Genomic DNA, 54,931 nt, shown 5'->3' with positions numbered 1-54,931 from the left:
CGGGCCTGCGCAACAACACCACCGTGCTCGACCACCGCGTCCACGTGGAGCTGGCCAACCGCCTCGCGCGGCCCGTCACCGTCGAGGTCCGCGAGCGGGTGCCGGTGACCTCCGAAACGGACGTCCGGATCGAGGAACGGGCCGACTGGACGGCACCCGAGGTCGGCTCGGGGCCCGATCGCCATGCCCCGGGCACCCGCATCTGGCGGCTGGACCTGCCCGCAGGCGCCACTGCCGCCCTCGACGGCGGCTACGAGATCCGCATCCCGACCGGCAAGGCCCTGGCCGGCGGCAACCGCAGGAGCTGACACTCTCCATGTCCACGGCCCCGAAGCCGATCGCCCTCCCCGTCACCGCCGTCACGTGCCTTGAGGACCGCGCCCACGTCGAGCGTGCGCTCGTGCTGGACCTTGAGGCGGGGGTCCAGCGGCTGCGTCTCGGGCCGGTCAGTGCGCTGGCCGTCGACCGGACCCTCCATGCCGAGCTGACCGCCGATCACCCGGCGACCGTGCTCGACGTGCGGATCGTCCGCAGCTGGACGCCGCCCGGGCCACTGCCGTCAGCTGACGACGACTCCGTCCTGCTCCACCGCGTACACGCCCTCGAAGAGGAGCGGCTGGACCTGGGGCAGCAACGCGACCGGCTGCACGCCCGCCTCGACCTCCTCGGCCGCCTCGCCGCCGATCTGCTGCGGGACATCGGCGAAGGCGCCGGCTCCGGGGAGACCGAACGGCCCCGCTGGACCCGCGAACTGGACCGAGTGGACGAGGAGCGCGACACGTACGGCGAGCAACTCCGCACCGTGGAGGGCCGACTGGCCGCACTCGCCACCGAACTCGGACAATGTCAGCAGGCCATGCACCTCTCCGAGGAAGCGCCCGCTGAGCTTGTCGGTCATATCGAGCTGACGTTGGAAACCGCGTTCGCCGGGCCGGTCGAGGTGCGCCTGAGCCACCTCGTCCCGTGTGCGCTGTGGCGGCCCGCCTACCGGGCTGTGCTGGACGGGGATGCTCTGACCCTGGATACCGACGCGATCGTCTGGCAACGCACCGGGGAGGACTGGTCTGACGTACGGCTGACGTTGTCGACCGCCCGCTCGGCGCTGGCCACCGATCCGCCACGGCTGGGCGAAGACCGGCTGACGCTCAAGGACCGCCCCGCAGCGGAGCGCCGCACGATCGACGTCGAGCTGCGCGAGGAGGAGATCGGGACGCTCGGCCCGGCCCCCGTGCTCGGCCTGCCGGGGGTGGACGACGGAGGCGAGACGCGTGTGCTGAGCTCCCCCGCGCCGGTATCCGTTCCCACAGACGGCCGCGCCCACCGAGTGCCGCTCTCCGTCTTCACCACGGCCGCCACCAGCGAGTACGCCTGCGCACCCGAAGTATCACCACTGGTCACCCGGGTGGTGCGGTTCGAAAACCGGTCCGGCCACGCGCTGCTCGCAGGTCCCGTGGACCTGGTCCGCGGCAGCGGATTCAGCGGGCGCGGCACACTGGGCTTCACCGCCCCCGGCGCCCTCGTCGAGCTCGCCTTCGGCTGCTGCGATGACCTCGGGGTGATCCGGCATGCCGAGGAGTCCCGCGATTCGGCAGGACTCATGCAGCGGACCGTGGTCACCCGCACGGTCCGGCTGCACCTGTCCCGGTTCTCCGTCCCCGGGGACCAGGAAGATCGGGTGGTCGTCGTCCGCGAGCGGTTCCCGGTCTCCGAGGTCTCGGCCGTGGAGGTACGCCTGCGGAAGGACGCCTGTTCCCCGGCGCCCGACGCGGTCGACGCCGAAGGCATCGCCCGCTGGGACGTCACGCTCCCACCCGGCAGCCACCGCACGGTCACCCTGGTCTACGAGGTATCGGCGAGCGCCAAGGTCGCCGGGCTCTGATCCGAGCCGAAGAGAACACGAGTCCGCCGACGCCATGGTGTCCCGTCCTGGGACACGTGGCCGGGGCTCGTGGCGTTCATCAGCGTATCGATCAATGTGCCGGCGTTCTGGTGGAGCTGTTCATGTCGTGGGCCTCACAGTCCCCCGACGGGCACATGGTGCGGCTGGTCGAGCCGATGTCCGGTCTGTACATGGCCGGGCGGGAACCGATGTCACCCGTCGGGCGACCGGCGGTCAGACCTATGAGGTGAGCGGGCAGCTCGTCAGAAGGTCTTCGGGCCTGGTGGAGGCAGGGCGGGGCAGCGTGTGGCCGGCCGGCGGCTGCACGCCGCGGCCGGTCCAGTCCTCCAGGGCCGTGAAGGCGGCCCGATGGCACGGGAGGAGGGGCCGGAGCTTGTCGGGGAAGGCGTCGAACAGCGAGTCGACGTGGGTTCCTCCCTCGACCCGGTAGTAGCGGAAGAGGTGGCCGCGGCCGACGTCGCCCACCATGCGGGCGTAGACGTCGGAGTCCTGGCTGATGGGCAGCAGCACGTCGAGAGTTCCGTGCACCGTAATCAGAGGTTTGCCGATCCGGCCGGTGAGAGCGATCTTCGAGATCGCGTCGCGGACGCCGTCGGGCCGGGAACGGTAGTCGTAGTCGGCGTCGCAGCCGGGGCTGCCAGGTGCGCAGAAGGGGTGGCCGGCCTCCAGAGTGCCGTCGTAGTCGGGGTCGAGTTCCTCGCGGTAGACGCGCTGGGTCAGATCCCAGTAGTACTGGTGGTGGAAGGGCCACAGGAATTCCGAGCCGGCCGGGAAGCCGGCGGCGGTCATCTGCTGGTGGGCGCGCTCGGCCCCCTCTCCGCCTCCTGCGTAGGCGGGGTAGGCGGCGAGGGCGGGCGGCAGGAAGGTGAGCAGGTTCGGTCCTTGCTCGCGCCAGAGGGTTCCTTCCCAGTCGACACCGCCGTCGTAGAGTTCCGGATGGTTCTCCAGCTGCCAGCGGACCAGGTATCCGCCGTTGGACATGCCGGTGGCCAGCGTGCGTGCGGGGGGCCGCAAGTAGCGTTGTGTGATGACGGCTCGGGCGGCGCGGGTGAGCTGGGTGAGCCGGGTGTTCCATTCGGCGAGCGCGTCACCGGGAGCACGGCCGTCACGGTAGAAGGCGGCCCCGGTGTTGCCCTTGTCGGTCGCGGCGAACGCGTACCCACGGGCCAGGACCCAGTCTCCGATGGCCCGGTCGCTGGCGTACTGCTCGCGGACACCCGGGGAACCGGCGACGACCAGGCCGCCGTTCCACCGGTCGGGCAGGCGGATCACGAATTGGGCGTCATGCTGCCAGCCGTGGTTGGTGTTGGTCGTCGAGCTGTCCGGAAAGTATCCGTCGATCTGGATTCCGGGGACCCCGCTCGGCACGGAAAGCCCGGCCGGGGTCAAGCCCGCCCAGTCGGCAGGGTCGGTGTGTCCGGAGGCAACGGTCCCTGCCGTGGTGAGCTCGGCCAAGCACGCCTTGTCCTGACGTTCGGCACCCGGCACCCTGAGCCACGAGAGCGTCGCACAATGGGCCGCCGACGCATCTCCAGGGGCATGGCTCCGGTCCTGGGCGGCCGCCGGGAGAGCGGCGAGGGTCACGAGCGTCGCAGCCGCGGCGACTGCCCGCCGCACCATGGCGACGTGTGGCACCCTCCGTGGACGTTGCGGCGGTGATGCTGCTGTCCTGTGCATGGGGAGCACGGATACCTCCGGTGGAGTGGCGTCTGGGGGCAAGGCGGGACGCTATGGCTCTCCGCGCCGCCCTGGGCAGAGGTAGGACCCCCACAGCCCCGACCTGGACTGTGGGGCGGTGCACCACACCACAGCAGCGGGGGGTTGCTCTCGCCCTGCGGACGGACTCAGCCACTCCTCGACGACGTTCCAGCACCTGGCGCTGGAGCCGAGCAGGTATGGGCACCCCGCCACACGCTGACGCCGGCCGACACCCGCGTCTCGGCGGCACCCGGTTGCACCACTTGCTGTCCGCTACGAAGCGAGCGTGCGGGTCGAAGCCATCAGCGAATGGCGCTGCGACCCTTTCACACAGACCCTGGCCCCCTCCCCTCGGCGCGGACAGACACCGCAGTCGCCGCCACGCTGACCGGGCCGTAGCGGGTTACACGCCGTCAATGACGAACGCCACGACACAGGTGTGAGACCGGGCCGCCGTCTTCTTCTTCTTCTGCTGCTGCCCTTGCAGGCATCCTCCGTCGCCGGTCTGGGGCTGCTGATCACCGGACCGCTGGCAGACCGGTGCCGCTCACCGCCACGCTGCTGCTGATCCTGCTCGTGGCGGCGGCCGCCGGGCTGGTCGCGTCCGGGCCCCTAACCCGCCGGGCCGTACAGGCCGCCGGTGGCGGCAGCGCGCAGAGCGTCGCGCTCCTGCGCGGCCACTCCAGCTCGTGGCCGTCACCCTGCTGGTCCTGGTCCTCTTCCGGCCCGGCCCGGCCCAGAGCCGCGGGGCACCTCGGGGCCTGCCCGGCGGCGTACTGGCGGCCCTGCTCTGGCTCGCCGCCACGGGGCTCTTCACGCTCTACACCGAACTGGATACGTACTGGCGGCTCTACGGCTCGCTGGCCGGGATCGTGGTCTTCGTCGTCTGGCTCTGGTTCGCCAACCTCGCCCTGCTCACCGGCGCCCAGTTCAACGCGGAGCGCGCCCGCGACCGGGACGCTCCAGGACGTGCGCGGGCGTCGCGCCCGGAGGGGCAACTCCGCTGATCAGCGCGGATCTACGTTCGGGAAGTGACCGGCTGCGAGACGCGGCGGGACGGAGACGGCCCGCGGGCACAAGCCGCTGTGCCGCGCCGCCGAGGCCCATGGCCGTCTCACCGATCTCGTCCTGCGCGGTGGAGATGTGGCGGCGTGGCACCGGAGATCGCTGCCATCCTCGAAGGAGGGCTGGCGGTGCACTACGCCGCACCGAACTGGCCTGCGCATCCGCCGAACCGCTCGCCCGACCCGCCCAGGGCGTGGCTGCCTCGCGAGCCGGTGGCCGGGCCGTCCGGTGCGGTGGCGCTGACGTCGGAGGGTTCGGCGGCCGCCGCACACCGTGACGCCGCATCACAGCGGGCCTCTCGAAGCCCTGACCGACGGAACCAAGCTGGTCGATCACCACGAGCCTCCCACTCACCCGCGGCGAAAGCCGCACCCTCGCAGGCTCGGGATCAGGCGGCGCGCAGGCGTGGGCCGCAGGTGCGCCGCCCGTCGAAATCCAGCCGTGCGCGTCCGCAGGGAAGCGCATCGACGGTGCGCGCGCTAACCTCCGCGCATGCTTGACATGGACATGCTTCGACGACGAGCTGGTCGGCACTCCTTGATGTGTCTCCTCCTGCTGGCCCTCCTGTGTACGGCGACCACGGCGACCGCCTCGACCAGGACCGCTGCCCCGGCCCCGGCCCCGGCGGGCACGCGCGCGGCCGAGGCAGCGACCGCCCGCTGGGGCGACCGCCGCCTCGACGAGGTCGCCTTCCTGGCCACCCACAACGCCTTCACCAACTACGAGGACTCCCGCTGGACTTCGGTGAACCAGTCCGAGTCCGTCCACGCCCAGCTCGACAACGGCGTCCGCGGCCTGAGTCTGGACACGCACTGGTACGAGCGAAGCACCTGGCTGTGCGTCATCAGCTTCGGCAGCGACTGCTACCCGAGCGACGTCTACCTGTGCCACGGCGACTGCAAGACCTTCGCCGGAGCCACGTACGCCCTGCCACGGCAGTCCTTCCACGGCACGATGCAGACAGTGGTCGACTTCCTCGCCGCACACCCGCAGGAGGTCGTGACCGTCTTCCTCGAGGACTACGTCAGCGCCGAGCAGCTACAGAACTCCCTTGGCAGGGTACGGGGGTTGCAGGACATGGTGTTCCGGCCCGACGAGTGGGGCGTGCGGCAGCACGGCTGGCCGAAGGTGGCTGACCTCGTCACCGCCGGCAAACGGCTGCTGATCTTCTCCGACCGGTCCGACCGCGAGTACTTGGGCGTCATGTACGACAGGTCCTGGACCGTGAGCAACTACTGGAGCCTCGGGGACCTGGGCAACGACCTCACCTGCGTCAGCCGCTGGCCCGATGTGCCCTTGGACCGCCAGGAGCCCGGATTCCGGCGCCTGTTCACGATGAGCCACCACCGCAACGTCCCCACGGTCCTCACGGCGGCCTTGGACAACGGCGCCAAACTGAGGAACCGCATCGCCGAGCAGTGCCGCCCCGCGGCCGGGGGCCGCGACCCGAACTTCGTCTCCGTCGACTTCCACCGCCTGTCGGACGGCAGCGGCCACACCCCCGCCTCGATCGTCGCGGAGCTCGACGCGAGCCACTGAGGTACGCCCCGGACCGGACGAGCCGGGGCGTCGGCCCGCCGGTGGCCGGCTCGTCCGGTCTGGGACGTCGCAACGAAACGGGTCGTACACCGGCCGGCTCACCCTGCGCGGCACGCGCCGACAGGTGGGCGGCGGCACCGCGACGGGTGCCGGTTCCGGCGGCCGGGCGGGCCCGGGCCGCGGCGGGGAAGGGTCCTGGCCGGGGCCGAGCAGGAACTCCTCGTACCGCCCGAGGGCGAGCACGGCGCACAGCAGGGTGGGCAGGAGCAGCAGCGCAGCGATGAGCATGAGAGTCCCCTTCGGCGGCGTCTTACCCGCGCATGCCCGCGACCGGCCGGGGCACGCGACCGAAACCGCTCAGCCGGCGGCGTTCGCCCCGGACGGCAGGAACCCAGCCTGGCTGCGGTGCAAGGTGCAATTGACGCCGGCGGCGGATGGCCTGCCGCCGAGACCCCTCAGGTGAGCTACAACGCGTTCGACGCCTGGGCACCCTCACCGGACACACCAGGCAACCTGGTTGCCGGCTGCCTGGTCGGCGCCAGCCTGACCATCGAGGCTGACCTGCATCACGAAGTTGAGTTCATCAGGTACTTGCTCACGAGCCGGCGACCGAGCGGCGATGACCCTGCGAAGAGCGCGCTTCCCCCGTTGTCACTGGCTGATGCCCAGCACTGCGGCACGTTTCTCACGTCACGGATCTCCCTCAACCGGAAGCGGGGAGGTGGCGGCGCCACCAGCAGCGCACCGGCCGTCGCCGCGTGCCGTGCCGCTGCGACACGCCACAGGACGATCTCCTCCTGGAGCTCTTCCATCTCCGTGACCGACTTCGTAGCGAACTCGACCTGTTCTTCCTGGTGTTCCGCCTCGAACGCATGGCCCGGTGCGTCCCGGTCCCCCTCGCCGGACGCGCGGGCGCGATCCGCTGAGCGGTCGGCAGCCGCGATCACGTCGCCGCACACGGCCAGCGCCTCCCCGGCTTCCGCGTCCGTCAGCAGTAGTAGTTCCTGTTCGACTCCGACACCTGCGCATACGGCCATCCCTCGCCTCGACTCCAGTCCTCTGCCCGGAGCGGCACCGGGAAGCACCGATGCCGCTCCTCCCGTCTGTTCGCTCGCGCGCATCCCAAACGGCGCATCACCCAGCGCCTGCCGACATCGGTCCAGCGGGTGCTCACGCTCCCTCGCTCTCCGTGCGGTGAACGTCGGCTACGGACGAGGGGGTGTGAGCGTTTCCCTCGTGGAGCTCGCGGGGGCGAGGTCTTCCCAGAGTGCGGCGAGGACGAACCCGTGGCCCGCCGGGTCGGCGTAGCGGCGCAGGGGGTCCGGCTGCCCGGCAGGGTGCCGTCATCCTCCGCGGCCACCGGGCGGGCTCCGAGGGCCACGGCCTCGCGCTCGGCCTCGTCGAGGCCCTGCGCCGCTACGAGGATGCGCAGATGGGCCTGTTGGGAGCCCTCGGGGAGAGGCCAGCTCGGCGGGGCGTGGCCCGGGTCGCGGTGGATGCCGACCACGGCCGGTGGGACCGGTGACGAGGAGGAGGTCCCCGTCACCCGGGGCCGGCTCAGCCGTGCCATCGAGCAGTTCGGCGTAGAACAGTGCCAGCAGCTCGGGCTCGGCACCGTCCAGGAGGAGAGCGGTGGTCTTGGGTACGCACCCCGTCTGCCCAGGTGCGGGGCCGGACCGTGCAGGCCGGGCCGCCGCGCTCGGCGTCAGGAGCGGATGCGTAGTCCGATCTCCTTCTCCTGGTCTCCCGATACGGTTCCCGTGTCCTCGACCGTGAAGTGCCCGGCGAGGGCGGCATGCATCCGCTCCACCGCACGGGGTCCTCCCTGGAGGGTGACGCTGACGGTGCCCTTCAGCCGAACGGGGGTCGTCCGCCGCTCCGCCGGTTCCGCCGGCCTCGCCGCATCGAGAGTCGCGGTCCATACTGTCGCGACCTGGACGCCCTCCCCGGTGCGACCCGACGTACCCACCGCTCCTGCCGCGCCCGCCACTGCCTCCGGCTCCGCCTCCGCGGGGAAGAACTCCTCAAGCAGGTCGAGAACGGTGCGTGCGTCCTCGAGGGAGCAGTCACCGACCGCCACCACCACCATTTCGGCCGCCCGGTCGTCCTTGTCCTGGCTGTCCATCGGGTACCGCCTCCCTCACACAGGTCGGGGATCGCCCCCGCGGAACAGGCGTCTCCACGCTCACACACTGTGTCGCACCGCGCATCATTTGCTCACGGAGCGTTCCGAACAAACGGGCCTGCGCCCGTCTCCGGCGCGCATTCCACACACCTGCCCCGTGGAGCAGCCCCGACACCGAAGGCCACGCAGGTCGCGAGGGCCGCACCGGAAACAGGATGCGGCCCCGCGACGCCGAGGCGCCGGGGAACGCATCCTGAATCACCCGCGAGTCCCGCGGGGACTCCCGGGGGCGGTCAGGTCCTGTCGCGCTTGTCGCGCAGGGAGTCCTGAATGCCGCGGGCACGCTCTTCGGTCTCGCTGATTGCTTCCTTCGCCTTGCCCTTGGCCTGGTCCATCTTGCCCTCGGTCTTCATCCGGTCGTTGCCGGTGACCTTGCCGACGGCCTCCTTGGCCTTGCCCTTGGCCTGGTCCATCTTTCCCTTGTCAGCCATGGTGAACTCCTTTGTGTGGGATCCCTGACGGGCTTAAATTAGACGAAATCGGACTATTGCGCGCGGTGGGGCGAGGGGTGCCGCGCAGAACGTGCATGGCGCCGGCACCGTCGGCCCCGGCGCCGAGACCTTTTCCGCTGTTCTTGCTTGACCCCTCGGTTCCGAGCCATACGCGTGAATGTCGGCGGGTCGCCGTTCGAGCGGGGCGGCGACCCGCCGAGATCGGCGGCCGCGCGCCGTGTTCCGTCTCCCGGGCACCATGTGGGGCCGCCGACCGGCCACGGCCACCTGAAGTCCGGTCTCCGAATCCCCCGTTCACGCGACGGCCAAGTCAGCTCCCGTCGGCCCGGCCGCCGCTGCGGTCCTGTAGAGCGGGGGCCCGCTGGGGCCGGCCGAGGAGGCGTACGGAGATGCACCCGCGCAGTGCGGCCCAGGTCGCATTGGCCCCCGGGCTCAGTCGACCTTCGCCGGAATGGGGTCCCGCGGAGGCGAGGTAGAGGCCTCGCACGGGGTTTGGGGTCGGCCGGTACCCGGCGCGGGGAAGACAAGCTGCTGGGCGGATGGCCGTCGTCCCGCCGTTGGTGGCCCGCGTCGTGGAGGTTGGCGTCAAGCGCTCGATCTGAGCCTCCAGGCGATCGGCCATGGTTTCGGACTGCGCGGCGAGTGCTACGGGCGGATGACGATCGTGCTGACGGTGCCGTTGCCCCAGACGGTGGTGTTCATCATCATCCGGCCGTCCAGCGAGGCCACAGTGAACTCTGGAACAAAGCGGTCGGTGAAGACCCTTGCGAAGCCACTTCTCAAGAGAGACACCTCGCTCCTGACCAGGTCCCAGCCATCGGTGAGCTGGATCCGGAACCACAGCAGGTAGGGTGCGTCCTCCGGATCGCCCCCGATAGCCTCAAGGGTTGCGGCGAGGAGAAACTCGCGGTTGCTGTCCATGAGCCCGTATTCCGTGGCCATCCGGTACCAGCTTGAGTTGACCTTGTCGGCCATCCCTGAGGCAGCAACATCGGCAACCTCGTCCGGGTAGGAGTCGAAGCGTCCGTGCTCGGGCCCGGCAGTCACGGGTGAGTGGTGCGGCGGCAGTCAAACGAAATCCGGCGGGCATGAGCAGGTTGCCTATTTCGGCATCAGTGAGAGTCACAGCGGCACAGTAGGCGCAGGTCACGTCGCTGGGCTGGGAATTTTGGTGCGGTCGCAGAGATGGGGCCGGGGCTGCCGTAGCAAGGGCTGGGGCCGTTGCGGGGCCCGGCCGGGGTTTCGAACCAGTCCGTGCTGCCGCGCCGGGTACCGGGACGTGGCGGACGCCGTGCGGTCAGGTGTCCGTGATCGGGAAGAGAGCGTCGGTGCCAGTGTGCTCGTGCCCGGACCTCCGCACCGGAAACGGCGACCCGCGCGGGTGCGTTGCGGGCACGGAAACGGGCAGGCGCAGGACCGTACGGGAAGCGGCCTGCGGAGGAGGACGATGAACAAGGCCAAGCTCGCCTACCAGCCGATCGGCCTGGCGCTCGGCGCCGCCGGGGGGTTGATCGCCGGGCTGGTGTTCAAGCGGCTGTGGAAGACGGTGGACGGCGCGGGCGATGCGCCCGACGCCATGGACGAGGAACGCTCCTGGCCCGAGATCCTGATCGCCGCCTCACTGCAAGGGGCGCTCTTCGCAGCGGTCAAAGCGGCCGTGGAGCGGGCCGGGGCCACTGGTGTCCGCCGCCTGACCGGGACCTGGCCCGCGTGAGGAGCCCGGTCTGCGAGGCGACGCGCCGCCGGAAGGCGACGCGCCGTCGGGCCGGCGGGGCCCTGTGCGCCTCGGCCGTCGGGCCATGGCGCGGATGACGGTCGCGTGCACAGCCTTGGCGGCGGTGGATCAGGGTAGGCGCCCGGCGAGCGAAAGGAGATCGCCATGCCACGTGGTTCCTCCCCGAAGCGGGAACGCCAGTACGAGCACATCAAGGAGTCAGCCGAACAGCGCGGCGAGTCGACGAAGCGCGCCAAGGAAATCGCCGCCCGGACGGTGAACAAGGAACGTGCCCAGGCCGGGGAGTCCAAGACGGCAAGCAGGTCGTCCGTCCAGGACATGCCCGCGTCGAAGCGCGGTGGCCAACGCTCCCACAGCGGCTCCCAGGGGCCCACGAAGGACCAGCTGTACAACGAGGCCAAGCAGCGCAACATCAAGGGGCGCTCGCAGATGGACAAGGCGGAGCTGAAGCGCGCTCTGGGCCACTGACGACGTCGGCGGCCGGACGTACGACGCCACACTGCACGGACGAGGCGGTAAGCGATCTCTCCGGCCGCCTGGCCGCTTGCCCAGCGTGAGGCCGGCCGGAAGCGTTCATCCGGCCGGTATCGCGGAGAACGGGCTGTCGTCGAGGCGGGCGAGGAGGTCGGCCGGGTCCCGGTAGATGGCGGCGGCTCCCGCGTCCTCCAGGTCCCCGCGGGGGATCCCTCCGCACAGCAGGCCGACGGCGGTCACACCGGCCCGGACGGCGGCCTTCATGTCCCATACCGTGTCACCGACGAACACCGCGCGCCCGGACGGCGTCCGGGCCAGTTCGAGGGCGTGGAGCAGGGGGTCGGGCGCGGGCTTGCCCTGTTCCACGTCGTCGGAGGTGGCGGTGTCGGTGATGGCGTCCTCGGCGTCGATGGCCCGGCGCAGGGCGCCCAGTTCCCTGTCCTTCGCGGAGGTGACCAGCAGCACCTTCCAGCCGGCCCGCGAAAGCGCCCGCAGCAGGCCGGCTGCCGAGTCCAGGGCGAGGAGCCTGTCGAAGTAGGTGGCGTACAGGGTGTCGTGGGCGGCGCTCAGCCGGTCGTCGCCCGAGCGGTCGCGGTCACCTCCGAGGAGGTGGTCGAGGAGGTCCTCGCCGGGCAGGCCGATCGCCCGGTGGATGTCGTGCGTGGCCACCCGATGTCCCGACTGGCGCAGCGCCTCCCACCAGGAAGTGACGTGGAGGTGGTTGGTGTCCGTGAGGGTGCCGTCGACGTCGAAAAGTGCGGCGCGGTTCATGGCGGCTCCTCAGAGGGTGGCGAGCGCGGGCAACAGTTTGGGCTCGGCCCAGTCGAGGGAGGGCTCCTGGTGGCCGCCGCCGATCTGGACGGGGGCGACCACGGTGAAGCCGGCCTCCGCGCAGGGGCGTACGGCCTCGACGAAGGCGTCCGCGTCGTCGCCGCCGGGGAAGGCCTCGGCGACGTCCGGCGGACGGGTGCGCTGCGAGGCCTGCTCGAAGCCGGCGGGGCCGGGGAGTTCGGCATTGACCTTCCAACCGCCGGGGGTCCAGCGGAACTGGTCGTGGGCGCGTTCGACGGCCGCGTCGCGATCAGTGTCGTAGCAGACGTGGAGTTGTCCGACGCGGGGCTTGCCGGCGCCGCCGAGCGCGTCGAACCGCCGCAGGAGCTCCGCCTTCGGTTCAGTGGCAACCACGAGGTCGGCGTACCGGCCGGCGAGGGCGCAGGAGCGGGGTCCGGAGATGGCTGTCCCGGACGGGGGCGGCTTGTCGGGGACGTCCCACAGGCGAGCGTTCTCGACGTCGAAGTGGGCGCCGTGATGGCTCAGGTACGCACCGGTGAACATCCGCCGGATGATCTCGACGGATTCCTCCAGCATCTGCCGGCGTACGTGGGCGGCGGGCCGGCCGGCGCCCACGACGTGCTCGTTCAGATTCTCGCCGGAGCCGATCCCCAGCCGGAACCGGCCCTGGGACAGGATCTGCATCGTGGCCGCCTTCTGCGCGCCGACCGCGGGATGGTAGCGGAACGTCGGGCAGGTCACGTACGTCGCGAGCGGGATCCGGGAGGTGGCCTGCGCCGCCGCCCCCAGAACGCTCCACGCGTAGGGCGCGTGCCCCTGCGATTCCAGCCGGGGGAAGGAGTGGTCGGAGATGACGGAGAAGTCGAATCCCGCCCTCTCCGCTCCTACCATGTGGGACACCAGCTCACGCGGGCCGGCCTGCTCGATCAACACCGCGTATCTGATTCGCACCATATGTGGCGTCTTGCCGCGTTCGCGTTGCTGAAACTCCGGGCGCCCCGCAGCCTTCGGGTCAGCCGCGGCCCATGTCGTCCGGGTCGACGGGCACCCGGCAGGTTGCGCCCATGGGTACGTCCGGCTGGCATCGGCATCTCGCGCGGCGTGGCGCCGCCGAGCGGTCCGGTCCCGGGGGAGGGATCCGTGCCAGTGTCCGCGGGGGCGATCCCCCCGAGCTACGGCCACCACCTAGGCCGGACTCCGGCGCCCCTGCTCGCCACGGTCAACCTGATGCCCCTCCTGGGCCTGCACCGCGCCCTGCGCGGAGCGCTCGTCGGCCACTTCGCCTGCGTGGAGGTCACCTCCTCCCCCGGCTCCCGCCGCCTGGTCGAGGCCATGCGGCCGTTGCGGGGCCGGCCCTGCCGCCGAACGTCTCTACCCCGAACACGTCGAAGCGGACGCCGTCCACGAGCAGGTCGTGCGCCACGAGGACGAGGGCCGGTCGGCCCTGCGCGCCTGATGTGACGGGCGGCGTTCGGACCGGTGGCAGCAGCATCGTCGCTATGCCGGGGTGGACGGAACGATGTCTGGAGCTGTCCCCGGGTCGCCGAACGGCGTGCCGCCCAGCCGATCGCGGTGGTGCGGGGCGAACCAGCCGGAGGGATCCGGCCCCGCCGGTACGATCCCGGTCGGGTTGCTGCCGCTGTGCACGCGGTAGTAGTGGCGTTTGATGTGGTCGAAGTCCACCGTGTCCCCGAATCCGGGCGTCTGGAAGAGGTCCCGGGCGTACGCCCACCGGACCGGGGGTCCGTGAGGGAGGCGACGCCTCCCTCGGACATGAGGAGGGAGACGAACATGTTCTTGCGGACCCGTGCCGGTCTCCGTCGAGGGTGTGTACGGCGCCGCGGCCGAAGAGGGTGTCGAGGACGGGCCCCGGGCAGGGCGTCCTCGCGCAGCATGTGGCGCTCGTCGTAGAAGAAGTCCACCGCCTCAGGGCCGGTCAGTACCAGGGTGGGTCTGCCCATGAGCCGGGTGCGGACCGGGCCGCCCGCGCGGCGGCGGCGCAGCTCCGGCAGCCATGCGTACCCACGGGAGAGCAAGGACAGGGTGATGTCGCCGACGACGTGGACCATGTCCGGCGCCTACCCGCCGGGCTGCCCCTCATTGCGCGACGCGGGTCTGGCGCGCGGGGGTCGCGGGGTTCAGGACGGCCGGTTCGGGACAGCCGCCAGGCAGGAGTGCCGTGCACAGGTCCGCGGAACGTCGTCGTCACCGGAGCGGGCGGCGGCGTCGGACGCGTGGTGGCGCGGGTCTTCGCCGCCCGCGGCGACCGGCTGGTCTTGATCGCGGGGCGAGGCGGGCCTCGAAGCCGCGGCCCTCCCATCTCGTTTTCTCACCGCTGATCGCGTCCAGTGCCGTCACCTACGGCCCCTTCGGAACCGTCCTCGTCGTCCAGTCCTGGCTCGTCGGCATCGGCGTGGTCGTGTTCGGCGGTGCGCTCGTCGGCAGGCTGCTGTACGACGAGCTGCTGCGCCTCGCGAGCCCCGCGGACCGGGACGGCTGAGGGCGGCCCGCGCCCGGGCCGGCCACCTGTCGCGGCTGCGCTGGCGGGAGCGGCCCGGCGCTGTTTGGCTTGTGGGGCCCACACTTCCCTAACACCCGAGGACTGGTCATGAGCAAAGACAGCGGGCCGAGCGAACGGGCCCGGGAGATGCAGGACAAGGCCCAGGAGTTGGAGCAGGCGGCCCAGCACGCGACGGATCCCGCGGAGCGGCAGCGGCTGAAGGACAAAGCCCTGCGCATCCGTGAGAAGAGCGAGCAGCAGTACGGCCGGGGCAGCGGGACCGTGGACCCCATGTAGGCCGGGCGGTGCGCTGAGGGGCGGCGGCGGCCGTCATTCCGTTTCGTCGTGCTCGTGGGTCATGGCCCGCTCCTGCCGCCGCCTCAGCTCCTCGGGGGTCCTGCCGGGCACCGGCTTGCCGGCCTCGGGGTGTACCGGATCCGGGCCGGGGTACTCCCGCACCTGCTCCTCGCGGCCGATGCCGGGCTCCTGGCGCTTGTGTTCCATACCCTTCATGGCAGCTGCTCCTCACGCGTTTCGTGCAGCGGGGCGCCCTGCGGCCTGGGCGGGCGGGGAGTGAGCTGGTAGACGGCGTACGCCCGGTCGATGACGGGCATGGCCACGTTGCGGACCCGGACCCCGCCGGCCGTGATCCCGTGCTCGGTGCCAAGGTGAGCATGTCCGTGGACGGCGAGGTCGGCACCGATCTCGTCGATGGCCTCGGCCAGGAGGTAGCTGCCGAGGAACGGGTGGATCTCGGGCGGCTCGCCGACCAGGGTGTCCGGGACCGGCGAGTAGTGGGTCAGGGCGATCCGCAGTGCGGTGCCGGATTGCGCCAGATCGGTGAGCGCGCGCCGCAGCCCGTCGGCACACGTACGGGAGTGCCGCATGAAGGCCTTCATCTCGGGTTCGCCGAAGTCACTGGCGCAGCGGCCGGCGTACCCTCCACCGAATCCCTTGGCTCCCGCCACCCCCACGGTGGTGCCGTGGAGGTCGAGGACGGCCGCTTCCCCTTCGAGGACGGTGACCCCGGCCGCCGCGAGGACGGCAGTGACTTCCTGCGGCCGGTCGCCGTGGTGGTCGTGGTTTCCGAGGACGGCCATGACGGGCACGGGCAGACCGGCGACCTCACCGGCGACCACGGCGGCCTCCTGCGGCGTGCCGTGGCGGGTCAGGTCACCGGCGAGGAGGAGCAGGTCGGCGTGGTCACCCAGGGTCTCGAAGGCGGGTCGCAGGGACCCCTCGCTGCCCGGCGCCAGGTGGATGTCCCCCACCGCCGCCACACGTATCACGGCAGGTCCTCCTCACGGTCGGGCGGGCGGGCGCTGACGACGGTCAGATCGTGGCGCCATGCCAGCGGGTGCAGGGCCTCCGCGGCCATCCGCAGGACCGTCTCGCGGCAGCCCGGGCTGGAGACCGGTCCCCAGACGACGACCGCGTGGCCGCGCAGCTCGACGCGGACGCCGAGTTCGGCGATGTCCTCGTGCGCGAGCCGGTCACGAAGGTGTTGGGCCCGGTACTCGGGCAGCGTGGGGTTGTGCGTCGTCATGGCGGGCCTGCTTTCGGGGCTCGATCACGCCCAGGCGTTCGAGGAGGTAGAGGAAGGCGTCGGGCAGGGGCTGGTCGCGGTGGCGGCGGTCGAGGAGCCCCCAGTCGATGCGTTCACGGAGCATGCGTGCCATGGGCAGCAGCTCGGCGAAGTCGCAGTAGTGCTCGCACAGGGCGGTCAGGCGGCTGTCCATGAGGTCGGTCGGGCTGAGGACCGGCATGTGTACGGAGTCCACGGCGCGGACGTCCGCGCGCTGGAGGAGCTCCCGGCCGACGGGCCTGCCGGCGAGGTCCAGGATGAGGTCGATCTCCTCGTCGCCGTCGCGGGCCTTGATCAGCCAGTCCTCGGGGGCGTCGACGACGGTGATGCCCGCGTCGGCCAGCGCGGCCACGGCGGCCGTGGCGTCCTCCCGGCAGAGGCAGAAGTCCGTGTCGTGCCGGAAGCCGGCCGGCAGGCCGTGGGCGAACGCGGCGACGCTCCCGGCGAGCGCGAAGGGCACCCCGGCTTCCTTCAGGAGCGCGCCGACGCGTTTGGTGGTCTCCAGGATCGCCTGCGTGTGGTCGCGTGGCAGGCCGTCGGATCCGCTCACGGCTCACTTCCCCGGATGGGCGGCTTCCCGGCCGGCGCCGGCTCCCGCTGCCGCGGGGGCCAGGGGCGGGGTGTCGGCACCGGCTCCCCGGTGAAGGCCTTCGAAGAACTCCCCGACGGCGTGGGTCGCTGTGACCGACGGTACCCAGTCCAGCTCCTCGCGGGCGCGCCCGGCGTCGAGCAGGGGCAGTCGCAGCACGGCGTCGAGGAGTCCGGGGGCGGCCGGTACGAGGTGCATGCGCCAGGCCGCGGCGAGTGCGGCACGGGCGGCGCCCGCGGGGAGCGGCACCGTACGGGTGTGCAGGATGGCGGCGATGGCGGCGGTGTCCAGCACCGGGTCGGCCACCAGGTTGAACGGCCCGTGGACCGGACGTACGACGGCTGCCCGGTAGGCCTCGGCGGCGTCGTCGGTGTGCAGGGCCTGGAAACGCAGGCCGGAGACGGCGGGGAGCGCGGGCACCAGGCCCGGCCGGATCAGGCGCCACGGCAGGAGCGGGCCGGCGAAGATCCGGCGCTGTTCGCTCGCCGACTCCTCCTTGAAGAGGAAGGCCGGTCGCATCCGTACCAGCCGGATGCCGGGGTGGGCGAGCTGGAAGCCGTCGAGGTAGCGCTCCAGGTAGGCCTTCTCACGGGTGTAGGCGGCACCCGGCCAGCCGTGGGTGGGCCAGGACTCGTCGACGGGGCGCCCGTCGGCGGGGCCCGGTGAGTACGCGCCGACCGACGAGGCGTGGACCAGGACCCGCACCCCGGTCCGGGCACAGGCCTCGAAGACCCTGATGCTTCCCAGCACGTTGGTCCGCCAGGTGACGACGGGGTCGTGGGTGGGCTGGAACTTCCAGGCGAGGTGGACGACGGCGTCCGCGCCCGCAAAGAGCTCGGTCAGCTCGTCGTGGCCGGGGTCGACGTCCGCCGCGGCCCAGCGCACGCCGGGGATGCGGAGGTCCGGCAGCCTGCGGGCGACACCGAGCACGTCGCTGACCGTACGGTCGGCGGCCAGGGCCCGCACCACGCTGGTGCCCGCGTTGCCGGTGGCTCCGGTGACGACGACCCTCATGACGCCCACCGCGCCCTTCCCGGCACGCCGTGGCGGGATGATCTTCCGTGGGCGCGGGCTGGGCCCGGGGACGGGGTGGCGAAGGTCCGCCGCGCGGCCTCCACCCGCAAAACCTCCAGTACGGACGCCTGCCGCCCCGCGCGGGCCAGGAGCCTGTCGACGGCGGCCAGGTCCAGGCGGGAGTCGGTGACCGCGAGGACCCTGAGCGACCGCCACATCGACGCCTTCCCCTCCACCCCGAGACGCATGGCTTCCAGTTCGAGGACGTCGCTCAGGGGTGAGCGTTTCACCAGTCGGCCGTTGAGCTTGAGCCTGGCCGCCTTCTCCGCCAGCCGGGCCGCGGCGACCCTGGGCCACTGCGCAGGGACGTCGAGAGCGGTCATGAACTCGCGCAAGCTCTCCCGGTCCTCGGCGATCTCCTCGGCGAGCTCGGCCAGGGGCGGCCCCGCGGGCGTACCGCGGTGAGTCCGGGCCATGCGGCGGATCAGGGAGACACCGCCTCCGGCGCCCGCGAGGTGGTCGTTGAGATAGACCGCCACGAGGCGCTGCGGGTCCGGAGGGGACGCGGTGCGGGACCGTGCTCCTGTGGGGGTGGGGGTGGGGTGGGCGTTCATGGCAAGTCCGATCCGCTAGATGCCGGCAGGCGGCTGGAGAACGACCGGCACTGCTGCAGCGCGAGGCGTTGCTCCCGTGCGCGCAGCTCCTGGTCGGCGACCACGCGCCCGCCTTCCGCCTCTACCGTGGGGCGACCAGTACGAGTGCCGACGGGACGACGAGCGCGACGAGCGCGCCCGTTGGCATGGGGGCCTCCACTCCAGGGGCCGCGTTCCGCGGTCTCTGCGTTCGGTTGGCGCGTGCCCGCGGTCACCCGGCACAAACCCCGAGGGGCGGGGGGCCCGGCCGACGGCGTGAGCACGAGGATGACGGGCAGGCGCCCGACCATGACTGACGACCGAGCGGCCGGGCGAGACGGGTATGCGCCATGACGGACGACGACACGAGGCTGAAGACGATCGCGGCGCTGGTGGGGCTGCGCGGCGGCGTCGGATCGGACTACATCTCCTCGGACTACATCTCCGAGGTGCTCGGCGAGGCGACCCCGGACCGGTTCACGGTGCCCGTCGAGGCGGAGGCGGCGGAGATCGGCCTGTCCGTGCTGCAACAGGTGTCAGGACCGTCAATTCGCTGATCAACGGCTTCGTCCTGGCGTTCGAGGTGATGGCGGACGCCTACGAGGAGAAGAATCCACAGCCGTCCACCGAGGAGATCCTGCAGGCGCTGGCCCTGCGCATCACGAGCGAGCCCGACTGAGGGACGGCACGGCGTGCCCCCCGCCGTCCTGCCGTCCTGCCGTCCTGCCGTCCTGCCGCAAATGCTGGCACTGCTCAGCCCTCACGGGGCCTGGACCTCTCGCGGCTCGACCATCGCCTCGACCTCCGTCGGCGCTGCTGTGCCGGTGACGTCCTCATCCCGCTCGAATCGTGCCCGGGGCCTCCAGCCGTGGCGGCACCGGGAGCGAGGCGAGCTGGGTGCCGGCGCTCTGGCCGACGTCGGGTCCATCATCATTTAAGCTTCTAGGCGGCCGCGGAGCGGTGGCCCGCTGTATGCGGCAACCGCGGAACGGTCAGTCCGGCCGGTCGAGTGGGGCGGCCTGCGCCGGGTCCTTGGTCCGGGCTCAGGACCCCATGGCGCCGGTCATGAAGGTCCTGGGACATCGGGTGACCGCCTGCACGCGTCTCAGGGGTACGTGGTGCCCAGCGGTCCCCCGCGAACAGAAGACCCCCAGGGAGAAGTGAGGTATGCCGGTGATCTGCGTCGGAGGCATGATCGGGATCGGCAAGACGAGCGTGGCCGAACTGATCGCCAAGGAGCTGGGCAGCGAGGTCTTCTACGAGAGCGTGGAAGACAACCCCATCCTCCCGCTCTTCTACACGGCGAGCCCCGAGGAGATCCAGGCCAAGCGCTACCCCTTCCTCCTCCAGCTCTACTTCCTGCAGACACGGTTCGCCTCGATCAAGGAGGCGTACAAGAAGGGCGACAACGTCCTCGACCGGTCCATCTACGAGGACTGGTACTTCGCCAAGGTCAATCACGACCTGGGCCGGATCAGCTCCCTCGAGATGCGGGTGTACGAGGGACTGCTCGAAGAGATGATGCGCGAGATCGACGGCCTGCCCTACCGCAAGGCCCCCGATCTCATGGTCTATCTCAAGGCGGACTTCGATACGGTGCTGCACCGCATCGGGCTGCGGGGCCGCGATTTCGAGCAGGACGACAGCCTCGTCGAGTACTACCGGACGCTGTGGTCCGGCTACGACGACTGGGTGCACAAGCACTACTCGGCCAGCGAAGTCCTCGTCATCGACATGAGCTGCACAGATGTGGTCAACAACCCCGACGACGCGGCCCGCGTGGCGCAGGAGGTCAAGGACGCGGTGGCCGCGGCCAGGAGCCGAGGCTGAAGCCCTGCCACGCGGGTGCCTCCCGGCGGAGATCCCGGGCCGCGCTGACCGTCGCGGACGGGGATCAGGGCCTCTTCCGCCCCGCCTCCCGGGCAGATCATCGACCAGCCCCTGGCAGCGCCGGCGCAGTCCGGCTTCGCCTGCTTGGGGCTGGGCTCAGCTGCTGATCGCCGCCGCACCGCGCTGGGTGTGCAGGTCGGCCTTTTGGTGGTCGATCCCGTCTACCGTTCCGTCGTCACCATGCCAGGTGCCGTGGTCCTTCTCCTCGGCTTGGTGCTGACCACTCGGGCCCAGCGGCCGCCGCGGACCCGCCAGGGCGACTGAGGCTTCCGGTGCTCCGGCTGCGGTAGCCCATCGAGGCCGGGAGCCGGCGCTGATCCAGCCCCGCCGCACGATCGGTGGGCTCCCGCGCACGGGAGAGTGCGGGAGAGCACGATGGATGGCGGACGGCGAGCAGTGTGACGAGCAGGACGCCGACGCGGACGCACCACAGACACAGGGGTGGATGACGGCGTGCTGACCACCATTCGCGTCCATGACTACCGGGGGGGACCCTTTCGCCCTGCTCACCGGCGGCGTGCTGCCCCTCGTAACGGACTTCGCGGCGGACACCGCCGTCCCCGTGTGCTTTCCCACCCGGCACTGGGGCGGCGGCCCCCACCTTGCCCTGCACCTGGGATACGGATCGTTGATCATGCCAGTCACCAATCACGCTCTCTTGGCCGGAATCGGGCATTCCCGATTGGTCAATACATGCAAGAGGCACGCTCCGCATGGGGGTCTCGACCGCTTCGCGCAGCGAAATGTCCAAGCTCGCCCGTCGCCATCACTCGCGGGTGAAGGTACGGCTCACGTCGCGGCCGACACCGGCTACGCCGACCAATCCCACCTGCACCGGGACGTCATGGCGTGACCGGGACAACGCCCGCGGCCTTGGCCGGCGAGCCGTTTCTCACCGTTGACGACATTGCATGGCCCAGCGGCGGAACCTCCCCCTGACCCTTGACCCCTGACCCTTGACCCCTGACCCCTGCACAACACGAGGCTTGGCCGTCCACATGGCGCCGGGCCACTGCCCTACCGCCAATCCTCATCATCGACGCCGCCAAGTTCGGCGCCGCATCCAGGCGTTCGGTGGGGGTGATCGCAAAGATCCTGGCCGCGTACTTTCCGCAGGAGTGTCAATTCAAGCCGATGGCGGTGACGTTCCCTCGCTCGACATCCTGGAAGTGAACTTCGCGTTCGCGCCCCATCCCCGGTCTCGACGAGGCTGAGGCAGCCCCGACGTGCCCCTGCGGGTGGCGGCCCCGCGGTCATGGTCTGCTCGAAGTGCGATGGCTGTCACCAAGATCGGTACTGACCCGCGGGACCTGATCACGTCGGCATTTCAGCCGGCGAGGTGGCTCGTCCTCGATGTCTGGCAGAACCGGCGGTCTCGCTCCGCCACCTGTGTCCGCGGACCAGCTGAGCGCAGGACGACGTCCAAGACCCGGTCAGGATCCGCAGCATAGCTGTTGCTGAACCACGCCATGTTTGCCTCGACCACCGCCCACTGGTCGGCGGCGCCGTGCTCAGGTGTGGACAGGAGCCCGATGTCCACGACCACCGCGCTGGGCAGGCCACCGCCGCACGTGGCCAGGAGATCATCCGCAAACTCCAGGACAGCCTCTTCATAGCGGTGCCCGTCCAGCCGCTCGGCGTCGAGGCGGCCGAAGGTGGCGTATTGCGAACCCGTGCGGACCTCGCCGTCCAGGAGGTACAGGCGGAACTCCGCTGCCCAGGTCACCACGTCGCTGATCTGTACCGGCACGTCCAGTGACAGCTCCGGCCCTGTCGGGAGGTAACTACCGCTGGCATAAACGGCGGCCGGGAAGCTCTTGTCGCTCGGCGGCTTGACGAACGCCGGTCGGGACAGGCAGCGCGCCTCGCCCAGGGTCGCCATGGCGATGCGCCGTCCGGTGTACTCGTAGGGCAGTGTGGCCAGCCAGTCGTCAGATGGCTCCAAGAGTGCGACCTCAAGGGCATCGACGACGCGTGCCGCGAAAGCGGGGCCGCCGTAGTAGTGGCCACCACGCCTCCCCATGGCAGTGCCCGCACCGCCATCGGCGGGAAGTACTTCTACATCCATCCCCCGCCGACGTGCCGACGTCGAGAGCAGCTCGGATGTCGTGGTGTATTGCGGCGCCAACGCCAGGAAACCATGCTCCGTCACGCTCGTGACGATGCCACTGATGCGGCCGAACAGTCCACAGCATTCGAGCCCACACCTCGGGGTCAACCAGCTGGCTGCTCCACGCTCTACACCGGGCACACAACACCGCGCGACGACCTTCCGCCGGGACCTACCCCCTCCTGATGGATTCCACTACACACGTTCCGGGCCTCGTTCGTCGGGCCTGGGACGAGTTCGATGACCACCCGATCGAAGTGTCGGTGCGGCGGACTGTACGGATCGCCAGTTTGATCGGCGACTCGAATGCGGCGGCGCCTGGGGCTGGATCTCCAGGTCACTGGCGGCGGTCCTGCCCAGCATCGGGGCGTCATCGATCGGCTGACTGCTGACCCGTCCGGTTGGGAATCACCTGATGAACCCGGTCCTGCGGCAACGCCGTGCGGGAGTACATACGGGACCGCACGAAGAGCGATACGCCCGTCACACCATCAGCCCCGCAGCACAGCTAGTCTTACGATCATGGCCTTGCGACCCGATGAGTTCTACGACCACGCACGTGCGGCTGCGGATGATGAGCTTCGGCTTCCGCTGGCAAGGATGACCGGATGGGACATCAGCCCCTTCGAGGCGGATGGGCTGCGCGTCTCCGCGCTCCGCCCGCCCGTTCTGCCCGAACCACGGCGGCACGGCGAAGACCCGGCGGACTGCGATGAGTGCCGCTCCCGCGACGAAGGCATCTGGCTCAACGACCGCTGGCGACTGGCCCGGATACCGGGCGTCGGCGTGCCACTGGTGCTGATGCTCTACCCGCGCGACCACTACGACATGGCAGATCTGCCCGACAAGCTGGCCGCCGAGCTGGGCGTGCTCACCACTCACATCGTCCGCCACGTGCAGGCACTGCCCCACATCAGTCGAGCCCACGTCTACCGGATCGGGGACGGGTCCGCACACCTGCACGTGTGGTTCTTCGCCCGGCCCGAGGGGCAGACCCAGTTGTACGGGTCGTGGCTGCCCGTCTGGGACGACCTCCTGCCCGAATACCCGGCGAATGTAGCCGACGCAGACGCAACCGCCGTCGCCGACGCCTTGATTGCCTCGTACGGAGGTCGCCGCTCAGACGCCGACGGGCAAATGCACCTCTGACTCCTCGCCCGCACCGAGCCGGCCGAGGCAGCACCCGCTCACCAGTGGACGAGGGCAGCAGGTGCGCGGTGCGAGCATGCTGTGGCCAGGCTGGCGCCGTCGGGCACAGCGCCCATTGCCTCCTGCGACTGCGCCAGCCCGCAGCCAACCCACCCCGAACCGCGGAACGTCGTCCACGGCCAGGTCCAGGCGCATCCGCCGGAAGCGCAGTGGGTGGGCGTTATACGCCGCCGCGGTCGATCGCTCCGGTCGGCGCGACAAGGACATCGAGCGCGTCACGGCCCTCGGAGCCACCGCAGTCCGCTACGGCGACGGCTGGATGGAACGGTCAAGGCCGCCGCGCCGGGCGGAGTGAACTTCGTCTCCGACGCCGCCGGCGCCGACGTGCTCCCCGGCTCCGTCGCCCTGACCGGCGATGCGGCGAAGGTCATCACCATCGCCGACATGTCGGCTCAGCAGCACGGCGTACGCTTCAGCTCCGGCACCGGCGACCAGGGCGGCCAGGCCCTGCCAGAACTGGTACGTCTGGCCGCCGACGGGCGGCTCACCGTCCCGATCTGGCGAACCTACCCCCTGGCCGAGGCCGCCCAGGCGAGGGCCCCGAGCAGGGCCTCATCGCGCGGGCCCGTATCGTCGAGGATCCATATGAGCGCGGTGCGGGCCAGTTCGGTCCGCCCCTGGCGGCGAGCCATCGCCGTCCAGTTGAGGTCGTACTCGTCGTGGGGATCCTGGCCGCAGTTCGACGAGTCGAAGTCGGCCGCCCACCGAGTGAGCGTTCGTGCGGAATCGGGAATGCCGCCGAGCAGGAAGCGCACATCGGGGTCGGCATCCCGCAGGGACTGCAGCAGGGTGTGGTCCTCCGTCATGCCGTGCAGAGCAACCAGGACCGCGGCGAGGCTGAGCTCTTCGGTGGGGCCGCGCCGGACCTCCTATTGCAGGAGTATGCGCAGAAGCCGCAGGTCCCCCGGCTGCCGGTCGTACTGGGCTGCGCCCAGGACAGTGACCCGCTGTACCAGGTCGTTCGTAATCGCGTCCCTGCAGTTGCGGTCCGCCCGCATCCGGGCCAGATCGGCCCGCCGGGAGCGAGGACCGCCTGACATAGCGGCGGACGCCGAAGACGGTCCAGCAGTGCGTACGCGCAGCCTTCATCCGCGTTAAGCAGGAACTCTGACTCGGTCCGCAGAAGGCACTCCTGGAGCTTCCGCAGCAGTTCCCGCTTGGGGAGCCGGCGCAGACCCAGCCCGCTGAACAACGTACTGCGATCGGCGTCCAGCTCGGGGCCGTAGGAGCTCCGAATCTCGCGTTCGCTCCGGGTGAAGACCTCCTCCAACACATCGTCATCGGCATCGAGATCGAGATCCGTGTAGTCGTGCCGGCCCGGCAGACCGAAGAGGATCTCCAGGGCCTCGACCATGCTGGTGCCGATGAGGCTGGCCCGCTTCGCCCTCGGAGCTCGCGTACAGCGCAGCCCGTCGGCACATAGGAAATAGGTTCCGCCGGTGTCGTCGCCCGCCACGGCCCTCAACGGCGTTCCGCTCGCCAGACAGACTTCTTCCCCGTGTTCGGCCCAGTCAAGATCAAAATCGAAGGATCCCGCGGGCGGGAGCGCCTCGGCGGCCTGCGCCAGCATCGGCCCCACAGGAGGGCGCGGCCTCGGGTCGGCCGAGGCCAGGGCTCCCTGGGCTTCCTGGGCTCGCACGGCTCCCAGGGCTACGGCATCAGGGCGTCAGCGTAGCCGTGGCGAGGGCTCCCTGAAGGATCCGTTCTCGGGGCAGGGAGAGGTCGAACAGGCGGCCCAGGATTCCCAACAGTGTGCGTCGCATCTGCTCTTCGTCCTCTTCGTCTGTGTAGCCTTCTCGGCCGGCCACGGGCAGGCCGGCTTCCGCTATGGCCGCAGTCACCCGCGTAGCTATCGTCGGGTCCCCGTCGATACCGTCGTATCCCCATGATCCGTCCAGGTGCAGATTGAACAAGCAGGCAAGCACCTCGTCGTGGTAGTACTCGAAGAACGGCGGCACGGGCTTGCCGTTGTCCTCCTCGAACTTCACCTGGAAGACATGCGCGCCGCCCGCCGAGACCCGGGCCAGCTCGTCGAACTCGCCCCACCACGGGCCGTACATGACCGCGAACGACAGGCCGGCGTGCTCGCCGTACCGCAGGTGCACGTCTTCGTCGACATCGAAGAGGTCAGGGTTTGCGACCTCCTCGGCGGTGTGCTGGCCAGACGCCCTGCGGACAACGGCGGGCATCCCCTCGAAGGCCGTCGCCGCGAGCCGCTCTACCAGCTCGTCCGGGGTCATCCCTCGGGCCATCACCACGTTGTATCCGCCGAAAGGAATCCAGCGGGGCGCCGCGAGCCAGGCAATCCCGGTCTCGGGTCCGAGGGGAGCGGTGTCCTGCGTTTGATGAGACATCCGGACATGGTCCACGACGCCACCGACAACCCGGCGCAGCTGGCTTCGCCGGCGCCGACCACCTCCCCCTCGTCGAGTGGCCCGGGACGGCGTCAGCGGCTTTCCGGCGAGACGGTGACGGTGAAGCCGGTGGTCTGGGACCCCGTGTTGGGACGTAGGGCCGAGGGATGCGTGGACAGGGAGCGGGCGCGGCGGATTGAAGACCGGCCAGGCCGACGTCACGCGAGCGGGACACGCCCTGGGATCAAGGGCCCGGCGTCCAAATGAGCTGCGATACGCGAGATGGTCCGGGCGTTGCCCTGGAACAGATGTGCTTGCATGCCCGCCGCCTGGGCGGCCTCAACGTTGACTTCGACATCGTCGATGAACAGGCAGCTCTCGGGCCGCACGTTCAGGCTGGCGCATACGGCCTCGAAGGCACGCGGGTCAGGCTTCTCGATGCCGATCTCGTGCGAGTAGACGATCTGCTCCACCAGTTCGTCGAAGTGATACAGCGCCGTCTCCCGCTCCCGGGCGCCGACGAAGCTGTTGCTCAGGATGCCCAGCCTGCAGCTTCCCCGCAGCCCTCGTACATAGTCGATGAGCTCCTCGTTCGCGGTCCCCAGATACTCCGCCCAGAGATCAGCCATGAAGGCTTCACCCTGGGGGGTGTTGAGACCCAAACGGGCCACCACCTGCTCGTGCACCTCTCGTTCGCTGATGCTCCCGACGCTCCCAGCCCGCCACACGTCGCGCATCCGCTCATGGACCGTGCCCAGGGGCAGCTCCAGCCGCTCTTCCCACCGTTGCACCCATCCAGTTTCCGGCGTGATCTCCAGCACTCCGCCGATGTCGAAAATGACGCAGGTCGCGTTCACGCGAACTCCCTCTTCCTCCTTGACCAGCGAGCACAGACCGCCCGCTCGTGCGATCGCCAGAGACACTGTCGTTTCTCCCCCTGGGGCCAGGTCAAGCGATCTTCGGAGCCTGTGACAGCCCTGTGGCAACCCACCGAGCCGACCCACCTCAATCAGCAGGTGCCTTCAAAACTCGCTCCCGGCACAGGTCTTGGGGAGTCGTCAAGTGCTACTTGAATGCTCGATCGCGCGGATTCGGGTTCGCGTGAGACCGCGTAGGCCTTGCTTCGTCCGGCGACGAACGTGATCGGCTGGCTGGCGCGGTCGCCGATGGCCGAGTCCTGCACCGGGACGTGGATCGGCAGTTTGGGAGCCGCCTGACGGCCTGGCCGCGCACCGCCGCGTTCGCCCTGGGCGACCTGCCGTACTCGGACGACGGGCCCGGCAGCTGACTCCGACAGCGTCGGGCTCACCTGCCGCTTGGAACCTTGGGGGTGGTGTGCGGCACACGAGGCAACCATCAGTATCGAAGGCTTGGGTGCGCACCGGCGTCTTCGAAAGGCAGGAGCAGGCCGGTTGTGGCCTCCGGGTTCATGCCTCGGTGCCCTTCTCGGACGCGGGTGTCGGCTGGATATCCAACAGCGGTTGTCAGCTGGCGGTGACAGGATCGGGCGCGTTGATCCGACGAGCTACAGGGGGTAGGCATGGCGGAGACGTTCGTATGGCCGCGCGGGGCGCAGGCGACGGATGGCGAGGACCTGGAGGAGTGGCTGGCCGAACACGGCTGGGAGGTAGACCCGACCGTGTACATGGCCGGCGCGCTGGGCCCCGCGGTTCAGGTCCGCAGGATCGACGGGGCGCGACAGGAGGACGAACCCGGGCTGCTGATCCTGCCGGGCGAAGCCGTGGAGTACGACGGCACGCGCATCCGGCTCGCCCCCAGGCGCGCAGGATGCTTCGCCGGGTGATCCGCCACGGCTCGCCCAGCCGGCTCCCGCCCTGCGTGCGGGAGCGGGGCCGGGGTACGGCTGCGGTATTGGCCGCTGCCCTGTTCTGCTGAGGCGCTCAGCCGCTTGGGGTGCCAGCCGTGCCGGTGAGGAGCCCGAGTCCCAGCGGGGTCTGGAGTGTCAGACCGCCTCGCCGTCGCGGTGGGCAGTGATGAGGTGGGCGTTACGGAGGGCCTTGGTGCGCTCGGACACCGGGGACTTGGCAATGGCGAGCTCGCGTGCGAGGTCGGTGGTAGTGCGTGGCCGGGTGAGTTGTTCCAGGATGGCGGCGCGGGAGCCCCGCCGAGCGCGGCAGGGTGTGGCTCGTCCGCCGCCGCCAGAGGGTGAACACCGGGTCGGACCGCTGCAGCGCCGCGATCGCGAGCATCGGTTCAGGACCGAATCGAGTGCGTGAACCGCGCCCGGACCCCATGGTGGGACTGCGGTTCCGAGTGTGGGCCCGAGCGCCTGCCGCTCCGCCGCGTCGGCAGCCAGGCCCCAACGGGGCTTCGTGCCTACCCAGGTCGCTGCGCAGGTGCAGCGGTGGGAGCCGCCCGTGGGCATCGATTCCGCCTGGTCCTTGTCCGCCTTGGAACGGTTGGAGGAGGCGGAGACCGCGATCAGGGCGTCAGGGGAAACGATGCACTACGCCACCCTGGCGGTCACCACGATGCGAACCGATACCCCCTGACCGCACGGGGGTCCGTCCCCTGCTCCCTGACGCGTCCGCTGCGCGGTCTGCCTCTCCCCGTTCTCATGGACGGCGGCGGTGACCAGGTCGATGAGCGGACGCAGGCCACCGACGGCGGGAGTGGTGGCGCGCATGCCGTAGCGACCGAACCTCTGGACCACCTCGCAAAGGCATCGGCTGAACGAGTCGGCCCATGGCCACAAGACCCCAAGACGCCCTATCAGGCCCGGATGCGCGCGCACAGATCGGCTGCACGCCCAGGTCATGGCCGCAGTCCGGGTGGCGAGGCCGAAGGCAGACCGCGAACCCGCCCCGTCGTCGTGCCGGCCGACAAGCCGTACTCGTCCCGCGCGATCCGCGAGCCGGGCAGTCGTCCCTACGAGGTCGGGCGACCGCTCCAGGTAGCGATGCTGCCGGGTGCCGCGGATCGGCATTGGGGCACGGGCTGATCGCCAGGCGTGTCGGGCGTACGGATCCCGCCCCCGCGTTCGTTACCGCCGCTACCATGCGCCGCATGCCGGATGCCCTGACCAGCCCTCAGCCGTTCACCCCGCATACCGCCCCCGCGGCGCTCGAGGACCTGCGGGCGCGGCTCCGCGGGACGCGTTGGCCGGACGCGCCCGAGGACGCCGGGTGGTCGCTCGGGACCGACCTCGACTACCTCCGCGACCTCGTCACCTACTGGGCGGACCGTTTCGACTGGCCGGCGCAGGAAACAGCGCTCGCCCGGCTCCCCCGCTTCCGCGTGACGCTCGGCGGCCTCGGGATCCACTTCGTGCACGCCCGGGCCGTCGCGCCGGCCGGGCCGGCGCTGCCGCTGGTCCTCAGCCACGGCTGGCCGGACTCGTTCTGGCGGTACACGAAGGTCATCCCGCTCCTGTCCGACCCGGGCGCGCACGGCGGCGATCCCGCGGATGCCTTCGACGTGGTCGTGCCCGACATGCCGGGCTACGGGTACTCGGACCGTCCCGCCGGCCCGCCCCTCGACTCCATCGCCGTCGCCGGACTGTGGGCGGAGCTCATGGACCTCCTCGGCTACACGCACTTCGGCGCCGCGGGCGGGGACGTCGGCAGCCATGTGAGCCGCTACCTCGGGCTCGACCACCCCGAACGGGTCGTGGCCGTACACCGCACGGACGCGGGTGTGCCCGTCTTCACCGGCGACCCTGCGGACCTCGCGCCCGAGGAGCGCGCCTGGCTCAAGAGCGCCGCGGCCTGGGGCGGGATCGAGGGTGCCTACGCAGCCGTGCACCGCACGAAGCCCCAGACCGCAGCCGTCGGCCTCAACGACTCACCGGCCGGGCTCGCCGCGTGGATCGTCGAGAAGCTGCGGTCGTGGAGCGACTGCGACGGTGACGTCGAGCGGAGTTTCACGAAGGACGAGATCCTCACGAACCTCACGATCTACTGGCTCACAGGCACGATCGGCTCGTCGATGCGCATGTACCGCGCGAACGCCGCGGTCCCGCCCGCCCAGCACGCCCGCCGGGTCGAGGTGCCGTCCGGCTTCTCGCTCTTCCCCGGTGACGTCGTCCGTCCGCCCCGGGCATGGCTCGAGCGCACGACGAACCTCGTGCGCGTGAGCGAGCCCGCGCGCGGCGGGCACTTCGCGCCCTTCGAGGAGCCCGAGCTCTACGCGGAGGAGCTGCGAGCGTTCTTCCGCCCGTACCGGAAAGGGGCAACGGGCTGAGGCATCGCCGTGCGCCGTCTCGATCACGCCCCCCGGTGGAGGTGGGCGTCCTACAAAGAGGGATTCCCGGGTAGTGGACGCGCATCGTCCGGGTCGCCCGGTGAAGGGCGGCCGCGGACCGGTCGGGGCGAGCGTCCCGGGTGGGGCGGTGGTCAGGTGCGTGTAGAAGGACTCGGCGACCGTAACGGCCAGGTGGTCATCGATCGGCCACGGCGTGCCGACGACGTGGGGAAACCGGCGAGTTGGAAAGCCTGGTAAGGCGCCGCTGCCAGGGTCGTCGAGCATGGGCGGCAGGCCGAAGGCGGCGAACCCCTCCCAGGCCTGGATGCCGGGGGCTCGTCGTGCACAGACGGTGTGGTCTGGGTCTGCCAGGGCCGGGCCCGAGCATGCGGCCCAACGAGCCACTTCCCGCGCCGTCATGACGCGTAGGCGGGACGTGGCCGTCCTGACTGCGACCGTTCGCCTTCACAACGAGCAGCGGCGCCGCCAGCAGCAGCAGCTGGACCAGCCGGCCGGCCCGTCCACACCCACCCGTCGCGCCCGGCGGTGGCGGCCACGGGGCGCAGCACGCGGAGGCGGGAACGGAGCGTGATCTTCAGTATCCGCAGGGTCGAAGCGCGCGGGCAGGGGATCAAGGGCGTCCTATCCGGACCTTAAGGGACAGATAACAGCAGGCCCGCAGCCCCTCAGAGGCCCGCTCGGGCCGCAAACCGCGCTTAGGGTCACGGGTGTTGACCGAGGCACTTCCGATGCCGCCGCCGCACCGGTGGATCGGCTTTACCCAGAGGTTTCTGATGTCCCGAAAGCGAATTGCCCTGGCCTGCGTGGCCGTGGTCGTCGGAGTCGGCTCCGTCGTCATCCCCGTGGCCGCCAATGCCGGAGAGGAGGACGGTCTCAGCGCCGCCTGCCGCGTCGCGGACCAGGCCACCGTGTGGTGGGCGTCCGGCGAGGTCTCCCTGGCCAACAAGGGGGGCCGGCCCGTACGGGACTGGACCGCCGAGTTCGACGTGTCGCAGGGGCAGGTCACCCTCGACAACCCCTGGGCGTACGAACTCCGCCAGGACGGCAAGCACGTCACCGTCAAGCCGATCGCCGACCGCGCCGACGTGGCCGCCAAGGGCAACCGGGCCGTCAAGGTCGGGATCAACCCCGCCGGCAAGGGCATACCCAAGATCACCGGTTGCCGTGTGCACGGCGCGTCGGGCGATGGAAACGACACCGGCACGAACACGGCCGTCCCCGCCGACAGCGGCTCCTTCGTCAAGGACCACACCGCCGTCCACCTGATGTGGAAGCCGCCCGTCGGCGGCGCCGAGGTCGTGCGCTACGAGGTCTTCCAGGACGGCAAGCAGGTCAAGACCGTCAAGGGCACCATGACGGACGTCGAGCAGCTGGCCCCCGCAACCCGCTACTCGTTCAAGGTCCGTGCCGTCCGCGCCGACGGCCGCACCACCGGCTTCAGCAAGGACATCGTGCTCACCACGCTCGCGGCGCCCGGCCAGGACAAGGCGAAGCCGGTCATCCCCGCGGACCTGGAGGCTACGGCGTCGGGCCCGTACCAGGCCTCCCTGCGCTGGCGCGCGGCGACCGACGACGTCGCCGTCACCGGCTACCGGCTCTACCGCGACGGCACGAAGGTCCAGGAGGCGGACGCCAAGGCCACCTCGGCCACCGTCTCCGGCCTGACCGCGAGCACCGCCTACCGCTTCAAGGTCACCGCCGTCGACGCCTCCGGCAAGGAGTCCGACCCGACCCGCGAAGCACAGGCGACGACGGCCGCGGCCCCCGACGGGAGCGGCGGCACCGCCGCCCCCGGCGACTTCGCCGCCACCACCGCCACGAAGCAGGACGGCAGTGTCACGCAGCACTACCTGAACCTCACCTGGTCCGTCCCGCAGGGCGTCGGCCAGATCACCACCTACCAGGTCTACCTGAACGGCAAGCCCGCCCAGACCTTCATGTGGGGCACCGGTGACCCGGTGCTGCCGGTGCCGACGACGAAGGGCTCGCGCGAGGTGCTTGTCGGCGCCCACCCCGGCTCGACGTACACCGTGAAGATCCGGGCGCGGCTCGGCGACGGCACGTGGGGCTCGTTCTCCCGCGAGCTGACCGTGAAGACAGGCGGCTGACCCGGCGGCTGACCCGGCGACTGACGGCCCGCCCGCCTGCCGCCCCCCACGCGCATGACCGACCCCATGACCAGGAGCGTCCCCCTCATGAGTACGACCTGCCCCGCCGCCACGGCTTCCCCCGACCCGGCACGGGCCTCGGCCCGCCGCACCGCCGCCCTGCGCCTCACCGCGCTCGTAGCCCTCCCCCTCGCCGTGACCACGCTCGGCTCCGCGCCCGCCTCCGCGCACGGCTCCACCGCCGACCCGGTGAGCCGCAGCGTGGCCTGCACCAAGAACCCGAAGGCGAGTGAGGCCTGCCGGCTGGCCCTCACCCAGAGCCCCGGCATCCCGGGCGACTGGAAGTCGATCGTCCAGGGTCGCGCCATCGACCACAGCACCCCGACCTCCTCCCCGCAGCACCGCGCCCGCATACCCGACGGCAAGCTGTGCAGCGCCGGCAACGCACAGTTCTCCGGCCTGGACCTGGCGCGGGACGACTTCCCGTCGACGACACTGCCCGGCGGCGCCGAGTACGACCTGCGCTACGACATCAGCGCGCTGCACAACCCGTACCGCATGGAGATGTACGTCACCAAGGACGGCTACGACCCGAAGAAGCCGCTGAAGTGGTCGGACCTGGAGGACACCCCCTTCCTCAGCGCCGACAACACCGCGGCCACGGCGGCGCCCTCGGGCTTCCTCGGCGCGAAGGCGTTCACGTTCAAGGCGGTGCTCCCCGAGAAGAAGGGCAAGCACCTGATCTACACGATCTGGCACGGGCTGAAGCGGCCCGACGGCTCCTTCCAGAGCGAGGAGGCCTTCTACTCCTGCTCGGACGTCACCTTCAAGTAGGCGGACGCCGACAGGCACCACACCCCCCGGGTCCGGGCCCCCCTCACCCGGGCTCGGGGGGCACGCTCACCCCCGCCTCCTTCGGCACCAGCGCACCGCGCCGGTGCCGAAGGAGCTCGCGGCACAGACGCGTACGGGCCCGTCGCCGCAGCGGGAGAGCAGCACGACCCCGATCCCGGCGGTTCCGGCGCCGGTAACTGGCGCTGCCACTGTGGGTGGAGCCGCCGTAGCCGTTCCAGATGCTGACGCGGCTGCCGTCGCCGACCGGGGTGGTGACGTGGTTCGGCACGGTTGCGCCGGGGCGGGTGTTGAGGCTGCTCGCCTCGGGGCGGGTGGGCGCCGTACCCGTACGCGGTCAGGAAGGTCGGGCCCGTGGAACCGGTCGCGGACTCTGGGACTGGGACGCCAGCCAGCTCGTTCGCTGACCAGCACAACAGCCTCGATGGCCCGCCGAGCCCCGGCCTCATCCGGCTTCTCGGCGACGGGCCCGCACCTGACGGCCCAGCGGCTCCCGCCCACGGCGGGAGCCGTCCCGTGCGTCAGGACTCGGTATCGCATGAATCCCCCCGTGGTATGCCCCGCGACTGAGGCACGTGCCGAGGATCGCAGCAGGCGGGCGGGACAGCCACCCTGCCCGCTCGTACGGGGGGCGATGGAAGAGCGGTGGCCCGGTTGGCCGGTCCGGGGCGCGGGTCAGTCCGGCCGGTGGTGGGCGCGGGCCTCGGCGGTGGCTTTCAGGTCGTTCAGCCATGCTTCAAGTCCCTGACGGAGGATGGCAGTCGCGGTGGGGACGTCCGCGTCGACCTGGGGGCCGGTACGGGTCTCCTCGGTGCTCACCCTGACGCCGCCCGGGACCTGGGTGAAGTTCCACACGTGGACGCCGTCGATATGCAGTCCCTCTCCGGCCGCGGGGCCCGTCCAGCGGATGCAGGAGTGGTGCCGGAGCTGCTCGACGGTCGAGGTGATCTCCAGGCTGGTGGCCGGAGTCGGGTTGGGGGGACCGGGGTTGTCCACCGGAAGGCCGAACCCTGGCGGAGGGGGCCCTGGTCGAGGCGTTCCGCGGTCGTCACGGGAGCCTGCCAGGACGGCCAGCGTTCGACGTCGGACTGCAGCTTCCAGACCGTAGGCAGCGGCGCGTTGATGAGGATCTCGGCCCGGTGCCGGACGCGGGCTTCGGGGTCGACGCCGACCCCGCGGCAGGTGAGTAACTTGGCGGTACTGGGGCTGTGGGAGGCGGCTGCTCCCGCGGGTGATGCGGTGGTGCCGAGGAGGCCGACAGCGAGCGGGATGGTGAACAAGGCGGCACGGATACCGGACACGGAGTTCTTCTTGGGTCGTCGGCGGTACTTCGAGCAGGTCTTCCAGCGGTGTTCCGGTGACCGGATGCTCCAGTGAGGTCAACCGACCCGAAACGGCAGGTCCATGGCGGATCGACCAGCCGTTTGCTCTCCGGAGGCACGGAGGGGCCGCCGAGGTTTCGTGGGGCCCTTGGCGATGGTGTCGCTCGGGCAGGGTTGACCTCCTGGGGCCCGAGGGTCAGTCCTCGGCTCCCCTCCTCAGGCCGTCCAGCAGCATGTCCGCCAAGCGCTCCGGCAGGTCCGGCTCGATCGGGCGGTGGCCTAGCGCAGGGCTGAGATACCGGCGAGGAAGATCTCGACCCCGGCGAGGAACTGCTCGCGGTCCTCGTGCTCGCCCAGTTGAGTCGCCGCCGCGTGAACGAACGGGTACCGGCCGGGGTCGATCTGCGTCCATTGCGTGGCGGCCTTCTCCAGGAAGGTCTCGCGGTCCGTGCCGCTGCCTGCACGCAGCCGTGCGTTCGCGGCGTTCTGCGCGGCGACGCCGAGGACGTAGTTCACGAGCGTGCCGGCCGCGTCGAAGCGCGCTTTTCCGGGGACGTCGAGGTCGTCCAGCAGGCGGCCGATGCTCTCGTAGAAGTCCAGCAGCGCGGGCCGCCACGGCTGGCGGGAGAGTTCGGCCCCGACCCAGGGGTGGGCGTCGATCGCATCGAACAGGCCAAGGGCGAGGCGGCGCAGAGCAGTGCGCGGGTCCGCATCCGCGAACGCGCCGGACAGCACGCCGGTGATGACGTCGTCAGTGGCCGTCGCGAGCAGATCGCTCTTGTCCGCGACGTGGTGGTAAATCGCTCCGTAGCCCGTGCTCAGGCGCACCGTGAGTGCGCGCAGCGTCAGCGCCTTCTCGCCGCCGCTGTCCAGGATCTCGATCGCGGTCTGGATGATCAGCTCCCTCGACAGGCTGTCCGTCCGCCGCGGGGCCCGCGCAGATCCCTTCGCTGTTTTCTTCGCCATGGCCCCAGCATCGCACGAATGGAGCGTCGATCCAACTTTGTGTTAGCGTGATTGGAGTGGCGATCCAATATGCCTCGAAGCGCCCCCCGCGAGGGGCTGGGGAGGAAACCATGACGACACCGGTCACGATCATCGGAGCAGGTCTGGGCGGCCTGACGCTGGCCCGCGTGCTGCACGTGCACGGCATCCCGGCCACGGTCTACGAGGCGGAGCCCGCGCCGGACGCCCGCCGCCAGGGGGGACTGCTCGACCTCCACCCACACAGCGGGCAGCTCGCTCTGGAAGCGGCCGGCCTGATCGAGGAGTTCCGCAAGCTGATCCTGCCGGGCCGCGAGGCGTACCGGGTCATGGACCAGGCGGGGAACGTGCTGCTCGACCTGCCCGACGACGGAACCGGCGAACGCCCGGAGGCACCGCGCGGCGGACTGCGGCAGATGCTGCTCGACTCCCTGCCCGCCGGCACCGTCCGCTGGGGCCACAAGGTCACCGCGGTGCGGGCCCTCGGCGAGGGGCGCCACCAGGTGGACTTCGCCGACAGCACCACCGTTGTCGCGGACCTGCTCATCGGTGCCGACGGCGCCTGGTCGCGCGTACGACCGCTGCTCTCCGAGGCCGCTCCGGAGTACTTCGGCGTCTGCAGCGTGGAGACGTTCCTCTTCGACGCAGGAACCCGCCACCCCGCCTCCGCGGAGGCCGTCGGGGCCGGATCGCTGTTCGCGCTCGCGCCGGGGAGGGGACTGCTGGCCCACCGGGAGGGCGGCGGGACCCTGCACACCTACGCGCAATTGAAGAAGCCCCAGGACTGGTTCGCCAGCCTCGATGCCACCGATGCAGCAGCCCTCACCGTGCGGGTCGCGAAGGAGTTCGACGGATGGGCTCCCGAACTCACCGCCCTGATCACCGACAGCGACACCCCGCCGGCCCTGCGCCCCATCTTCACACTGCCGGCCGGGCACAGCTGGGACCGCATACCCGGGGTGACCCTGCTCGGCGATGCCGCCCACCTCCGGGCGCCGAACGGCGAAGGCGCCAACCTGGCCATGCGGGACGGCGCCGAACTCGGCCGGGCGCTCGCCGCGCACCCCGGCGATGCGGAGGCCGCCCTCGCCGCGCACGAACAAGCCATGCTCGCCCGCGCCGCCGCCGTGGAAGCGGACGATGACGGCTTCTACACGATCATGATCAACGACAATGCGCCCCACAGCCTGCTCGCCCTGATGACCGGCGCCGAACAGGACGCGTGACCCCCCGCCTCCGCGCGCAGCGACCGGCCGCCCCGCGCAGTTCCCCGCTCGGCGACCTGCGGCCCGGCCGCAAGCATCGGCCCAATCCTCGCGGCCGTCGTCGTCCTCGTCCAACTCCGGCGCGTCCGGGTCCCGCAGCGGGCGCAGGGCGTCGGCGGCCGGGGTGGAGGCGGTGAAACTGTAGCGGCCGAGCAGGTTCAGGTTCCTGTGCTTGAGCGGGGAGAGCCGGGCGATGTCCTCCACACGGATCTCGTGGCCGGGGGTATGCGCGGACGGAGGCTACGGAGTGACGCTGCGCCCCGCCCCCCGGTGGAGCCGATGCTGTCGCAGGCCGCTGAGACGCATGCTCGCGTACACCTGCTCCAGTCCGCGCTGGTGCACGTCAACACGCTACTGATGCAGGAAGTCCTGGCCGATCCGAAGTGGGCGGACAAGCTCACCGACGCGGACCGCCGGGCCCTGCCGCCGCTGTTCTGGACCCATGTGAGTCCGTACGGCAGGTTCGAACTGGACATGAACAGCCTCCTCGATCTGAACCTGTCCATTTGGGCAACGGTGCCTGGCCCGCGCACCCCGCAGGACGAGACGGCGGCAGCCCCGGCGTGACACCCGGGCTCCTGGACCTGGCTGCGGCCATGGCGCGGCGCAGTTCTTTCGGTCCGGGAGGCGGGTTCAGCGGGAGAGGGAGACGGCGAAGGGCTTGAAGCCGTGTCGGCGCAGGATGTGGGGCACGACCAGGATCATGGCCTCGGTGGCTCGGGCTGTGCTGATGCCTCCAAGGTCTTCGATCCAGGCGGGCTGCCAGCCCAGGTCGGCGAGCAGGCCGGTGACGGTCTTCTTCGCGTTCTCGTCGTCGCCCGAGACATAGACGGTCGGCGGGGTGGCCAGAGTTTCGGGAGCGGTCATGACCATGAACAGCATCGTGTTGAGGGTCTTGACCACATGGGTGTCGGGGAGTGCGCGCTGAAGTTTCTCGGCGAGGCTGCTGCCGGGATAGCACAGGTCGCCGGGCAGGCCGTCGTCGGCGTCGCTGGTGGCGTTGGAGACATCGATGAGGATTTTTCCGGAGAGCTCGGTGCGCAGGCCGGTGAGGCGGTCCAGGGAGCTGTCGCCGGGTGTCGCGTTGATCACGACGTCCGCGGTGCGGGCGGTGGTGCGCTGGTCGGCGAAGGCGATCTGCGGGGTGACCCCGGCGGCGCTGGCGGCGGTGTCTTCCGCGCCCCGGCTTCCGAGGGTGACGTGGTGTCCCGCGGCGAAGAGCTTGTTGGCGAGGTTGGCCCCGACGCGGCCGGCGCCCAGGATGCCGATGTTGGTCATGAGACGAAACTCCTTGCGGTATCAGGTGGGAAGTGCGGGGTGTCCGGTCAGGCGATCGGCGACAGGACCTTGAGGGCGGCGGCATGGAGGCCAGGGGCGGCGGCCAGGAAGTCGCGGCTGCCCGTGTTCCAGGCTTCGCCCGCCAGGTCGGTGACGGTTCCTCCGGCTTCGGAGACCAGCAGGGCGCCGGCGACCAGGCCGGAGCGGACGTCGGAGAACTGCCAGAACGCGTCCATGCGTCCGGCGGCGACGTGGATGAGCTGCATGGTGGCGGGAACGGACACGCGCACGACCAGGCCGTTGATGAGCATGGCGGTGACGGAGTCACCGATCCGCCGGAAGGTTCGCTCGTCCTCGCCGGGCTTGGCCTGACCGGTGCCGATGAGCGCGGCGCCCAGATCGGTCTTGGCGGACACCTTCAGGGGCTGGCCGTTGAGGCGGGCACCGCCGCCGGCGACGGCGGTGTAGGTGTCGCCGGTCAGCGGCAGGTGGACAACGGTGAGCACCGGCCGGTTGTTGCGGACCAGGGTGGCGGTGACGGCCCAGTCATCCATGCCGTGGACGTGGTTGATGTTGCCCTCGGCGGGGTCGACGACCCACCACTCCCCGGGCGGGAGCGCGCCGCCGGCCAGCTCGTCCTCGGCCCACTGCGACCCCTGCCGGGCCCGCAGCAGCGGTTCGCGCAGCACGTCCAGCACCGCGTCGTCGTTGGCGTGGATCTCATCGACGACCTCGTCAAGACTCACGCCTCGGGCTTGCGGGGTGTAGCGGTCGCGCAGCGTGATGCCGGCGGCCTTCACCGCGGCGGTCACCTCGGACATGAGCGTCGTACCGGCGTCGAAAGGCATGGGTGTAGTCATGGTGGACTCCCTGAGTTCTGTCGATGCGGACGGTCTGTCTCGCCCCGCACTTCGAAGGTAGGCCGCCCATCAATTAACAACAAGTGCATGCTTTTCACTTATAGAGTTACTGCCATGCAACTGGATTTGAATCTGCTCACGGCCCTGGACGCACTGCTGGAAGAGGGCAGTGTCGCCGGCGCCGCAGCCCGCCTCCACGTCACCTCACCGGCGATGAGCCGCTCCCTCGGCCGCATCCGCAAGGCCACCGGTGACCAGATCCTGGTCCGCACCGGCCGCAGCATGCTCCCCACCACCCGCGCGCTGGCCATGCGCGCCGAGGTCCACGCCCTCGTACAGCAGGCACACCGCCTTCTGTCCGCGGAGCAAGAACTCGACCTGGCGGCTCTGGACCGGGTGTTCACCGTGCGCTGGCACGACGCCCTCACCGCCGCCTGCGGCACCGCCCTGACTACGGCCGTCCACCACCAGGCCCCCGGCGTCCGGCTGCGCCTGTCCGCCGAACCCGGCACGGACGGCCCCGAACTGCGCCGGGGTGAGATCGACCTCGAATCCAGCTCCAGCCGGCCGACGCTCCCTGACATCCGCCACCGTCTCGTCGGTAGGGACCGGCTGGTCGTCGCCGTCCGCCCCGGCCACCCGCTCACCGAAACCCCGATGAGCCTGGAGCGCTACGCGGCCGCCGAACACCTCACCATTTCGCGGCGCGGAAGCCTGCGCGACCCGATCGACGAAGCCCTGACCAAGCGCGGCCTCGATCGGCACGTCGTCGCCGCAGGGCCCACGGCCGCCTTCGCGCTGCAACTCGCCCTCGGCAGCGACCTGGTGGTGACCCTTCCCGACGCGGTCACCCGCGCGGCCCGGGACCAACTCGGCCTGACCACACTGGCGCTGCCATTGCCGTTGCCCGATGTCCCGTTGTACCTGCTGTGGCACCAGCGCTACGACGACGACCGCGCCCACACCTGGCTGCGCGAGCTGGCCACCGAAACCGTCCAGGCACTGTTTGCGCGACCAAACGCCTGATTGTCACAGTAACCATCAGCCCCGGGTGCGTGGAGAGAAAGAGGGCGGCCTCTTTGGAGGCGCTCGCCGACGCCCCGCAGGGCACCGAGTCTGTGTGGCGGGCGGTGGCTCAGCGGAACGCGGCGACGTTACGGGAAGCCCAGTCGGCGAAGGGGCGTGCGGGGCGGTTCAGGACCTGCCGGACGGCGGGACTGATGCGTAGTTCCGCATCGCTCGGGGCGCCGAGGATGTCCAGGGTGTCGTCCGCGAGCTCTGCCGGCATGTTTCGGACCATGGCGGCCTTGGCCTCGTCGCGGGTCAGGTCGTGGAACCGCAACGGCGAGCCGAGTGCGGTGGCGATGGCCTGCGCCTGTCGGCGCGGCGTGATCACCTCCGGGCCGGTCAGCTCGTACACGCCGCCGAGGTGTCGGTCCTCCAGCAGGCAGGCCGCCGCGACCTCGGCAATGTCCCACGGGTCGACGACCGGGACGCCGACATCCGCGAACGGGGCGGCGACGACCCGCTGCGCGCGGACGGAGTGGGCCCACCACAGGGCGTTGGAGGCGAAGCCGCCCGGCCGCACGATCGACCACTCCATACCGGACTCCTGAACCGCTTCCTCCAGTGCGCGCATCGCGATCCGTGTCGCACCGTACGGCCTGGTTGCCACGCCCTGCGTGGAGAGCAGGACTACCCGGCGAACCCCCGCGGCTGCGGCCCGGGGGATGATTTCGGCCGGGCCGGTTCCGGGACCGTGCAGGTCTCCGGACAGCAGCAGGAACAGGGCCTTCGCGCCGACGAGGGCAGGCTCCAGAGCGGCCGGCTCGGCGAGATCGGCCACCAGATGGCGGACTCCGTCCGGCACCGGCGCCGCATGCCGTGATACCGCCAGCACCTCCTCGCCCGCCTCCGCCAGCGCCCGCGTCAGCGGCCGGCCCACGTTCCCGGTAGCCCCGGTCACCACGATCATGATCAGCTCCTTCGTCGATGCCGTGTGTGCACCTGACGCTAGGAGGAGGGCTAACTTTTGGTAAGGACATACCTGAAGGTAAGCTCCTCACATGAGTGGTAGCGCGCAGCTCGGAGCCGACGATGCGGTGAGGCGGTATGACGTGTTTCACACCGACTGCCCCGCGCGCGACATGGTCGACCACGTAACCAGCCGATGGGGCATCTGGGTCCTGATCTCCTTGCGGAGCAACGACCTCCGGTTCTACGAGCTGCGCGAAAGCATCCAGGGCATCAGCGAGAAGATGCTCGCCCAGACCCTCCGCGCACTGGTCCAGGACGAACTGGTGTGGCGGACGGTCGAGCCGACGACGCCGCCTCAGGTCACCTACGGGCTCACCGGGTTCGGCAAGGACATCAGCGAACCCCTGGTCGAACTCTTCGACCGGATCACCCGACACCTCCCACCACGCACAGCGGGCTGACACGGACGACCGGCCGACAGACCACGAAGAACCCTCAGGCAAGCCGGCGATCGGGGCCGGCGGCCGCCTCGCCGCCGGTGAGCACGAACCCGGTTCAGCCCAGGCGGAAAGGGTCTGTTCAGTCGATGACTGCGGTGGCTTCGATCTCGACCAGGTGCTCGGGTACATCCAGAGCCGCAACGCCCAGCAAGGTGACCGGGGGTGTCGGGGCTCGGCGAGACCGACCTCGCGGCCCTCGCCGCCCGCGACACGCCCTCCACAGACTGCTCGCCACCACCCCCGGCCGGGCCACCGGCACGGGCTCCCTCCGCGAGGTCGACGCGTGAAGCACACACCACCCCCCGTCACGTGATCTTCGGATCCGGCGCCGTGGGCACGGCCGTCGCCGCGGCGCTGATGCGCCAAGGAGACTCCGTCCGGGTCGTCAACCGGTCCGGCCGCGCGGACGTCCCCGACGGTGTCGAGGTGGCCGTCGGCGACGCGGCCGATCCCGCCTTCACCACCGCCGTCGCGGCCGTCGCGGCCGTCGTCTACCAGGCGCTCAATCCGCCGTACCACCGCTGGCAGCAGGAGTTCCCCGCACTCCAGGCCGGCGCGCTCGCCGCGGCCGAGGCGGCCGGTGCCCGAATGGTCTCGATGGACAACTTCTACAGCTACGGGCCGCCCGGGGGCCGCCCGTTCACCGAGGAGACCCCCAACGCCGCGAACACGCGCAAGGGCTCGTTCCGGGGCCGGATGGCCCAGGACCTGCTCACCGCGCACAAGGCCGGGCGCGTGGAGGTGGCCATCGGGCGCCCCTCCGACTGCTTCGGGCCGCGCGGCGGTGCCCAGTCCAACCTCGGCGACCTGGTCTTCCCGGGCCCTCCTGGCCGACCGTACCGCCATCGTCCTCGGCGATCCGGACCAGCCGCACACACCTTCATCCCCGGCGGGGAGGCACTCGCCCTCCTCGGCCGCCACCCCGACACCCCGGGCCGTATCTCGCACCTCCCCAACGATCCGCACACCCGCACCACCCGCGAGCTCGTCGACCTGGCCCACCGCGCCACCGGCCGCCCCGACGCCGCCCGGCTGCGTCGGATGCCGGCGTTCGCCCTGTACGCGATGGGCGCGGTGAACCGCACGGTGAGCGAACTCATCGAGATGCAGTACGAGTTCACTGAGCCGTTCGTCGTTGACAGCGACGGGCTTCGATCCTCGGGTCCTCATGCGGCGCGGTGCACCGCCACGTCGTCGAGCAGCCAGGAGCTCGGCGGCCGTCGCACCCCCGGCCGCACTTCCTCGGCATCACGACCGGGAGGCCTCTCCTGCATCACCGGGGCAGGCGGTCCCAGAACGGGCAGTGATGTGCGGAGTCCGCGTCGACGGGGTGGATTGCACCTGGTCCGGAAGCCAGCGACTGCACCGGCTGGTTGCGAGGTGACGCGGAGCGCAGGGCAGGCCAGAGCGGGGCGTCGGGGGCGTTCGGGGTGCCTGTGTGCGTGAAGTTCGTCCAGTAATCGATCATCTGGTCGGATAGGGCGCGCTGGGCGTCGGTCAACGGTCGCTCGGTGGGGAAGGAGGAGAACAGGAACGGCATCTCGAAGCCGTGCGCCGCTCCGTAAGGGAAGTCCGGGTTCCCCGGTAGACCGGCGAGGGCGGGAGGGTTCGGATCGCTGAACTCGTAGCCGTAGAGGGGGAGGCCAGGGGCGTGAGCGGCAATTGCCCGGCTGGCCGCCAGTGTGGTGCACGTAAGGGATCGGTCAGTCAGCACCGCGGCCCAGGCCAGTGCGGGCGTGGGGTGGTCTGCTGCCGGGTACTGCGCCTCGACGGCTGGGGCTGCGGCCCCGAAGGCGTCCGTCAGACGGGCGCGGTAGTCATCCTCGGTGCGGATCGGGAAGGCAGCGAGTGAAAGGCCGACGAACATCCGCATCTCATCGTGGTTGGTGCCCTGGATGAGAGGCACTCGGTGGAAGCGTCCCGCCGTCAGCGCCTTCTCCGGCGGCAGGGGCAGCAGCGCATTGCCGTAGGCGGGCCGGTTGAAGGACTGCATCAGCTGTGCGGTGGCGAGGCGATCTGTGCTCTGTCCGCGCAGGCACGCCAGCGCTTCGTCGGCGCCGCCGGTTGTGCAGCCCAATTGCCCGGCGGCTTGCGCACCTGCCGCCTGGACATCGTGCTGTGAGGCGAATGGCTCGTACGCCGGTGTTCCGGGTCCGAGAGCGCCGCGCGGGAAGGACATGAGGCAGGAACCGCTCTGGAGTACGGCCCTCTGGAAAAGTCCGACGGCCGTCGGCGAGGTGAGGTGTGCGCAGATACTGAGGGCGCCCGCGGACTCACCGAACAGCGTGACACTGCCCGGATCACCGCCGAAGCGCTCCGCGTTGGCCCGCACCCAGCGCAGGGCGGCCTGCTGGTCCGCCAGGCCGAACGGTGGGGCGGAACCCAACCCTGGGTGGCCGAAGTAGCCGAAGATTCCCAACCGGTAGTTGACCGTGACGACGACGGTGTCACCCCTGACGGCCAGTTGTTCAGTGCTGTAGTCGCTGCCGGAACCGCCCAGGAACGCACCACCGTGCATCCACACCAGCACGGGCCGCTTCTGGGCGGCCGGTTTAGGCGTCGGCATTGTGACGTTGAGGTAGAGGCAGTCCTCCGACCCGAATACCGCGCCCGCACCTGGTGTCGGCATCTGCACGCAGCGTTGAGCCGCCGTCGTCGCATCCCGGACGCCATGCCACGTGGCGGCGGGCGCCGGGGGGCGCCAGCGCAGCGGTCCGGTCGGCGGCGCAGCGTAGGGAATGCCGCTGAAGGTGGTGTACGAGCCGTGTGACGCGCCGCGTACCAGGCCGTGGTCGGTCCGTACGACGGTACCGTTCTGCCTCGCGGAATCCAGGGCCCCGGATTCTGCGCTGCTCGCCGGCACGGCGGTGGCTGTGAGTAGAGCCACCGTGCAGAGCAAGGGGAAGAGCACCGCACGGAGCCTGACTCTTCGGCATGGACGCGGTGCTGTCATGGTCGAGGACATAGGTACTCACCATTCTTGGTCGGGGACGGGATCGGGCGAGGCAGCACGAGGCCGCTGAGGCCGGTAGGAGGCCTGAGGGGTGGGAACTTGGTGCGGACCGACGCGGTCAGTGCTCAATACGCTAGGACCTCCCGCGCGCTGGAGGTTCAAGAGACTGTGACGCAAGACACGTGGAGCATTGGTGAACTCGCAGCCGGAACGGGGGTTCCGGTGAAGACCCTCCGCTACTACTCCGACAGCGGTCTGCTGCCCGTGGCCAGCCGTAGCACCGGTGGTCATCGGCGCTACGGACCTGAGGCGTGGGAGCGGATTCGCCTCATCAGGCGTCTACGGGCGCTGGACACCCCGATCGCGACCATCACGCAGATGGTCACCGGTGAGTGCTCCCTCAGTGAACTGGTGGCGACCGAGCTCGAAGCGGTGCAGGAACGGCTCACCGAACTACGGTGGCGCCAGGCCACGCTCAAGTCCCTGGACGACTGCCCGAGCGAGGAACGGCTCCGGCGTCTGGAGATCCTCTCTCGCGTGCAGCGGCTCCCACAGGCGCATCGCACTCTCACCGATCACTGGTATCGCGAGCTGTCCGCGGCCCTGCCCAAGCACCGACTCGACATCATGATCGCCATGCTGTCACCCGACCCACCGCAGGACCCCGATCCCGCTTCGGTCTTGGCCTACGCCGAGCTTCATCTGCTCATCTCCACGCCCAGTTTCACCCGCTGGACCCAGGACCACGACGAAGAGATGAGGGATGCCCCGGCCTTCTACGGGGAGATCGACGATGCTGCCGTTCTGACGGCCGCCGCTTTGGCCCAGGGTCTCCCGCCCAGCGCCGGGGATGCGGTGAACGCTTTTGTGTCCGCCCACGCGCGAGCCCGGCGGGAGCCTGACACCCCCGCCTTCCGCGAATTCCTGCATGGGCTGGTGTCGAGGTCATCCGGCTTCGATCCCCGCCTGGAACGCTACTGGGCCCTGGTCGGCACGGTCACCGGCGGGCGTGTACTGAACATGACGGTGGCTCATAGATGGCTGACCGACGGACTGTCGATCTCGATAGCCAACGCTGCTCGGCCGAAGTCACTCTTCTGAGCTGCTTGCTGCCCGGACCCGGTTCCTGAGCGTCTCCGGATTGACGCCCAGAATAATGGCGACCGACTTGCGGCCCGCCTGGTCGTGGCTGCCGAGGACGAGGAGCTGCGGGCGGGCGAGGGTGCCCGTGATGGCGCCGGTGATCGCTTCGGTGGTGTCCCGTCTTCTGATCTTGGTCCTTCTCTGCACTTCACTCTCACAGGTGTAGGGGGCATGTGGCTCGTCAAAGGGGCTCCGATAGCGGCGGGGGGTGGGGTGAGGGGGCGATGAACGGTCGACGTCAACCAGGCAAGTTGCGGGGCGCCGGTAGGATCAGCGCTCTAACGGGGAGCGCGATGCGATCAGCAGGTCATGGCGGTGAGGGGCAGAAGTACGCTCTGACCTCGGATGAGGACGACGCCGACTTCTGGGATTTCGCTCGGGAGGCCGACGGGTTGTTCACGCCGCTGCGGGAGGACGAGGGAGCACGGCGAGTGCACCTCGCAGGTTGCTTCCCGCAGGGTGGGCTACTGAAGAGCCTTGATCACGTCGGCAGTCGTCGTGCCACGGCGGGCAACGCCTGGTTCGACGTCCTCGATGCTGACGGTGCCACTATGGGGTCCTACTTTGTCGGCGAGGTCACCGTCGTCGACGCCCAGCCCTCCGCCCACGGAGCCGGCCTCGTCGACCTCACGCTGACGCTGTGGTGCGAGAACGCCCTGCCCGGGGCGGACGGCATGTGGGATTTGATCCGCATGGGCCGCCTGAATCACTCCGGTATGTGGCACGACTTGGCCCCTGAGGGCAGACGAGCATGGCTGTCGGTGGCGCTGTGGTCCCGTCAGTACCGACGGCAGAAGACGGTCGACACTGCCGCTGGCCAGGTGTTCGCGCTGGACGGTCGGTACATCGTTGACGAGGACAGCTTCTACTGCGCGCTGGGTGAAACCATCAACGGGCCCGGTGGATACTTCGGCTGGAACCTTGATGCTCTCGACGACTGCCTGACAGGTGGTTGGGGCGCTGCCCCTCCGTTCACCTTGAAGTGGGAATCCTCGGCCGAGGCCAGGGCGGCGTTGTCCGAGCGCGTGCCTACCAGCGATGGCGAGGGATCGCTGTTCGACCTGATCGTGGAGATCTTCGAGGGACGGGGTATCAACGTAGTCCTGAGGTGACGGTTGGTCGCTCGCGAGCTTCGGCTTGGGGAGAGTCACTCCGTTTCCTTCGGGCGGTGGCGTGCGGGGATGCCGAGGTCGACAGCTGGTCTCTGAGCGCGGCGCTGGGTCTCGTCGCGCTTGGCCTCGTCGCGCTTGGGCCGTCATCCCGGGCATGCTCACGGTTCGGCGACGGCCGTCGCGTCGTGCTCAGTACTTGTCGCGCCGGGCGGTCAGACACCTAGCGCGCTCCGAAAGCGTGACGCTTCCGCGAGCGCGTCCCTCCGGACAGCACCTGGCAGCAGACTCACCTCACGGCCTTCGTCTTGGTCGCCTGCACCTTGGTCGGAGCACAAGTTCAGACGAAGGCCGCCCCCACGTCTGGCGAACCCCGAGGTCAGCGACCCAGTTCGACGGACGTTCGAGCGCGGCAACACGACCTGCGGGATGCCTATACATCGGACTCCGGCTCGCTCCTCAGGTACCGACCCCAGATCTGGGCCTTGCGATAGGGGCCGTCCCCGCCGCTGTCGTACTGCGGCGTATCGAAGCTGACCCAGTACAGCAACTCGCCATCGAGCGCCTGGGCATGCTCGTTGGGTTCGGGTGCACCCATGGCATCGACCGTTCCAGCAAACTCGACCTGCCAAGGACCATCCCAGTCCTGGGCACGAACGACCACGACCCGGCTACCCGGTGCCAATGCACCCGTCGGACGTCTCCGGTTCAAGGGACGACCAGGGAGGTGCTCTATCGCCTGACGGTCATCTACGTCCACAGGAACAGGGCCGGAACCGTCTGTCATGCCGCCCACCCTGCCCGCACCACTTCAGAAGCGCCAGAAGATTAAGAACAAGCTAGGGGCGTGTTTGGTTGCCGCGCGCGTCTCCGGCGGTCCCACTCCGGGTGCTCCCATGGCGCGTTTCGTCATCCCCGACGGACTGGAGCGGCTCCCAAGACGCGTCGCGGGGTGGGGTGGGTGGGCGCACTGCTGCTGTACCCGCTGTCGGCAGGTTCTTGGTTTCGAGCTCGGGAACTGCGCGGGCCGCGCGTGCCGTTGGCGCGAGCTGTTTAGGCCGTGTTCTGCGGGCTTCGCAGTACGCCGCAGTCATCAGCTTGAGGCACGCCGCCGGGTAGTCGCGGACGGGTGCTCGGGTGATGGCCGCGCCGAGGACTTTGACCTGCTCCAGGCGCTGCTGGGCCAGGCGTACCGCAAATCTGTTCAGCGCGTGCAGCGGAACAGGCATCTCCTCGATGATGGCGGCAGACTCCCGTGCGGCCGCGAGCGCGACATCGGCGGCAGAACACACGAGCGCCCGTACCCGCGCGGAGTTCGTTCCGCTTTCCAGGTCGCTGCGGGTGACCCCGTGTTGGGACAGGGCGTCGGCGGGGAGGTAGAGGCGTCCGCCGCGCAGGTCCTCGTGCAGGTCGGTGAGGAAGTCGGCACGCTGCCAGGCTTCTGCCAGGGAGCGGCACACGCGTGCGTAGCGAGGGCTTCCGCCGCCGCAGTGTACCAGGTCTGCTGTGAGCATGGCGAACGGCCATGACAACTGATCGATGTACGCCTGCTGGTCGGCGTCGCTCCCGAAGCCGTTGAAGTTCAGGTCCACGCGGGCACCTTCCAGGTAGGCGTGGATCCAGCGGTGCGGCATTTGTCGGTCCTGCACTGAGCGCAGATAGGCTCGCAGCACCGGGTGCCGGGCCGTCCCGGAGGCCAGGGCGGTCCTGACGTGCTCGTGCCACCTGTCCAACCGGCGCATACGCTCATCGGGCGTGCCGTGATCGCAAAGATCGTCGGTGAAACCCGCGAAGGCGTATCCGGAGATCGCGTGGGGCTGGTACTCGTCCCATCCCAGCAGCCGGATGGCTGCATACAGGGCCGGATCGCGCCTGCGCAGATACCGTGCCGCAGCGGCGTAGTCCCCGCGCGCCGACGGATTGTGCACCGCCGCAGCCGCCAGGCACCGCCGCCACGTCCTCATGTCCCTGATCCCTTCGTCCGCGGTTCGACTGCCCGGTCGGGCGGCAATTCCGCTGCCGACCAGAACGAGACCCGACTGGCCCGGACGCGGGTGCCCCTCGAAGGAGACGAGGCAGACCGCCATCTGGACGAACGCACGCACTTCATCAGCAGCCCCGCCCCGTGCCTCCCCCCTGCCCTGCCGCGAAGCTGAGCTGGGCGACAGCCGACAGCCGACAGCCCCTGCAGGCTCACCCCTACAGCGCCGGATCGCCGCGTCTGGCCCACCGAGGACTGGAAATCCAGCTCCACGTCGGCACCTACTGCCCGAACAACGCCTTCAACAGGTGGCAGGACGGCTCCCTCTCCGGCGTGTCCCACTGGCGCATGAGTGCCGGACCCGCGCTCCCGTAGTGCTGCCCGCAGCGGGTCGCGAAATCATCGACCCCCAGCACCTTAGGCGCCGCCCAGGCTGGGTCAGGAAGCGCCATCATCAGCCTCAGCGGCGTCGTCCGACTGACCAACACTGTGCCGCACCACGGCCAGCCGGCTCCCGCCCGGCCAGTGGACCCGACAGACGTGCGCATGGTGGGTCGCGACCGTGAACCGCATGACCATCGGGGACTTCTCCCAGTGGACGCCAGACTCAGAGTCGTACCCGTCCACCGTGCTCCGAGCAGACCTGATCGCCAGCCTTGACGCCATCGATTGCGCCGACGACGTCAACGACCGCCTCACGTTCGGAGAGCAATCCAGCCTTCTTACCCACCCGGCGAACGTCTGCGCGGTGTTCTTCACGCCTCGCCGTGACGACCACGTGCCTCATCGTGAACGCCACTACCTCGGCGTGCTCCATAAGCACACCGCTTGACATCTCTGCTTCAACAAAACGCCCTGGCGCACAGTCTGGGGGTTCATGGCACGTTGGACCGTGGCTCGTGTCGTCGGTCAGGTCCGCGACCACCTGCGCGGACGCATCCGCCGCGACAAGGGCAAATCCCCCCAGAGCGGTCGCCACCGTGATCGACTCCCAGAGCGGCAAAGCCGCCGAGACCGTCGGCAAGGAAGTCCTCTTCCGCCTCCGCTTCATGCACCCCGAGATCACCGTCGTCTGTACCGACTCCGCCTACGCCGGCCAACTCGTCACGTGGGCCGAAACCCACCCCGTAGCTTCGCCTGGATCGAGTACCGCGACCTCCTCATCGCCGCCCACCAGCAGCTCGGCGCACCTTCGTCCTCATCTGGGACGACTTGAACGTCCGCAAAGACCGCCGAATGAAAGCCTTCATCGACGCGCAGGACTGGCTCACCGCCTACCACCTGCCGTCGTACGCACCCGACCTCAACCCTGCGGAAGGCAAGGTCGTACCTCCGCCGAACCACCATGGCCAACACGGCCTTCGCCGACCCGAGCCACCTCATGCGCCGACTCCGACACGGCCTCCGCCAGATCCAATACCGCAGCCACCTCATCGACGGATGCCTCACCGGAACGGGGCTCACATCGACGCCACAACTACAAACTCAGTAACTTCCGTCAACGTTCGACGGCACGGACTCAAGGTTCGACGGCCACAGGAGACAACCCAGTCGTTTTGGCTTTGGATCAGCAGCCAAGTTGCGCGGGTGATCGCTCTGGGGGCCGGGCCGCCCTCACCGGCCCTGTGACGAGTTGGCGGCCTGCCTGGGGCAGAGCCATACAAGGCCGCCCGCTGTAAACGCGGGGCATGCGGCGGCCGAGAGGCGCCACCACGGCCGCGGTCGGCCACTACTGCCCGACCGGGCGGGGCAGTCAGGGCGCGCAAGGTCGTGCCGACCAGGCGGCGGGCAAGCTCGCCAGGCGGGCAGGCGCACGTCCTTCTGGCCTGATGTTCCGTGACCACTCACGCAGCCTGGGCCAGGCCCCACCACCCCGAAACACTCAGTCTGGCAGTGTCGGGTCCCGTACCTGACCTGCGATGATGGTGGAGTGCCAGAGCCAGGAACCACTGCCGTCGTCATAGTTTTGCCCGATGCCGCCCCGCTCCTCGATGCGGCGTGGCGTATCGATCCGGCTCTGGTGCGTCGTGGGGTGCCGGCGCATGTCTCGCTCCTCTACCCATTCGTGCCGGAATCGGCGCTGACAGGTCAGGACGAGAAGGGCGTGCGTTCCCTGGCGGCGAGTTTTCCGGCAGCTGATCTGCTCTTGGAGGAGGTCGTTACGGCGTCCGGCTTCGTCGCCGTCACCGTTCCGGAACTCCAACCGATCGTGGATGCGTTCCGCGCCCAGTGGCCCGGGTTGCGCCCGTACAGGGGCCGCTTCGGGGCGCGGCCAGCCGCCCATGTCACGGTCGCTATGGGTGCAGACAACCCGACCGCCGCCGCCGATGTCCGCGCTGCGATCAGCAGCCTGCTGCCGCTGCGCACCCGTGCGGCGGCGGTCCAACTGGTGGTGCTGACGGAGGAAGGCTGGCGTCCGCGGCTCACCGCGCCGCTCGGCGCCCCGGACGGACGGTGAACCCCGCCCGCCAGTCCACCCCACTGGCCGCGACCACAGCCCGGGGCCCGTCGAGTCGATCCGGACGGTGAGCACCGACCGGCCGGACCCTGCGGATATAGCCAGGCAGAGAAACCGGCAACATCGCCTCGACCGCGTCGTTCAACGCCTCGATGGTGCCCTTGCGGTACGGCTTGCAGGCAGTCAGATCACGGACCGGAACCGCGAAGGCACCCAAAGCCCGCTCCACCGTCCGGCACAAGAACTCCTTACCGCGATCCACTCAGTCCACCCCCCGGCAGGCCACCGAACGGCCCATACGGGTCGGTACGGCTATCCCTGTGCGCAGTGCGGCCAGGACCGCGTCCCGGCCCGGCTGATGAGGGGTGACCGCCACCCCGACAATCGCCGTCGCCACGACATCGATGAAGCACGTCACCCACGGACACACCGCAGATCCCTCAAGATCCACCCGTACCGGGATCCGTTTGTGGTCGCCCTCCAGATTGACCGAGCAGGCCGCGAACACGGCCATCGACACCGCCTGCCGTTGCTGCGGCTTCGCTCGATCAGAAACGAGTTCTCCGACATCGCCGACCGAGCGATGAAGGACCAGACGACCTATCGCGGCTTCCTCGCCGAGCTGCTGATGGCCGAGTGCGACGACGGGCCCGGCGCCGTTCGGAACGGCGGATCAAGGCGGCCGGGTTCCCCGGGACAAGTCGTTGCGGACCTTCGACTTCGACGCCAACCCCAACACCGGCACGGCCACCATCCACACGCTCGCCAGCTACTAATGGATCAAGAAGAGCCTGCCGCTCCGCCTGATCGGCGACTTTGGGTCGGTGATGTTCTCGACCTCGGTGATGTCCATCAGCGTTGCAGATCTGGCTGATCTGGCCTGGCCGAGCCGATCCCGGCGGAAGTAGAGGTCCAGCCTTACGCCCGCCCGCATCCCCTGCGGGACGGCACGGCCGGGTCTCGTGGATGAACTCCCGGAGCTCTTCGGCATTCTCGGCAGCGACACGGCAGCGGGAGACCGCGCCAGCTCCTCACTCATGGCGTCATACCGGCGGCGAGCTCCACGGCCTGCGAGGCGTTCACCCGTCCGAAGCCGTAGTCGTCGTTGTGACCGTCCGCGTCGTAGACGACTCCCGGGCCTCCGATCTTGTCGGCCGACCCGTGCATCACATCGCGCAGTTGGTCACGCGTGAGCTCCCGGTTCATGGACAGCGCCAATGCGGCGCACCCCGCCGCACAGGGAGCGGCGAAGCTCGTGCCCGTGTTGGTGCCGTAACCGCCGCCGGACGTGGTGCTCACGACGTTGACGCCGGGGGCGATCAGTTCAACCTCCGGGCCACGTGCCGCGTTGTCCTCCAGGTCCTTGTTGGTCGACCGCACCACCGCGATCACATCCGGGTGGGAGACCACCTCGTCCTTGCTGATGTCGACGTTCCTGCCGTTGCTCGCCGCCCAGAAAATCGAAAGCCCCTTCCCCTGCCGGCCGTTCGTGGCGGCGAATTCGAGAGCAAGGTCCAGAGTGCTGGTCAGATCCCACGCCGCGATGTTCGGGCCCAAGCTGCTGACCAGGATGTCCGCCCCACGCTCGGGGCCGGTCTCGGAAACCTCAGTTGACGGGTCGGCCGCGTAGGCCACCGCGCGGGCGAGCGTCGTCTGTGTACCGACCTGGTCCGGCAGGCACGCCACCAGCATCAGCTCGCACTCGGGGGCCGCACCAGCACCGCCCGCACTGTCGTTGAGCCGGGCCCCGGCCATTCCGGCACAGAAGGTGCCGTGATCGCTATCCGGCATCCCCGAGGTGTTCTGGGTGAAGGTCGTACCCACTACGCCGCTGCTGAAGAAGCCGGATGTCTCATCCACCGCGTCGGTGAGGTCCGCGTGCTGCGTGTCGAAGCCGTTGTCGATGACGGCGACCCTGATTCCGTCCCCGAAGGTACGGTCCCACGCCGGCTCGATGTGAACGTCGGCGCCCGGAACACCCCCGTCGGCACCGGCGTTCCTCCACTGCCACTGACGGGCGTATCGGGGGCCGGCCGGGCTGAACCGCGCGGGAACGTGCTCCACGAACGATGGTTCGGCGAAGACGAAACGATCGTTCTCGTGCAGCTCGACAGAGGCAGCAAGGGCGTCCTCCGCCGACGGGGCACGAACCTCGTACAGGTTCTTCGCGAAGCCGAGTTTATTCACCACGTCCAGGCCGGCCGCCTGGAGCTCGCGCTCGGCCTCCTCCTCCGAGAGCGTCGGCTGCAGTCGGACGGTCAACGCGTCGGTCGCGATACCGATCCTGCCGTTGGGCCGCCGGATGACTTTGCCGATTGCCTCCGCCCCGGAGATCTCCTCGCCACTGCGGACCGCTGCACGGGTCTGCTGGCTCGGTTTGACGAAGACCCAGTGCGCGTTGGCGAACGCTTCGGTGGTCTCGTCGTCGACCCCGGCCTCGTGCATCTCACTCAGCGCGCTCGTTCCCATTTCCCCCTCAGCCTCGGCCATTGCCATGCGTTCGCCGTCCGCACCCATCCTGACCGCGACGACATCGTCGAGCACTTCGGCCTCGATGAGATGGCCACGCTGGTAGTACTGACGTGACATCGCACTCGCCTCATTTCATCGGCGCGGAAGACCTGCCCGGCGACAACACGGCCCCAGGACCCGCAGCCTCGGGGAACAACCCCCTCTCTCTGTCAGTCTCGTCGCACCCCCACCCCGCGGCAACTCCACGCCCCCACCGCCGACATGCCGCTCTACAAGGATGCGGTGTTCACGATGGGGGTGTATGGGTGGCCACCCATACGTGATGCGTACGCGTGATGCGTACGCGTGATGCGTACGCTTGATGCCTCTGCGTGTGCGATCGGTTGCATGCCGTGATCTGCGGATGGGTGAGTGAGTGCTCGTGGCCCGAGGAGAACGGCAGGCGCATACCCGAGGCGGCCTCGGCCTGGACCGAGACCATCCGCGTCCTGCCCGTCTGCGCCCCCTCACCGGTGAGGTCATCGGCCGGCAGCCCGTCAGTGTCTTCCTCGCCATCGACGGCTGCCCCGACCCCCTAGGCATCTGATGGCTCTTTGACGAGATCGCGGAGCCAGATCACGATGGCTGCGGTGGCCAGGGTGCCGTGGAAGATGTAGTCGCGTTTGTCGTACCGGGTCGCTACGGCCCTGTGCTGTTTCAGTTTGCCGATGCAGCGTTCGACCGTGTTGCGTCGGCGGTACTGCTCGCGGTCGAAGGCCGGCGGGCGTCCGTCGGCTCGGCCGCGCCGTCGGCGGTTGGCACGCTGGTCGTCCGGCTGGGCGATCGTTGCTTTGGTCCCGCGTTTGCGCAGGTAGGCACGGTTGGCGCGGCTGGAGTACGCCTTGTCGCCGCGGGCCCGGTCCGGTCGGGTGCGGGGCCTGCCGGTTCCGGTGCGGGCCACCTTCAGGGCCTGCATGAGCGGGATGAACATCGGGCTGTCTCCGCGCTGGCCGGGCGAGGTCAGCCAGACCAGGGGCCGGCAGCGGTCGTCGGCCAGCAGGTGGACCTTGCTGGTCAGCCCGCCCCGGGAGCGTCCCAGGGCCTCAGACCCATCTTCGTCCACACGTGCGCCGCCCCCTTTTCGGGATGGTCCTTCGGGGGAACGTGCCGGGCCCCGGCCGCGTGCTGGTGGGCCCGGCAGGTGGTCGAGTCGGCGTTGACCGCCCACGCGCCGCCGGCGTCCTTCGCGGTGGCGTCGGCACCGGCCTGCAGAGCGCGCAGGATTCTTGACCAGGTGCCGTCGGCCGACCAGCGGCGGTGGCGTTCGCAGACGGTCTGCCAGGTTCCGTAGCGTTCGGGCAGGTCACACCAGGGAATGCCGGTCCGTGTCCGGTAGAGCACCCCGTTGATCACGGTCCGGTGGTCAGCCCACCGTCCACCCGGCCCGCCGATTTTCGGCAGCAGCGGGGACTATCCGCTCCCATTGAGCGTTCGTCAGTTCATGCCGACGCACCATGACGAGCTCTTGCCCGGAAGGGCGGTAGATCCACCACCCCGGGCAAGAGCCATCAGACACTGCCTAAGGGCTGTCCCGTAATCCCCGGTGGGTCAGCGCACGGCGTCGGATGCGGTGCATCGCAAGGCGGATGGGCGCCCCCATACTGGGCGTATTCGGGCGTTCCGACAACGCGGCGAGGTGCCGTAGCCGGCGTCGTGCGCCCGCCGGGGATTACGGGACAGCCC

The 54,931-nt window shown here is 70.0% G+C and carries 50 protein-coding genes and 12 pseudogenes (1 of these 62 cut by a window edge); 29 read left to right on the top strand and 33 right to left on the bottom strand.

Annotated features, from left to right (window positions below):
* Positions 1-308, top strand: the final stretch of a protein-coding gene (locus ACFYOB_RS36275) for a DUF4139 domain-containing protein (protein ID WP_388567815.1). 1,813 nt of this gene lie to the left of the window's left edge; only the last 308 of its 2,121 coding nucleotides appear in the window; its start codon lies beyond the left edge, outside the window; the stop codon is at positions 306-308.
* 8 nt (positions 309-316) lie between these two features.
* A complete protein-coding gene (locus ACFYOB_RS36270; protein ID WP_388567813.1) occupies positions 317-1,879 on the top strand; it encodes a DUF4139 domain-containing protein in 1,563 nt (520 codons plus the stop codon).
* 240 nt (positions 1,880-2,119) lie between these two features.
* Here the strand turns inward: ACFYOB_RS36270 and ACFYOB_RS36265 are convergent, their stop codons facing one another.
* Complete coding sequence (locus ACFYOB_RS36265) at positions 2,120-3,577, bottom strand: tannase/feruloyl esterase family alpha/beta hydrolase (protein WP_388567811.1); 1,458 nt, start codon at positions 3,575-3,577, stop codon at positions 2,120-2,122.
* Positions 3,578-4,287: 710 nt separating this feature from the next.
* On the opposite strand from ACFYOB_RS36265, the gene ACFYOB_RS36260 reads away from it, so the two are divergent.
* Positions 4,288-4,605: a YhjD/YihY/BrkB family envelope integrity protein gene (locus tag ACFYOB_RS36260; protein ID WP_388567809.1), complete on the top strand. Its 318-nt coding sequence runs from the start codon at positions 4,288-4,290 to the stop codon at positions 4,603-4,605.
* 550 nt (positions 4,606-5,155) lie between these two features.
* The gene (locus ACFYOB_RS36255) at positions 5,156-6,202 is read left to right on the top strand and encodes a PI-PLC domain-containing protein (protein ID WP_388567807.1); all 1,047 of its coding nucleotides are present in this window, start codon (positions 5,156-5,158) and stop codon (positions 6,200-6,202) included.
* A gap of 566 nt (positions 6,203-6,768) precedes the next feature.
* Here the strand turns inward: ACFYOB_RS36255 and ACFYOB_RS36250 are convergent.
* From ACFYOB_RS36250 to ACFYOB_RS36230, 5 genes and pseudogenes are all read right to left on the bottom strand, one after another.
* Positions 6,769-7,239, bottom strand: a complete 471-nt coding sequence (locus ACFYOB_RS36250; protein WP_388567804.1) for a hypothetical protein — start codon at positions 7,237-7,239, stop codon at positions 6,769-6,771.
* 168 nt (positions 7,240-7,407) lie between these two features.
* Positions 7,408-7,824, bottom strand: a pseudogene (locus ACFYOB_RS36245) (VOC family protein).
* An 83-nt stretch (positions 7,825-7,907) separates the two neighbouring features.
* Complete coding sequence (locus ACFYOB_RS36240) at positions 7,908-8,327, bottom strand: hypothetical protein (protein ID WP_388567875.1); 420 nt, start codon at positions 8,325-8,327, stop codon at positions 7,908-7,910.
* A gap of 293 nt (positions 8,328-8,620) precedes the next feature.
* Complete coding sequence (locus tag ACFYOB_RS36235; protein WP_388567801.1) at positions 8,621-8,818, bottom strand: CsbD family protein; 198 nt, start codon at positions 8,816-8,818, stop codon at positions 8,621-8,623.
* A gap of 666 nt (positions 8,819-9,484) precedes the next feature.
* Positions 9,485-9,886, bottom strand: a complete 402-nt coding sequence (locus ACFYOB_RS36230) for a hypothetical protein (protein ID WP_388567797.1) — start codon at positions 9,884-9,886, stop codon at positions 9,485-9,487.
* A 400-nt stretch (positions 9,887-10,286) separates the two neighbouring features.
* On the opposite strand from ACFYOB_RS36230, the gene ACFYOB_RS36225 reads away from it, so the two are divergent.
* Positions 10,287-10,553 (top strand): DUF4235 domain-containing protein, encoded by a 267-nt coding sequence (locus tag ACFYOB_RS36225; protein WP_388567795.1) that lies wholly within the window; start codon positions 10,287-10,289, stop codon positions 10,551-10,553.
* Positions 10,554-10,718: 165 nt separating this feature from the next.
* Positions 10,719-11,042 carry a plasmid stabilization protein gene (locus tag ACFYOB_RS36220; RefSeq protein WP_388567793.1) on the top strand — a complete coding sequence of 108 codons (324 nt, stop codon included), beginning with the start codon at positions 10,719-10,721 and terminating at the stop codon, positions 11,040-11,042.
* Positions 11,043-11,147: 105 nt separating this feature from the next.
* On the opposite strand, the gene ACFYOB_RS36215 is transcribed toward ACFYOB_RS36220, so the two are convergent.
* Positions 11,148-11,819 carry an HAD family hydrolase gene (locus ACFYOB_RS36215; RefSeq protein WP_388567791.1) on the bottom strand — a complete coding sequence of 224 codons (672 nt, stop codon included), beginning with the start codon at positions 11,817-11,819 and terminating at the stop codon, positions 11,148-11,150.
* Positions 11,820-11,828: 9 nt separating this feature from the next.
* Entirely contained in the window at positions 11,829-12,794 is a 966-nt protein-coding gene (locus ACFYOB_RS36210) for a TIGR03557 family F420-dependent LLM class oxidoreductase (RefSeq protein WP_388567788.1), read from the bottom strand.
* A gap of 207 nt (positions 12,795-13,001) precedes the next feature.
* On the opposite strand from ACFYOB_RS36210, the pseudogene ACFYOB_RS36205 reads away from it, so the two are divergent.
* Positions 13,002-13,266 (top strand): annotated as a pseudogene (locus ACFYOB_RS36205) (iron-containing redox enzyme family protein); the annotation flags it as partial.
* A gap of 71 nt (positions 13,267-13,337) precedes the next feature.
* On the opposite strand, the pseudogene ACFYOB_RS36200 reads toward ACFYOB_RS36205, so the two are convergent.
* Positions 13,338-13,580, bottom strand: a pseudogene (locus tag ACFYOB_RS36200) (glutathione S-transferase family protein); the annotation flags it as partial.
* Between the two features lie 574 nt (positions 13,581-14,154).
* Here ACFYOB_RS36200 and ACFYOB_RS36195 point away from each other — a divergent pair.
* A pseudogene (locus ACFYOB_RS36195) lies at positions 14,155-14,340 on the top strand (ribonuclease BN); the annotation flags it as partial.
* 108 nt (positions 14,341-14,448) lie between these two features.
* Positions 14,449-14,637, top strand: a complete 189-nt coding sequence (locus ACFYOB_RS36190) for a DUF6381 family protein (RefSeq protein WP_388567785.1) — start codon at positions 14,449-14,451, stop codon at positions 14,635-14,637.
* 33 nt (positions 14,638-14,670) lie between these two features.
* Here ACFYOB_RS36190 and ACFYOB_RS36185 read toward each other — a convergent pair whose 3' ends face one another.
* Genes ACFYOB_RS36185 through ACFYOB_RS36160 form a run of 6 tightly spaced genes read right to left on the bottom strand, consistent with a single transcriptional unit; the run spans position 14,671 to position 18,142 of the window.
* Positions 14,671-14,853: a hypothetical protein gene (locus ACFYOB_RS36185; protein ID WP_388567782.1), complete on the bottom strand. Its 183-nt coding sequence runs from the start codon at positions 14,851-14,853 to the stop codon at positions 14,671-14,673.
* Positions 14,850-15,629: a metallophosphoesterase gene (locus tag ACFYOB_RS36180; RefSeq protein WP_388567779.1), complete on the bottom strand. Its 780-nt coding sequence runs from the start codon at positions 15,627-15,629 to the stop codon at positions 14,850-14,852. Before ACFYOB_RS36180 ends, ACFYOB_RS36185 begins: the two co-directional genes overlap by 4 nt.
* A complete protein-coding gene (locus ACFYOB_RS36175; RefSeq protein ID WP_388567776.1) occupies positions 15,626-15,886 on the bottom strand; it encodes a hypothetical protein in 261 nt (86 codons plus the stop codon). The genes ACFYOB_RS36180 and ACFYOB_RS36175 overlap by 4 nt, the downstream gene beginning before the upstream one ends.
* Complete coding sequence (locus ACFYOB_RS36170; RefSeq protein WP_388567773.1) at positions 15,834-16,475, bottom strand: nucleotidyltransferase family protein; 642 nt, start codon at positions 16,473-16,475, stop codon at positions 15,834-15,836. The genes ACFYOB_RS36175 and ACFYOB_RS36170 overlap by 53 nt, the downstream gene beginning before the upstream one ends.
* A 3-nt stretch (positions 16,476-16,478) precedes the next feature.
* Positions 16,479-17,528 carry an NAD-dependent epimerase/dehydratase family protein gene (locus ACFYOB_RS36165; RefSeq protein WP_388567770.1) on the bottom strand — a complete coding sequence of 350 codons (1,050 nt, stop codon included), beginning with the start codon at positions 17,526-17,528 and terminating at the stop codon, positions 16,479-16,481.
* Positions 17,525-18,142 carry a hypothetical protein gene (locus ACFYOB_RS36160; RefSeq protein ID WP_388567767.1) on the bottom strand — a complete coding sequence of 206 codons (618 nt, stop codon included), beginning with the start codon at positions 18,140-18,142 and terminating at the stop codon, positions 17,525-17,527. The genes ACFYOB_RS36165 and ACFYOB_RS36160 overlap by 4 nt, the downstream gene beginning before the upstream one ends.
* A 368-nt stretch (positions 18,143-18,510) precedes the next feature.
* Here ACFYOB_RS36160 and ACFYOB_RS36155 point away from each other — a divergent pair, with 368 nt between their 5' ends.
* The 3 genes and pseudogenes from ACFYOB_RS36155 to ACFYOB_RS36145 all read left to right on the top strand — a co-directional run.
* The gene (locus ACFYOB_RS36155) at positions 18,511-18,717 is read left to right on the top strand and encodes a hypothetical protein (protein WP_388567764.1); all 207 of its coding nucleotides are present in this window, start codon (positions 18,511-18,513) and stop codon (positions 18,715-18,717) included.
* 610 nt (positions 18,718-19,327) lie between these two features.
* Complete coding sequence (locus tag ACFYOB_RS36150) at positions 19,328-19,990, top strand: deoxynucleoside kinase (RefSeq protein WP_388567761.1); 663 nt, start codon at positions 19,328-19,330, stop codon at positions 19,988-19,990.
* Positions 19,991-20,819: 829 nt separating this feature from the next.
* Positions 20,820-20,989: pseudogene (locus tag ACFYOB_RS36145) on the top strand (AraC family transcriptional regulator); the annotation flags it as partial.
* Positions 20,990-21,377: 388 nt separating this feature from the next.
* Here ACFYOB_RS36145 and ACFYOB_RS36140 read toward each other — a convergent pair.
* Positions 21,378-22,118, bottom strand: a complete 741-nt coding sequence (locus ACFYOB_RS36140) for an ATP-grasp domain-containing protein (protein WP_388567866.1) — start codon at positions 22,116-22,118, stop codon at positions 21,378-21,380.
* A gap of 642 nt (positions 22,119-22,760) precedes the next feature.
* On the opposite strand from ACFYOB_RS36140, the gene ACFYOB_RS36135 reads away from it, so the two are divergent.
* Both ACFYOB_RS36135 and ACFYOB_RS36130 read left to right on the top strand, forming a co-directional pair.
* Positions 22,761-23,309 carry a hypothetical protein gene (locus ACFYOB_RS36135; protein ID WP_388567759.1) on the top strand — a complete coding sequence of 183 codons (549 nt, stop codon included), beginning with the start codon at positions 22,761-22,763 and terminating at the stop codon, positions 23,307-23,309.
* An 81-nt stretch (positions 23,310-23,390) separates the two neighbouring features.
* Positions 23,391-23,846, top strand: a pseudogene (locus ACFYOB_RS36130) (hypothetical protein); the annotation flags it as partial.
* Positions 23,847-23,875: 29 nt separating this feature from the next.
* On the opposite strand, the gene ACFYOB_RS36125 reads toward ACFYOB_RS36130, so the two are convergent.
* The 4 genes from ACFYOB_RS36125 to ACFYOB_RS36110 all read right to left on the bottom strand — a co-directional run bounded on the left by ACFYOB_RS36125 (position 23,876) and on the right by ACFYOB_RS36110 (position 26,580).
* A complete protein-coding gene (locus ACFYOB_RS36125; RefSeq protein WP_388567873.1) occupies positions 23,876-24,175 on the bottom strand; it encodes a hypothetical protein in 300 nt (99 codons plus the stop codon).
* Positions 24,172-24,939, bottom strand: a complete 768-nt coding sequence (locus ACFYOB_RS36120; protein ID WP_388567870.1) for a hypothetical protein — start codon at positions 24,937-24,939, stop codon at positions 24,172-24,174. Before ACFYOB_RS36120 ends, ACFYOB_RS36125 begins: the two co-directional genes overlap by 4 nt.
* A gap of 88 nt (positions 24,940-25,027) precedes the next feature.
* Entirely contained in the window at positions 25,028-25,609 is a 582-nt protein-coding gene (locus tag ACFYOB_RS36115; protein ID WP_388567756.1) for a hypothetical protein, read from the bottom strand.
* Between the two features lie 332 nt (positions 25,610-25,941).
* A complete protein-coding gene (locus ACFYOB_RS36110) occupies positions 25,942-26,580 on the bottom strand; it encodes an HAD family hydrolase (RefSeq protein WP_388567863.1) in 639 nt (212 codons plus the stop codon).
* A gap of 683 nt (positions 26,581-27,263) precedes the next feature.
* Between ACFYOB_RS36110 and ACFYOB_RS36105 the strand changes: the two genes are divergently transcribed.
* The 4 genes from ACFYOB_RS36105 to ACFYOB_RS36090 all read left to right on the top strand — a co-directional run bounded on the left by ACFYOB_RS36105 (position 27,264) and on the right by ACFYOB_RS36090 (position 32,889).
* On the top strand, positions 27,264-27,527 hold the full coding sequence (locus tag ACFYOB_RS36105) for a hypothetical protein (protein WP_388567753.1): 264 nt from the start codon (positions 27,264-27,266) through the stop codon (positions 27,525-27,527).
* A 1,223-nt stretch (positions 27,528-28,750) separates the two neighbouring features.
* The gene (locus tag ACFYOB_RS36100; protein WP_388567751.1) at positions 28,751-29,926 is read left to right on the top strand and encodes an epoxide hydrolase family protein; all 1,176 of its coding nucleotides are present in this window, start codon (positions 28,751-28,753) and stop codon (positions 29,924-29,926) included.
* Between the two features lie 794 nt (positions 29,927-30,720).
* A complete protein-coding gene (locus ACFYOB_RS36095; protein WP_388567748.1) occupies positions 30,721-32,055 on the top strand; it encodes a fibronectin type III domain-containing protein in 1,335 nt (444 codons plus the stop codon).
* A gap of 87 nt (positions 32,056-32,142) precedes the next feature.
* The gene (locus ACFYOB_RS36090; RefSeq protein WP_388567745.1) at positions 32,143-32,889 is read left to right on the top strand and encodes a lytic polysaccharide monooxygenase; all 747 of its coding nucleotides are present in this window, start codon (positions 32,143-32,145) and stop codon (positions 32,887-32,889) included.
* 693 nt (positions 32,890-33,582) lie between these two features.
* On the opposite strand, the pseudogene ACFYOB_RS36085 reads toward ACFYOB_RS36090, so the two are convergent.
* Positions 33,583-34,187 (bottom strand): annotated as a pseudogene (locus tag ACFYOB_RS36085) (SRPBCC family protein).
* 321 nt (positions 34,188-34,508) lie between these two features.
* Positions 34,509-35,195, bottom strand: a complete 687-nt coding sequence (locus ACFYOB_RS36080) for a TetR/AcrR family transcriptional regulator (protein ID WP_388567742.1) — start codon at positions 35,193-35,195, stop codon at positions 34,509-34,511.
* Positions 35,196-35,305: 110 nt separating this feature from the next.
* Between ACFYOB_RS36080 and ACFYOB_RS36075 the strand changes: the two genes are divergently transcribed.
* Both ACFYOB_RS36075 and ACFYOB_RS36070 read left to right on the top strand, forming a co-directional pair.
* Entirely contained in the window at positions 35,306-36,439 is a 1,134-nt protein-coding gene (locus ACFYOB_RS36075) for an FAD-dependent oxidoreductase (protein WP_388567739.1), read from the top strand.
* 318 nt (positions 36,440-36,757) lie between these two features.
* Positions 36,758-37,045: a Tn3 family transposase gene (locus ACFYOB_RS36070; RefSeq protein WP_388567736.1), complete on the top strand. Its 288-nt coding sequence runs from the start codon at positions 36,758-36,760 to the stop codon at positions 37,043-37,045.
* A 66-nt stretch (positions 37,046-37,111) separates the two neighbouring features.
* Here ACFYOB_RS36070 and ACFYOB_RS36065 read toward each other — a convergent pair whose 3' ends face one another.
* The gene (locus ACFYOB_RS36065) at positions 37,112-37,756 is read right to left on the bottom strand and encodes an NADPH-dependent F420 reductase (protein WP_388567733.1); all 645 of its coding nucleotides are present in this window, start codon (positions 37,754-37,756) and stop codon (positions 37,112-37,114) included.
* A gap of 47 nt (positions 37,757-37,803) precedes the next feature.
* A complete protein-coding gene (locus ACFYOB_RS36060) occupies positions 37,804-38,616 on the bottom strand; it encodes an inositol monophosphatase family protein (protein ID WP_388567730.1) in 813 nt (270 codons plus the stop codon).
* A 114-nt stretch (positions 38,617-38,730) separates the two neighbouring features.
* Here ACFYOB_RS36060 and ACFYOB_RS36055 point away from each other — a divergent pair, with 114 nt between their 5' ends.
* Complete coding sequence (locus ACFYOB_RS36055; protein ID WP_388567727.1) at positions 38,731-39,642, top strand: LysR substrate-binding domain-containing protein; 912 nt, start codon at positions 38,731-38,733, stop codon at positions 39,640-39,642.
* Positions 39,643-39,751: 109 nt separating this feature from the next.
* Here ACFYOB_RS36055 and ACFYOB_RS36050 read toward each other — a convergent pair whose 3' ends face one another.
* The gene (locus ACFYOB_RS36050; RefSeq protein ID WP_388567725.1) at positions 39,752-40,591 is read right to left on the bottom strand and encodes an SDR family oxidoreductase; all 840 of its coding nucleotides are present in this window, start codon (positions 40,589-40,591) and stop codon (positions 39,752-39,754) included.
* 91 nt (positions 40,592-40,682) lie between these two features.
* Here ACFYOB_RS36050 and ACFYOB_RS36045 point away from each other — a divergent pair, with 91 nt between their 5' ends.
* Complete coding sequence (locus ACFYOB_RS36045) at positions 40,683-41,054, top strand: winged helix-turn-helix transcriptional regulator (protein WP_388567723.1); 372 nt, start codon at positions 40,683-40,685, stop codon at positions 41,052-41,054.
* Positions 41,055-41,172: 118 nt separating this feature from the next.
* Here ACFYOB_RS36045 and ACFYOB_RS36040 read toward each other — a convergent pair.
* Positions 41,173-41,262 (bottom strand): annotated as a pseudogene (locus ACFYOB_RS36040) (RidA family protein); the annotation flags it as partial.
* Here ACFYOB_RS36040 and ACFYOB_RS36035 point away from each other — a divergent pair.
* Positions 41,256-41,864: pseudogene (locus tag ACFYOB_RS36035) on the top strand (hypothetical protein); the annotation flags it as partial. The pseudogenes ACFYOB_RS36040 and ACFYOB_RS36035 overlap by 7 nt on opposite strands.
* 502 nt (positions 41,865-42,366) lie before the next feature.
* Here ACFYOB_RS36035 and ACFYOB_RS36030 read toward each other — a convergent pair.
* Positions 42,367-44,058 (bottom strand): carboxylesterase/lipase family protein, encoded by a 1,692-nt coding sequence (locus ACFYOB_RS36030; RefSeq protein WP_388567721.1) that lies wholly within the window; start codon positions 44,056-44,058, stop codon positions 42,367-42,369.
* Between the two features lie 210 nt (positions 44,059-44,268).
* Between ACFYOB_RS36030 and ACFYOB_RS36025 the strand changes: the two genes are divergently transcribed.
* Positions 44,269-45,147 (top strand): MerR family transcriptional regulator, encoded by an 879-nt coding sequence (locus ACFYOB_RS36025; protein WP_388567719.1) that lies wholly within the window; start codon positions 44,269-44,271, stop codon positions 45,145-45,147.
* On the opposite strand, the gene ACFYOB_RS36020 is transcribed toward ACFYOB_RS36025, so the two are convergent.
* Complete coding sequence (locus ACFYOB_RS36020) at positions 45,136-45,336, bottom strand: hypothetical protein (RefSeq protein WP_388567717.1); 201 nt, start codon at positions 45,334-45,336, stop codon at positions 45,136-45,138. The genes ACFYOB_RS36025 and ACFYOB_RS36020 overlap by 12 nt on opposite strands.
* 146 nt (positions 45,337-45,482) lie before the next feature.
* Between ACFYOB_RS36020 and ACFYOB_RS36015 the strand changes: the two genes are divergently transcribed.
* Positions 45,483-46,301 carry a barstar family protein gene (locus tag ACFYOB_RS36015; protein WP_388567714.1) on the top strand — a complete coding sequence of 273 codons (819 nt, stop codon included), beginning with the start codon at positions 45,483-45,485 and terminating at the stop codon, positions 46,299-46,301.
* A 430-nt stretch (positions 46,302-46,731) separates the two neighbouring features.
* On the opposite strand, the gene ACFYOB_RS36010 is transcribed toward ACFYOB_RS36015, so the two are convergent.
* Both ACFYOB_RS36010 and ACFYOB_RS36005 read right to left on the bottom strand, forming a co-directional pair.
* Positions 46,732-46,962 carry a ferrous iron transport protein A gene (locus ACFYOB_RS36010; protein WP_388567711.1) on the bottom strand — a complete coding sequence of 77 codons (231 nt, stop codon included), beginning with the start codon at positions 46,960-46,962 and terminating at the stop codon, positions 46,732-46,734.
* A gap of 175 nt (positions 46,963-47,137) precedes the next feature.
* Positions 47,138-48,403, bottom strand: coding sequence for a squalene/phytoene synthase family protein (locus ACFYOB_RS36005; protein WP_388567709.1), 1,266 nt, complete (start codon positions 48,401-48,403; stop codon positions 47,138-47,140).
* Between the two features lie 447 nt (positions 48,404-48,850).
* On the opposite strand from ACFYOB_RS36005, the gene ACFYOB_RS36000 reads away from it, so the two are divergent.
* The 3 genes and pseudogenes from ACFYOB_RS36000 to ACFYOB_RS35990 all read left to right on the top strand — a co-directional run bounded on the left by ACFYOB_RS36000 (position 48,851) and on the right by ACFYOB_RS35990 (position 50,737).
* Positions 48,851-49,111, top strand: a complete 261-nt coding sequence (locus tag ACFYOB_RS36000; RefSeq protein WP_388567707.1) for a hypothetical protein — start codon at positions 48,851-48,853, stop codon at positions 49,109-49,111.
* Between the two features lie 21 nt (positions 49,112-49,132).
* Positions 49,133-49,499: pseudogene (locus ACFYOB_RS35995) on the top strand (IS5/IS1182 family transposase); the annotation flags it as partial.
* Positions 49,500-50,209: 710 nt separating this feature from the next.
* Positions 50,210-50,737: a 2'-5' RNA ligase family protein gene (locus ACFYOB_RS35990; protein ID WP_388567705.1), complete on the top strand. Its 528-nt coding sequence runs from the start codon at positions 50,210-50,212 to the stop codon at positions 50,735-50,737.
* A 262-nt stretch (positions 50,738-50,999) separates the two neighbouring features.
* Here the strand turns inward: ACFYOB_RS35990 and ACFYOB_RS35985 are convergent, their stop codons facing one another.
* Positions 51,000-51,251 (bottom strand): hypothetical protein, encoded by a 252-nt coding sequence (locus ACFYOB_RS35985; protein WP_388567868.1) that lies wholly within the window; start codon positions 51,249-51,251, stop codon positions 51,000-51,002.
* Between ACFYOB_RS35985 and ACFYOB_RS35980 the strand changes: the two are divergent.
* A pseudogene (locus ACFYOB_RS35980) lies at positions 51,223-51,510 on the top strand (ATP-binding protein); the annotation flags it as partial. The gene ACFYOB_RS35985 and the pseudogene ACFYOB_RS35980 sit on opposite strands and share 29 nt — an antisense overlap.
* Positions 51,511-51,772: 262 nt before the next feature.
* On the opposite strand, the gene ACFYOB_RS35975 reads toward ACFYOB_RS35980, so the two are convergent.
* Together ACFYOB_RS35975 and ACFYOB_RS35970 are read right to left on the bottom strand one after the other, a co-directional pair.
* Positions 51,773-53,326 carry a S8 family serine peptidase gene (locus tag ACFYOB_RS35975; RefSeq protein ID WP_388567703.1) on the bottom strand — a complete coding sequence of 518 codons (1,554 nt, stop codon included), beginning with the start codon at positions 53,324-53,326 and terminating at the stop codon, positions 51,773-51,775.
* A 457-nt stretch (positions 53,327-53,783) separates the two neighbouring features.
* Positions 53,784-54,704 (bottom strand): annotated as a pseudogene (locus tag ACFYOB_RS35970) (IS5 family transposase).
* Positions 54,705-54,931 lie beyond the last annotated feature (227 nt).

Origin of the sequence: Streptomyces sp. NPDC006463 (assembly GCF_042870715.1) — a bacterium.
In the GTDB taxonomy this organism is placed as follows: domain Bacteria; phylum Actinomycetota; class Actinomycetes; order Streptomycetales; family Streptomycetaceae; genus Streptomyces.
This window is presented reverse-complemented; position numbering and strand designations above follow the sequence as displayed.

Coding starts and splice junctions, on each gene's coding strand:
- ACFYOB_RS36255 (WP_388567807.1), top strand. CDS start 5,156: ATGCTTGACATGGACATGCTTCGACGACGAGCTGGTCGGCACTCCTTG.
- ACFYOB_RS36175 (WP_388567776.1), bottom strand. CDS start 15,886: ATGACGACGCACAACCCCACGCTGCCCGAGTACCGGGCCCAACACCTT.
- ACFYOB_RS36105 (WP_388567753.1), top strand. CDS start 27,264: ATGGCGGAGACGTTCGTATGGCCGCGCGGGGCGCAGGCGACGGATGGC.
- ACFYOB_RS36265 (WP_388567811.1), bottom strand. CDS start 3,577: ATGCACAGGACAGCAGCATCACCGCCGCAACGTCCACGGAGGGTGCCA.
- ACFYOB_RS36160 (WP_388567767.1), bottom strand. CDS start 18,142: ATGAACGCCCACCCCACCCCCACCCCCACAGGAGCACGGTCCCGCACC.
- ACFYOB_RS36075 (WP_388567739.1), top strand. CDS start 35,306: ATGACGACACCGGTCACGATCATCGGAGCAGGTCTGGGCGGCCTGACG.
- ACFYOB_RS36045 (WP_388567723.1), top strand. CDS start 40,683: ATGAGTGGTAGCGCGCAGCTCGGAGCCGACGATGCGGTGAGGCGGTAT.
- ACFYOB_RS36270 (WP_388567813.1), top strand. CDS start 317: ATGTCCACGGCCCCGAAGCCGATCGCCCTCCCCGTCACCGCCGTCACG.
- ACFYOB_RS36070 (WP_388567736.1), top strand. CDS start 36,758: ATGCTGTCGCAGGCCGCTGAGACGCATGCTCGCGTACACCTGCTCCAG.
- ACFYOB_RS36155 (WP_388567764.1), top strand. CDS start 18,511: ATGACGGACGACGACACGAGGCTGAAGACGATCGCGGCGCTGGTGGGG.
- ACFYOB_RS36030 (WP_388567721.1), bottom strand. CDS start 44,058: ATGTCCTCGACCATGACAGCACCGCGTCCATGCCGAAGAGTCAGGCTC.
- ACFYOB_RS36165 (WP_388567770.1), bottom strand. CDS start 17,528: ATGAGGGTCGTCGTCACCGGAGCCACCGGCAACGCGGGCACCAGCGTG.
- ACFYOB_RS36095 (WP_388567748.1), top strand. CDS start 30,721: ATGTCCCGAAAGCGAATTGCCCTGGCCTGCGTGGCCGTGGTCGTCGGA.
- ACFYOB_RS36055 (WP_388567727.1), top strand. CDS start 38,731: ATGCAACTGGATTTGAATCTGCTCACGGCCCTGGACGCACTGCTGGAA.
- ACFYOB_RS36220 (WP_388567793.1), top strand. CDS start 10,719: ATGCCACGTGGTTCCTCCCCGAAGCGGGAACGCCAGTACGAGCACATC.
- ACFYOB_RS36015 (WP_388567714.1), top strand. CDS start 45,483: ATGCGATCAGCAGGTCATGGCGGTGAGGGGCAGAAGTACGCTCTGACC.
- ACFYOB_RS36140 (WP_388567866.1), bottom strand. CDS start 22,118: ATGGATGTAGAAGTACTTCCCGCCGATGGCGGTGCGGGCACTGCCATG.
- ACFYOB_RS36240 (WP_388567875.1), bottom strand. CDS start 8,327: ATGGACAGCCAGGACAAGGACGACCGGGCGGCCGAAATGGTGGTGGTG.
- ACFYOB_RS36235 (WP_388567801.1), bottom strand. CDS start 8,818: ATGGCTGACAAGGGAAAGATGGACCAGGCCAAGGGCAAGGCCAAGGAG.
- ACFYOB_RS36250 (WP_388567804.1), bottom strand. CDS start 7,239: ATGGCCGTATGCGCAGGTGTCGGAGTCGAACAGGAACTACTACTGCTG.
- ACFYOB_RS36225 (WP_388567795.1), top strand. CDS start 10,287: ATGAACAAGGCCAAGCTCGCCTACCAGCCGATCGGCCTGGCGCTCGGC.
- ACFYOB_RS36050 (WP_388567725.1), bottom strand. CDS start 40,591: ATGATCGTGGTGACCGGGGCTACCGGGAACGTGGGCCGGCCGCTGACG.
- ACFYOB_RS36080 (WP_388567742.1), bottom strand. CDS start 35,195: ATGGCGAAGAAAACAGCGAAGGGATCTGCGCGGGCCCCGCGGCGGACG.
- ACFYOB_RS36125 (WP_388567873.1), bottom strand. CDS start 24,175: ATGACGGAGGACCACACCCTGCTGCAGTCCCTGCGGGATGCCGACCCC.
- ACFYOB_RS36150 (WP_388567761.1), top strand. CDS start 19,328: ATGCCGGTGATCTGCGTCGGAGGCATGATCGGGATCGGCAAGACGAGC.
- ACFYOB_RS36185 (WP_388567782.1), bottom strand. CDS start 14,853: ATGAAGGGTATGGAACACAAGCGCCAGGAGCCCGGCATCGGCCGCGAG.
- ACFYOB_RS36100 (WP_388567751.1), top strand. CDS start 28,751: ATGCCGGATGCCCTGACCAGCCCTCAGCCGTTCACCCCGCATACCGCC.
- ACFYOB_RS35985 (WP_388567868.1), bottom strand. CDS start 51,251: ATGGCCGTGTTCGCGGCCTGCTCGGTCAATCTGGAGGGCGACCACAAA.
- ACFYOB_RS36120 (WP_388567870.1), bottom strand. CDS start 24,939: ATGCTGGCGCAGGCCGCCGAGGCGCTCCCGCCCGCGGGATCCTTCGAT.
- ACFYOB_RS36190 (WP_388567785.1), top strand. CDS start 14,449: ATGAGCAAAGACAGCGGGCCGAGCGAACGGGCCCGGGAGATGCAGGAC.
- ACFYOB_RS36215 (WP_388567791.1), bottom strand. CDS start 11,819: ATGAACCGCGCCGCACTTTTCGACGTCGACGGCACCCTCACGGACACC.
- ACFYOB_RS36000 (WP_388567707.1), top strand. CDS start 48,851: ATGACCATCGGGGACTTCTCCCAGTGGACGCCAGACTCAGAGTCGTAC.
- ACFYOB_RS35975 (WP_388567703.1), bottom strand. CDS start 53,326: ATGTCACGTCAGTACTACCAGCGTGGCCATCTCATCGAGGCCGAAGTG.
- ACFYOB_RS36135 (WP_388567759.1), top strand. CDS start 22,761: ATGACCGGATGGGACATCAGCCCCTTCGAGGCGGATGGGCTGCGCGTC.
- ACFYOB_RS36210 (WP_388567788.1), bottom strand. CDS start 12,794: ATGGTGCGAATCAGATACGCGGTGTTGATCGAGCAGGCCGGCCCGCGT.
- ACFYOB_RS36065 (WP_388567733.1), bottom strand. CDS start 37,756: ATGACCAACATCGGCATCCTGGGCGCCGGCCGCGTCGGGGCCAACCTC.
- ACFYOB_RS36115 (WP_388567756.1), bottom strand. CDS start 25,609: ATGACCCCGGACGAGCTGGTAGAGCGGCTCGCGGCGACGGCCTTCGAG.
- ACFYOB_RS36060 (WP_388567730.1), bottom strand. CDS start 38,616: ATGACTACACCCATGCCTTTCGACGCCGGTACGACGCTCATGTCCGAG.
- ACFYOB_RS36090 (WP_388567745.1), top strand. CDS start 32,143: ATGAGTACGACCTGCCCCGCCGCCACGGCTTCCCCCGACCCGGCACGG.